This window comes from Mesorhizobium humile (genome assembly GCF_033977215.1).
Lineage (GTDB): Bacteria > Pseudomonadota > Alphaproteobacteria > Rhizobiales > Rhizobiaceae > Mesorhizobium > Mesorhizobium humile.
This window is the reverse complement of sequence record NZ_JAVIIV010000014.1, coordinates 1-57,671: the sequence shown is the minus strand read 5'-3', so window position 1 is coordinate 57,671 and position 57,671 is coordinate 1. Positions and strand designations below refer to the sequence as shown.

Below are 57,671 nucleotides of genomic sequence, written 5' to 3'. Positions count from 1 at the left end.
GGACAGGCAATTCCGGCATGAATGGGAGATAATGTCCTCCGACGCGGTGTGGCAAAACGTGGTCGCGCTTTCCGGCGGCCGCCCGTTGATGGTTTCGCTATCAGGCGGCAATCCGGCTATCCAGCCTTTCGGTGCTCTCATCAAGCGAGGCCATGATGAGGGCTACCGATTTGCGCTGGAAACCCAAGGTTCCGTGGTCAGGGAATGGTTCGCCGAACTTGACGTGCTGGTCCTCAGCCCAAAGCCGCCGTCAAGCGAGATGAGGACCGATTGGGCCACTATCGAGGCATGCTTCCAGGCGGCGCAGGACAAGCCGCAAGTCGTGCTGAAGCTCGTTGTTTTCGACGAAAATGACTATGCGTTTGCCAAAGAGGCCGCCGCAAGATTTCCGCGACTTCCAGTCTATCTGCAACCCGGCAATCACACGCCGCCACACCCCGGAAATGAAGACGCGCCTGTCGACGTTGATGGAATAATGAAACGCATGGAGTGGCTGGTTGATAGCGTAACACGCGACAGGTGGTTCGAAGCCCGCGTGTTACCACAGCTGCACGTTATGCTCTGGGGTAACAAACGAGGCGTCTAGGCAGCACTCGCCGGGGCGACAGCCTTCGGCATCCCATAGGGGTCTTCCTCAATTTGTGTGGTTCATTCGCCGTTAGAGATGGTGCCGCTATGGGCGGGCATGCGAACGAAAACGAAATGGTCGCCCGGCCCAGGGGTCAAAATTCTCGGTGTCGCGCTCACTGATGATGACAGTTGGGTTGTTTCCGCTGCTGGACCAGCGTTCGGCCTCTGCCCCGATTGCGGACGGCGGACCCGAAATCGGCATGGCTGGTTCAACCGCAGCCTTCAGGATCCCCCGGTGCAAGGCAAAACCGTGACGGTGAAGCTTCGGCTGAGTCGCTGGCGGTGTACGCATCAGAAATGTCGACGACAAACGTTCGCCGACCGGCTGCCGACGATCGCTTACCCTTACGCGCGCCGAACAAGGAGGGTCGCGGAGATTGTCGGTCTGCTCGGCCATAGCGCCGGCGGGCGTGCTGCAGAACGTCTGATGAACCGTCTGGGCATGCCAGTCAGCGACGCGATCCTGCGGCACCTCAAGCGTCATGCGGTACGCAACAGGCCGGTCTCTTCCCGGATTGTCGGTATTGACGACTGGAGCTGGCGGTCGATGCCGTCAGAAACGCAATCGAGTTCCCCTTGGAGCAACGGCCAGACTGAAGGGCAGATCAACCGCCTCAAGACCCTCAAGCGCGCCATGTACGGCCGAGCCGGTGCCGAACTCCTCAGGGCAAGGATGCTGCCGATCCATGTCCTCGATCACCACACAAATTGAGGAAGACCCCGATTAGCTGCCAAGCGACAACGTGAGCACGCGGCTACGGGAAGAGGGGTCGACCTCTCGGATACCGCTTGATCGGGCAGTCAAGCGAGCTACCGCTCAGGAAGCCAGTGGATTCAATGTTAGAGGACATTCGGCCTTCACGAGTGATTTTTCGGCCCTGGACGACTGCTGAAGCTGTCTTCGGGCGGAGCCTCGCCAGCTCTCTCAAGGAGAGGATCGACTGCGGGGAACAGCTCACGGTCGCGCAGCATTGTCGAGAGCCGCGTCGGAGAAAGCAATGGCTCGTATTCTCGCAATCCAGCTCTTGCCCACTCACACATGCGCGTCAGTTCGGTTTCACTGTCCTGCCCTGCATTGACAGCATAGGTATCGATCCAGTTCCTTAGGTCGGCAGCACGCTTTCTTTCCTCAATGAACTGTTCCAGCATGGCCAGGCGTTCGCTCTCACGTCGACGTCGCTCGATAGCTTTTTCCTGCAACTGAGCGGGCTGGGGAGTTCGGCTGGGATTGGAAGCGTGCACTTGTGACCTGTCATTGAGATGCCTACGCGGGGCAAATGGAGAATGGCCAAGTCTATCCCTCATTCAGCTTGAAACCGCCCGATTCCTGCGCTGAGACTTCGCTTAAGGGGTCGGAACAAGAACTGTTTGCGTGTTCCGGTGATGCGGACGGCTATTCCGATTTGAAACCGAGCGGAGCGCTTTGAGCGGTGGCGAGACGAAGAGATTGCGCAGAGAAGATCGAAGCGAAGCGCCATGCGAGCCTAAGCGGGGGCGCGCCGACGCGGATTCGGTTGCGCGGCTTTGGTCGGAGAGCGATTGGGCGTAGTTTTTTCGCCAGTCACGGAGAAGTCATCGCTTCCGCTCTGTCGTAGCCATTGAGCTTGTAGACAAGGGTCGAGATCAACCAGCTGAGGACAAATATTCCGGCAACAATGTAGCCGAAGATGGTCAGGTCGCCATTGACGTTGCCAACGACATTCCACACCCTCCCTTGTAAGCTCAGCCTGTCGGCAATCAGTCCAAGCGTCTCGATACCGCCGATGAAGATGGCGATCACCACGGATGCGGCCGTAATCGTCATGTTGTACCAGAGTTTGCGTATCGGATTGACAAATGCCCAGCCGTAAGCGCGGGTCATCAGCACGCTGTCGATCGTGTCCAAGAGCGACATGCCGGCGGTGAACAGAGCCGGAAAGACCAATATCGTCCAGAACGACGTACCGGCTGCTGCCTGCGCCGCCGAAATGCCAAGCAGGCCGATTTCGGTTGCGGTGTCGAAGCCGAGCCCGAACAGAAAGCCGACCGGGTACATATGCCAGGAGCGTGTGACGACACGAAACATTGGCCGGAAAATGCGGGCGAAGAAGCCGCGTCCGGCCAGCAGCGCCTCCAGATCCTCCTCGACCATGGGTTCACCGCGTTGAGCCTTCGAAAAGGCCTGCCAGATGCCTTTTAGGATGAAGAGGTTCGCGATGCCAATGGCGAGCAGGAACAGGGCCGAGATGCAGGTTCCAATCATGCCGCCTAGATCGTGAAACCTTTCCAGCCGGCCCTGAAGTGCTGCGGCCGTGCCGGCGATCGCCAAGGATGCCAGTACGACGATCGTGGAATGGCCTAGCGAAAAGAACAGACCAGCCGAGAAGGGGGCCGTCTTCTCGCAAGCTCATGCAGGACCACATTGTCGATCGCAGCGATGTGGTCGGCGTCGAAAGCATGCCTCAGCCCAAACGTATAACCGAGCAAGGCCGTGCCGAGCAGGGCAGGGTGATGGGAAAAGGCAAACCAGGCCCATGCCCACGCGGCAATGTTGGCCGCGATCAGAAAAACGCAAGTGAGCACCGCCTTGGAGCGCAGATGGTCGGGCCGGTCGTCGAACAGGCTGGCGATCATGATTTAGTCCCCACTCGCGTAGCGCGCAGCCTCGGCCAAGGATGACCACTCACCTGCGTCATCTTTTTTTGGCTTTTTGCCTAGCTTTTGTGTGCAGCGGACCTTTGCGGCGCAATCGAAGAGGAATGGCCAAGGGATCGCCGATGGCTGCGTAGCCAGCCGTACCACTGGTCGACGCCTTCGCCGTTGCGCACCGACAGAGCTATCGCCTCGATTGCTGGGTTGACTGCACGTGCATTGGCCAGTGCGACATCCATATCAAAATCGACATAGGGCAAAAGATCGGTCTTGCTGACGATCATGAGGTTGGCGGCCTGGAACATGTTCGGATATTTGAGTGGCTTGTCCTGTCCCTCGGTTACCGACAGAACGATGACCTTTGCATGCTCGCCCAGATCGAACAGCGCGGGGCAGACGAGATTGCCGACATTTTCGATGAGCACCATCGCACCGCTGGGTGGTCTCAGCTCCTCGAGAGCCTGCGCGACCATGTCAGCCTCGAGGTGGCATCCCGTTCCAGTGTTGACCTGAACCGCCGCTGCCCCCGCGGCGCGAATGCGTTCGCCGTCGTTAGCGGTGGCCTGATCGCCTTCGATAACGAAGATCGGGATTTCGTCCTTGAGGTCCTGAATTGTCCGTTCCAGCAACGTCGTCTTGCCGGCACCAGGCGAGCTGACGATGTTCAATGCCAGGATTTCCCGCCCCTCGAACCAGCCTCGGTTGCGCATGGCGAGCTTGTCGTTCTTGGCAAGCAAGTGGGCCTCAAGCTCGACGACCGTCGTCCGGCGCCCATCCGCATGATGGTGCTGATGGTCATCATGATCGTGATCATGATGATGCTGGCAATCACCCTCATGGTGATGGGAATGGTCATGGCTGTGCGGATGATCATGTCCGTGGGGGTGGCCATGATCGTGGTCGTGGTGATGATATCCGTGCTCATGGTCGTGCGCATGCCCCTCGCCATGGCCGTGGGAATGCAAATGGCCATGATCATGCTGATGATCATCGTGATGGTGTTCAGGGTGCTCGCGATCTCCCAACGGCCGGACAAGGCCCGTCTGTAAATTCAGCATCCTGGCGTCGGAGTTTGATCCGCATCCGCAGGTCGCGCACATCAGGCAGCCTCCTCCAGTTCCATTTCCCTGATCTTCAGTTCCTCGCCGGCCAGGCGCTCGAGCAATCGCGAGCCGCAGCCACATGCCTGGTACAGCGTCGAGGTTTCGAATTCGGCGCCGCAGCCGCGACAGCGGCAGCGGCCGGTGATCTCTCTGATCTCGAGCAAGGCGCCTTCAAGCGCCGTCCCCTTCGAGACGACATCGAAGCAGAAGGACAGTGCATCCGGCATAACCCCGGCAAGACGCCCGACATCGAGCGTAACGCGTCTGACACGGCGGCCCTTCGCCGCCTCCTCGACAATCGAAACGATGTTTCGGGTGATGCCGAGTTCGTGCATGGTTCCTCAACAAATCCGCGGCAATTGTTCGCCAACCAGCATGTCGACGATGCGCTTGCCGCCGAAAGTCGTCTTCATCGTCACGCGACCGGCTTCCCCGGCATAAGCATGCCCGATGAGCATGGCGCACGCGCCGTGCGGGTGCTCGCGCATCGCTGCCAGCGCCGCGTCGATCTCGGCTGGTGGAACCGCGATGACGATCTTACCTTCATTGGCGAGATAAAGTGGGTCGAGACCAAGGATCTCGCAAAAGCCGCGGACCTCTTCACGTAGCGGCGTCGCGGCTTCCTCGATTTCGATCGCCACGCCCGATGCCTCGGCCATTTCGTTGAGCACAGTGGCGATCCCGCCGCGTGTCGCATCTCGGATGGTGCGCGTTCCGGGAGCCGCTTCCAAAATCGTATCGATCAGCCCGTGCAGCGGCGCGCAATCGCTCTCGATCTCCGTTTCCAGAGCAAGATCGCCGCGCGCCGCCAGGATCGCTGCGCCGTGGTCGCCGAGAAGCCCGTTGACCAATATGCCGTCGCCCGGCCTGATGGCGCCGATTGCAAGATCGATGCTTGCCGGAATCACACCCACGCCCGTCGTGGTGATGAACAGTTTGTCGCAGGCGCCGCGCTGCACGACTTTCGTGTCCCCGGTAACGATCGCGACGCCCGCCCGCCGCGCTGCGGCCGCCATCGACTGGGCGATGCGACGCAGCTCGTCGATCTTCATGCCTTCCTCGATGACGACGGCGCAGGACAGGTAAAGCGGCTTGGCGCCGCCGACGGCAAGGTCGTTGACAGTGCCGAAGACCGCCAGCTTGCCGATGTCGCCGCCGGGAAAGAACAGCGGATCAACGACGAACGAGTCAGTCGTGAAGGCAAGCCTGTCGCCCTGGGCAGCCAGCGCGGCAAGGTCGATGCGCGCCTGGTCTTCAAGCGCTTGCGGTTCGGCAGAGGCAAAGGCGGTGACGAAGACGTCGTCAATCAAGTCCTTCATCGCCTTGCCGCCACCGCCATGAGCAAGCGTCACTGCGGGCACGTGGATACGGCCGAGCTTGCGGGGAGGGGGAGACATGACATTCATGGCGCAGCCGGCACCGTTTCGGGCCGTTCCTGCCGCTTCACACCGCCATATTGGTAATAGGCCGCGCAGGCACCCTCCGGCGAAACCATCAGCGCACCAAGGGGCGTTTCGGGCGTGCAGAGCGTGCAGAATACCTTGCACTGCCAGGGTTTGAGCACACCTTTCAGAACCTCGCCGCACTGGCATGATTTCGGGTCGGCGATCTTGATGTTGGGAATGGCGAACTTGCGCTCGGCGTCAAAGCGCGCATATTCATCGCGCACCCTGACCCCGGAATGGTCGATGGAGCCCAGCCCGCGCCATTCGAAGAACTCCCGCAGCTCATAAACCTTTGCCACGGCCGCCAGCGCAGGATCGTTTCCTGCTTCGGGCACGATGCGCGTGTACTGGTTCTCGATCTCGGCGCGGCCCTCCTTGATCTGCTTTAAGATCATCCAGATCGACTGCAGCACGTCGAGCGGTTCGAAGCCGGCGACAACCATGGGACGCCGGTAGAAATTGGCGATGAACTCGTAAGGGGCTGTGCCAATCACCATCGAAACATGCCCGGGCCCGAGGAAGCCATCGAGATGGAGATCAGGGCTGTCCAAGATCGCTTTGATCGTCGGCACGATGGTTATGTGGTTGCAGAAAACCGAGAAGTTCTCGATGCCATCGGCTTCCGCCTGCAGCACGGTAAGCGCAGTGGAGGGCATGGTGGTCTCGAAGCCGAGGCCGAAGAACACCACCTCGCGGTCGGGGTTCTTGCGCGCCAGCGCCAGCGCGTCCATCGGCGAGTACACCATGCGCACGTCGGCGCCGTCGGCCTTGGCCTGCATCAGGCTCTTGCGCGAACCAGGCACGCGCATGGCATCCCCGAAGGTCGTGAAGATGACACCTGGCTGTTCGGCGATGGCAACGCAGTCATCGACCCGTCCCATCGGCAGCACGCAAACCGGGCAGCCCGGCCCGTGGACGAGTTCAATTCCCGGCGGCAGCATGCCCTCCGATCCGTATCGAAAGATCGAGTGCGTATGCCCGCCGCAGACTTCCATGATGTTGAGCGGTCTCTGCTTCGTCACCTCAATCTGGTCGCACAACTTCTCGATCTCACGCACAAGCGTTGCGGCCTTGTCGCGATCGCGGAATTCGTCGGCAAATTTCATTGGACTTTTTCCTTCCTGGCCGAAGAGCCACGATCGTCGGCGAGCAGCGTGTGCACGAGGTCCCACATGATGTGGTACGCCGCGACGTGGCACTCCTGGATGCGGTGGATCGAGGTCGACGGCACGATCAGACAATGGTCGACGGCGCCGGAAGACTTCATCTTGCCGCCGTCGCCGCCCGCGAGTCCGATCGTGGCAACGCCCATCTCCTTGGCCTTCACGAAGGCGGCAATGAGGTTTTGGGAATTGCCGCTGGTCGAGATGCCGATCAGGGCATCGCCCTTGCGCGCATGCGCGACGAGCTGGCGCACGAAGACATGGTCGAAGCCGAGATCGTTACCGACGGCCGAGATCATGGCAAGGTCGGCGACAAGATTGGTCGCGGCCAGCGCCGGCCGGCCCGCCGTGACCGGATGAACGAACTCCACCGCGACATGGCTTGCATCACAACTTGAGCCGCCATTGCCCATCGAAAAGAGCTGGCCACCGCTGGAGTAGACGTCGGCCAGCGTGCGCGCGGCGGCCACAAGAATCTCTGCCTGACCGCCGAAGAATGCCTCATTCGTTTCGCGCGAATCGCGTGCCTTTTCGGCCACCGAATGCAGCAGGGCCGTCTGCAGCTTGGCGGGATCCTGTGTCTTGCCATGAAGAAACGGATAGAGCCCGCTTAATGTGCCTTCATTCGACATAGCTGATCTCCCTAGTGAAGGGCGGATTGACGCATTGCCTCAATTTCTGCCTGCGCCTCGCCAAGTTCTGTGAGGATCTTCAACGTCTCAGCCGCCTCGTTCTCATCGATACGGCTCATCGCAAAGCCGACATGGACAAGCACCCAGTCGCCGACGCAGCTCTCCACGGGGTGCTCGGCGTCGACGATGCAGGCGATGTTGATCTGGCGCCGGACGCCGCTCACGTCGACGATTGCAAGCTTACGCCCGGCATCGTCGATCCTTATGATCCGTCCCGGAATACCGAGGCACATGGGCTTCCTCCTTCTGGCCGGATTTTCCCGGCGACCATAGAATGCGCGGCAGCGATTGCCGCCTGGCCGAGCGCGACGCCACCATCGCCGGCGGGCACCTCGGCGTGGGTGAGGACTTTGAAATCCATCTCCTCAAGCCGGCGCAGGGTCTCCTCAAGCAGGATGCGGTTATGGAAGCACCCCCCTGAAAGGACGACGATGTCAAAGCGCGGACCCTGCTCGTCGTCGCGGCGCGAAAGTTTCAGCGTCATCGCCGCGAGTGTTTTGGCCAATCCCTTGTGAAAGCGTGCCGCCATCACGCCCGCGGGTGTCTGCAAGATCAGATCCCCAAGCAGCGCGTTCCACATCGCGAGCGGCTCGATATAGGGCAGGCCGCTGTCCTTCAGATTGGGGATAGTGAGAGGATAGGCGAGTTCGTCGCACTCTACGGCCATGGCTTTTGGACAAACGATCGCCTCCAGCCGCATCGCGGCCTCGCCTTCATAGGCCTGGCGCTCAAAACAGATGCCAAGCGCGGCCGCGACGGCGTCGAAGAGCCGGCCGCATGAAGATGCCGGGGCGGAATTGACGCCACCCTTGATCATGGCATCGAGCGTGGCGCGCGGCTTGCCGGCAAGCAATTGGAAGACTTCAAGCTCGCTGAAATTCATCGCAAGCTGGGCCCAGCTCATCTCGGCCATGAGGTGGGCGTAAAGATTGCGCCAGGGTTCGCGCGAGGCCTGCGCGCCGCCAGGCATCGCCACGGGTTTGAACGTGCCGAGCCTGTCGAAATCGCGATAGTCGGCAAGCATGAACTCACCGCCCCAGATTTCGCCGGCAGCTCCCAAACCGAGGCCGTCGAGCGCGATGCCGAGCACCGCGGGTGCATCCAACGGCCGGTCGTTTTCGGCCAGGCAAGCGGCGATGTGCGCATGGTGATGCTGCACCTCGAAAAGCGGAAGGGCTTGTGAATGCGCGCGCTGTCGGGCTAGCTTGCTCGAGACATATTCGGGGTGCCTGTCGCAGGCCAGCGCATCTGGCCGATGATCGAACAGATCGGGGAAGAGTGAGAGGTTCTTGCTGTAGTCGTCGAAGGTGGCCGCGTCCTCCAGATCGCCCTGGTGCTGCGAGAGCACCGCGCGGCCGTCCTTGACTATGCAGAATGTTGCCTTCATCTGCGGGCCGAAGGCAAGGATCTGCGGTGCGGACTCGAAACCGCGCGGCAGGCGAATCGAGGCCGGCGCATAACCACGCGCGCGGCGAAGCATCCGCACCTTACCAGCGGCCAGACGCACAACGCTATCGTCAACGCGGTTGGCGATCTCGCGGTCGTGGATCAGCGCGAAAGACAAGATTGCGCCCAGTTTTGACGCCGCTTCGGCATCATCGGTCACCTGCGGTTCTTCGGAAAGATTGCCGCTGGTCATCACCACTGGACGCGTCATGCGGCGGAACAACAGCACGTGCAGAGGCGTCGACGGCAGCATGAAGCCGTAGGTCGCCATGCCCGGCGCGATACTTTCGGGCAGACGCAGCGGCGCCGAAGCAGCAAGCAGCACGATCGGGGCGGCGGCGGAGCGCAGCGCCTGTTCTTCCCCAGGCGAGACGGCGCAGTATTTGCGGATCACGTCCATGTCGCGCGCCATCAGAGCGAAGGGCTTGCGCTCGCGCCGCTTCAATTGCCTTAGCCGGTCCACGGCATCGGCGCGCGTAGCGTCGCAGGCCAGCTGGTACCCACCGAGCGCCTTGATGGCGACGATCTCGCCTTTCTGCATAAGGCTCATCGCGGCATCGACGTCGTCGAGCATGGAGTGCTGCTCGTAACTCACCGCGCGTCCGTCGAAGCGGATCAGCCTCGCCTTCGGTCCGCAGGCGTGACATGCGATCGGTTCGGCGTGAAAGCGCCGGTCAGCCGGGTCGGCATATTCAGCGGCGCAATCGGCGCAAAATGGAAACGGCGCCATCGTGGTTGAGGCACGGTCGTAGGGCACGCCTTTGACAATCGTCAGGCGAGGGCCGCAATGGGTGCAGTTGGTAAAGGGATATCGGTAGCGCCGCGCGAAGGGGTCGAGCACCTCGGCCGCGCAAGCGGCGCAAATGCCCGCGTCCGGCGAGATTTCCGTGCAAGCTTCGCCGGTCGTGCTTGCGATGATCCTGAAGCCTTCGTCCAGCCAGCCGACGAAAGGCGCCACCTCGATCGCCTCGATGGCCGCCAGCGGTGGCGGCTCGCACCGCAACCGCTCGACAAGACGAGCAATATCGTCGCGCGGCCCGCGCACCCGGATCAAAACCCCTTCACCGTCGTTCAGCACTTCACCGTCGAGTAGAGCCTCTTGCGCGAAACGCCACACCGCCGGACGAAAGCCGACCCCCTGCACGCGTCCGCGTACGCGGATCTGCACGCTTTCGTGCCGGTCCGCGGCCTGCCGGGCGGGGAGGGCCGTCATGGCGCCGCCTCCCAAAGCAACACCCGGTTGTTCCCGGTGTCGGCTACTGCGACCAGGTTCTCATGCACCGCGATCGCGAATGGCCAGCAGAGGCTATCGCGGGTGGCCGCCTTCCAGCGATTGTCGCCCTTGAGGCCGAATCCGTTCTGCCCTGCCAGCATGGTTGCCGGAGCGTCCATATCGAGGCCAGCGAGCGGGAAACCCACAATGCGCGAATTTGCGGTATCGGCGCAAATCAATGTGCCTTCGCGAACGGCGATGCCATAGGGCATCTGCAAAGCCCGCTCGCTCGGGTCGTACGCGGCGCGATTATGATCGATAGCCTCAAAGTTCTTCTGGCCGAGAATGAAGCTCGCCGGCGCGCCGTCTGCATTGGGCATGCCGTTCCAGGCCATGATGCGGCTGTTTCCAGCATCGGTCACAAAAATCCTGCCGCCGCTTACCGCGACCGTATGCGGCCAGCGCATGCCGGAAGCACTTGCGCCGGATCCGGCGTTGTCGTCGCGTGCGAACATGTCCGGCTGACCGAACACCAAATCCGCCGGCTGGCCGTTTGCCTCGGGCAAGGCGTTCCAGACCAGAACGCGCCGGTTGCCGGTATCGGCCACGAAAAGGCGTCCGTCCGCAATCGTCACGCCATAGCACCAGTTGAGCGTATCGGGGCCCGCCAGGGCGCCGCCGCGATTGGCGAGTCCGCAGCCGAAGTCTTTCTGCCCGAGCACCAGCTCCGCCGGCTGGTTGGAGTGCTCGGGCAGCGACGTCCAGATCAGGATGCGATGGTTCCACGCGTCCGCCACGGCCAGGACGTGACCGTCACTGGCAATGCCGGTCGGCATGTTCAAAGTCGCGGGTCCGGGCTTGTCTCCAGCGTTGCGGCCTTCCGCGAAGAAGTCCGGCTGGCCGATGACAAAGTCTGCCGGCGTGTTGTCGGCTTGCGGGAGCTGGCGCCAACCGAGCAGCCGATGATGACCGGTGTCGGCCACAAGGAAAGCGCCGCCCGGCGCAAAGCAGACGCCGCGCGGCCCGAACAATGTCGAGGGACCCGGCGCGACCGGCACCGGCAGGCCGTTCGCAGCGACATGGTGGCCGAGCACGATGCTTGCGCCGGCGGGATCGAGCAGCGGCGCGGCCGGTAAGGGGACCGGGCAAGCCGGCCGGAAAGCGGATGCGAGCGAGACGCGCGTCATCTGGCGAGCCTCACCTCGACGCGGTTGCCGATCACCTTGACCATATGCGGCTGGAGCTGCACCTCGGGAGCAGTGAGGCATTCGCCGGTGGCAAGATCATAGCGGAAGCCATGCCACGGGCAGGTCACGATGCCGTCCTCGACCGCGCCGCCGTCAATTTCCAGGCCGAGATGAGCGCAGGCATTCTGGAAGCAGGAGACGACCGCCCCCTGCCGAGACAAAATCACGTTTTCGCCGCCGACCACCTGGCGGAGCATGCCGCCCTGCGGAATCTCGTCGAGCCGACAGACCAGATGCCAGCCGTCCACCGCACCGAGCGCGAAGGGACTGACAAAACGCACGCTGTCGTTGGCGCCGGCGCCTGATCCCTTGACCTGGAGGATGTCGGTGATTTCCGGGCAGGCGGCCTCCACCGCCTTTTTGACGCCGGCATGGAACGTCAAGGCCGAGGCAGGATACCCGTCACAGGCCCCGGTGAAGCGCACCTCGATGGATGGCGGACGCACCGACACGAGCTCGACGTCGCCTCCGTGGGAAGCAAGCGTCGAGCGCACACCGTCGAGCGCTGCCTCGACACGTTCGCTCAAGCTCGGCTTGAGGATGTTGTGGTGTCGCAGCACGGCATAAACGATCTCGTCAGCGGCCGCCGTCTTCATCGCCTGGAGCGCTGCCGGATCAGCTTTCAGAGCACGGATCAGTCGCCGGAATGCCTCGCCCTGAAGGTCTTCTATGGCGCGCCGGTAGGCTTCCGCGGCAGCGCGCTGCGTCTCGTCCCAGGAAGCAAACAGCGCCTCCAGCCGCTCGATGTCCCCGGTGTATCCGGCGAGCGTATCGCGTTGGGTCGGAACGAGATCGACGGCGTTCATCTGCCCATATTTCCTACCGGTACCGAAGGTCCTTGAAGAGATACGGCTGCACCGCGCCGCCTACGAGGCCGGCCACCGCCGCGGCGGCTATGACCGGGACCCCGAGCTTGGCCAGGATCACGAGCAGAGCGGCCGTCGTCAGGGCACCTATCGCGGCTTGTCTGTAGACCTTGGCAGGCTCCGCAAAGAGCTTGCCCTTGAGGAACAGGATGATCGAGCTTTTCGCCATTTCCCACATGCTTGCACCTCAGCCGATCAGCGCCAAAAGGATCAGGCCCACGACAATGCCAGCAACGCCGCCGACCGGGCCGTAGAAGCTTCCCATCATCGCGGCCAGCTGGTTGCCGATCGCCTTGCCGCCGGTTGCCATGCCGCCGATGGCGCCGCCTATGCCCGATGTCACGATGCCAATCAGCAGCGCCAGCGCTGCTACGCCTGCAGTCAGTTCCACTAATGTCACCTCGCGCTCCTTGTTGTGGCTCAATTGAGATGGGGTTGGACGGACCCGGACAATCCGTCGGATTTCGCGGCCGGCGCCGAAAGCAGCTCCCGGTCGATCTGTTCGCAAGCCTCCGCCACGATGCGCGCCTTGTCGGCCTCGCCGGAACGCATGAATATCTCGCGGCATTCGCGGTAATATTCGCGCGCGGCCGTCAGGTTTGCGCGATTGCCGTTGCCCGGATCAGCCGGATCGTCGGGAAGGTTCCACAGACAGTTCGCCTTGTTGGCGATGGTGTTGGCGTATTCCAGCGGCATGGCCGCGCGGGTGCGCACCTTGAGAGCCTCGTCATAGGCTTCGAGCGCGCGCAGATTGTTTTCCGCGACATGGCTGGACGAGGCATATTGCAGTGCGTTGCCGAGGTTATTCTGAAGCATCGCGTATTCGGTGGGATGGTCGATCAGATTGACGATCTTCAGCCCTTCCTCGAACGCCTGCACGGCGAGCGCCTCACGCATTTTCGCGCGACTGTCGGTGAAGGGCATGGACAGGAAGGCAGTCGCCAGATTGTTTTGCAGGATGGCGAATTCCTTCGGGAATCTCACACGGTCAAAGGTGCGCAACGCCCGCTGGTAGGCCGAGATGGCATCGGTGATGCGCGCCCTGTTCAGGCCGGCGAGATTGTGGATGGCCAGGCCAAGATTCATCTCCGCTTCGGCGAGCTCTTCCGGTCGGTCAAGATCGGCAAAGTGGCGGGTCGCTTTTTCCAGCTCGGTTCGGGCTCTCTCGAGAGCATCGCCACCGCCGTTCGGCAGAGCCAGAAGCGCGGTCGCCCGGCGAGCGGCAATTCGGGTGCTCAGCAGATATTCGTCGCTCGGACAAATAGCGCCGGCTCGTTCGTAGAGATCAATCGCGGCTTCGATCTGGTCGGGCGATTCTGGAAGCTGCTGGAGCCCCATGGCGATCTCCATGAGCATCTCGGCGCGATCCTGGGGCGAGGCGGAAGGGTCGTCGGCAGCCGCCAATGCGGCGCGCACTTCCTCGTCCACACGAGATTGCCTCACCTTTATCCTCCCATGCTGCTTGGTTGCAGCTTCTGTTGCGGCTGTTGCGGCCGATGCTACCAGCTTTTTGAGGGTTGTCTACTTAAATTACGATGTGCAAACTTAGTTTGCAAATGCGCCCCGCCCGATGAAGCCGGCCTGAGAGCTGTCCCACACCACTTGAAGCTCGCGCTCGTCATCATCCGCGATCCCGTTCGCCCGGAAGAAGTCGGGAGCGTGCGCCACCCGGTCGCCCGCCAGGTTCTTACGCTTGAGCAGATACCCTCCAGCCTGCGCCAGCAGCGCCGGCAGGATGAGCAGGTCGGCCTCACGTCGCATCAGCACAATGCCGCTGATCCCAGAGAAATGCCGCTCATAGGCCTCGCCCGACAGATGCAAGCCGCCGCGGGTCACGCGCACGGTTAAAGTTGCATCGTTCATTGCTGTCCGGCCGCAAGGCGGTCCGCCACGATTTCCCCAATGCGCTGGGCCACCACCAAGGTCGCCTTGGCTACAGGCACACTGAGACCGAGCCCCAAATCCAGCTGCCCGGCCTCGATCAGGAATACGGTGACGTCGTCCGGGAAGGCTGCGCCGAAGATGTGCCGGCCGGCATGGAGGGCTGCATCCCAGCGGAAATCGTGCAGATTGAGTCCTGGATAATAGGGTCGCGCCAGTTCGTGTCCCGGCGCCTCGTAGATCGCGCCCGCTTCGACGCCGCTGCGGGCTGCATCAATCAGGATCAAGGACCTGCAGCCGCGGGCGGCGAACATGACCGCCATGCCATCTGTCCCAGCATCCAGCAGCTTGACGTCCGGTCCTTCCAGCCCTGCTGCCCGCAGCACACGGATCACCTCTGGCCCGGCACCGTCGTCTTGCCTGTTGAGATTGCCGCAGCCGACGACCGCGATCATGCTGCCCTGCCCGTCATATCCGCCAAAGCCGGCACGACCACTCCGGCTCGACCGGCAGGTCGAGTTCGGGAAGCTCACAGAACCTGCGATGCACCAGATAATACATGCAGCTCTCACACGCCTGCTCTATTTCCTGGTGCTCGACCGTCTGCAAGGTGAAGCCCGCAATCACGAGCTTTGCCGAAAGATCGTTTCCGGCCGTCCGCACCCGGCCAATGACGACGAGCACATCGTCATGGCTGTCGGCTCGTGGAAATGCTTCCGTCTCCGGCGATCTCGTCAGAAGCGTCTCAATGATTTCACGCAGCTGGCGATCGTCAATGGTCGTCATAGCAGCCTCCAAGGCGCGCCTGCGCAAGGGCGCGTCAGATGCGCCAGAGCCGGCACCACCAGTCCGCGTCCCCGGAACTGCCAACTCCGGCAAGTCGCACCATTCTCGGTGGACGAGATAGTACATGCACTCCATGCAGCGTTGCCTGTCAGGCCCATAAGGATGATCGACAAAGCCGCTGATGACCATCTTGGCCTCGACATCGTTCGCGTCGAGCTTGCGCAACTCGTCAAGAATCGCTGCGAACTCCTTTTCGGTCTCTGGAAAGGGTTCGGTCTGCGTCTCGAGGCCCGACTTCATGAGCTGCGCCATCTTGCGCAGCAGGGCATGCTGTTGCTCATTGTTCATCGGCGCCGTCCCGACATTTGGAGAGCGGGCCGATCGCCAGCTGGTGCAGACGATCGGGCAGCGTCGTAGAACCGGCAGATATCTATGCCGTGCGGAAACGGGCAAGCTCCTCGCCAGTATTGGCGTCGTGAGCGTGCACGGTGCACACAAGGCAAGAATCATACGAGCGACAGACATGTCCGACCTCCACAGGGTCGTTCATATCCGCAATTGGCGTTCCAATCAGCGCCTGTTCGATCGGGCCGAGTTCGCCGCCATCGGAGCGCGGCCCCACGTTCCATGTCGTGGGCGCAATGATCTGATAATTCTTGATCTTGCCGCCCTGCACCTCGATCCAATGGCAAAGCGCCCCGCGAATGGCTTCTGTCGCACCCCACCCTTTGCCGTCCTTTTCGGTCGGTTTGACGTACCAGGGATCATTCAACCGGAACTCCCTCAGTGCGTGTTCGGCTTGCCGATATAGCTTGACCCCTTCATGCATGCGCGCGAAGTGGCGCAACATCACGCTCGCGCCCCCAAGTTTCCTATACATGTCCAGCACCAGCGGATCATAGTGCTGCCAGCTTTCGCCATGCGTGCCGCCGGCGATCAACTGACGAGCCAACGGACCTGCCTCGAGCCGTCCGTTCTTGTCGTGGCGAACGGCAACCGACCACGAATACTTGTTGTCATAATCGACCGGGTTCTTGCCGACTGGCTTGGTCACGCGCTCGAACGGATGCATGCCGCCCGGCTCGTCATACCAGGCATGCCTGAGATCTTCGCGCGTATAGACCTGGTCCATCAGCTTGTGCGTGTCGCTCGCGCCGTCATAGACGCCGCTCTTCATAAGGACCGCGGAGTTGCGGCCCTCGATCGTGGGACGGTTGTACCTGTCCTCATGGGGCAGATAGCCCCAAGAGACGTACTCACCGTGTCCTTGGCCGTATTTGTCGACGCCGACATCGAGGCTCATGCGCCAGAACATGCCAAGATCCGAATTGGCATGTTCTGGCCGCTCATCCAGCCAGGCCATGAAGTCATCGTAGGACTGGATCTGCTCATAGCGCTCGAAGGAGCAGCCGAGCCAGACCGGCTCCATCCAGTTGCGGCGGAAATGCTCCAGGACCGACCAGGCCCGGGTCACATCGGTCAGCGTCGGCGCGCACATGACGCCGCCTGGCACCATATAGCTCGAATGCGGCCACTGCCCGCCGAGCAGGGCGTAGATTTCGACCGGGCGACCGGCGATGGTCACACCGAGCTCGTAGGTGGTCCCCGTGAACGGCGACCACCGCTTGACGGCTTCCTCATAGTATTTCGAGTGGGAGTAGTTCTTGTGCGTGTAGTCGATCATAAAAAGCCCGTAGTGATGCCTGGGCAGGCTCTGCAGGCTTTCCACGATCTGTCCCAGGTTGCGAGCAAGGATTGCATTGCGCGGCACCTCGGCCTTCCAGGCAGTGTCGAGCGCCCAGGCCGCGCAGGTGAGGTGGGAGGCACCGCAGATGCCGCAGGCGCGCGGGGTAACAACGAGCCCCGCCTGCGGATCCTTGTCGCGCAGGATCACCTCAAAGCCGCGGAAGAGCTCGGCTTGCGTCCAGGCGTTGACCACGACGCCATTTTGGATGTCGACTCGCACGTCGAGATCGCCCTCGACGCGGCCGACGGGCGATATATCAAGCGTTTGAACTGCAGCGGACATGATGTCTTTGACCTTGGTCGATCGGGTTCGGGAAGGCGCGCGTTAGACGACGAAGATGTCTTCTTCGGCCCAGCGCGGCGAAGCGGCTTTGGCGGCGGCGGTCAACTTGATGTAGCCGGTCTTGTCGACGCCGGAGGGCATGTCCTTGGGCACGCCCATAACCGTCTGCGTCTTGAAGACGGTGCCCGGTGCGAAATCGAAGAACGGGAATTCCGGCTCGGTGCAGCCCATGCAAGGCATGCCGGCGCGGGTCTTGGAGGATTGCCGGTTCCACAGCACGCGATTGCACGGCGAATGGGTCATCGGGCCACGGCAGCCCAGGTTATAAAAGAGGCAGCCCTTGCGCTGGCCGAACTCGGTGGCCGACACCTTGTAGGCGAAATGCATGTTGCGGGTGCAGCCGGTCTGGGTGAAGGAGGTGAAGAAAGTTTTCGGCCGCTGGAACTCGTCCAGGCTTAGATCGCCCGCGCGCCCGGTCGCGACCGCAACGACAATTTGCGTGATCCAGTCTGGATGAGCGGGGCAGCCTGGGATATTGATCACCGGCAGACCGGCCTTCGACTTGTAATCCTTGCCAAGGAAACCGCCTTGGCTGCGCTTCAGGAATTGAAGGCCCTGGCTTTCGGAAGGGTTCGGCGCCGTTGCCGGTATGCCGCCCCAGGTCGCACAGTCGCCCACAGCGACGACGAAATTGGCCACTTTGCAAAGGTCGCTTACCCAGTCGCGCATCGCGCGCCCGGCGAAACGGTTCCATTCACCAGTGCCGTTGGGAGCGTTCACGATCGTACCTTCGAAGACGAAGATGTCGAGGGGCATCTGACCGGAGGTCAGCGCGTTGAGAAGCTTCTTGAGATTATCTCCGAGCTCCAGTCCCAGCGACGGATGCCAGAGCACGTTGATGCCGAAATCGGTGACGAGATCACAGGCACTTGGCTCCTCTGCATTGAGGAACGACATCGTATTGCCCGAGCAGGCTCCGCCCTGGAGCCATAGAAGATTGGCCATGAATTTCCTCCTCCGCTACGCCGCTGACCGCTAGGTGCAGCGCGTCTACGAAAGAGGAATCGCAAGCAACATGCCAGGTCAGAATGCGCTGAGAAAATCCTTGTAACTCAGTGCGTTAAGGAATCACACCGCGTGTTGCGGTGCAACATTCTGGTTCACCGATGTGTTCGTTTGTGGCCGTTTGTCGGCCGCTCAGCCGTCACGGTTGCCGCATTCTGGGCAGGTGACCTCCAGAAGATAGCCGTACCAGATACCTCTGCAGCGGCTGCACCAATGGCCTGTGGTCTGATGTTCGGGGCGCCGATCACTTTGGCCATTGCGCCCAGTCCCAGATACCGCGTCGGTTCGGCATGCCCGGACGGCAACACGCGCGACTGCGGAAATCGCAGGACGGTCGTGCCCTGATCTTGCGCTTCATCGGTGCTCATGGATGCCTCTCAACCGTTTTCATTGAGACTGTAGCGCTTGATCTTGTTGGCAAGCCCCACGCGCGACAAACCGAGCTCGGTCGCAGTGCGGCTTTGGTTCCAGTGGTTTCGTATAAGCGCGCGCCCAACGATCTGCTTTTCGAGACTCTCGACCTGGTCCTTAAGCGTAGTACCTTCGGGAACGAAGCCCCTTAAGCCGTCGCCCTGCTTGCGGGCAGAGGCGGTCGCGAGCAGCGATGGCGCCATGTTGCGGGTGGTGATGTATTCACCATCCTTGGTTAGCGCGACCATGCGGCGGATTTCGTTTTCCAGTTCGCGCACGTTGCCGGGAAAGCTGCACAGGGCCAGCTTCTCGAGTGTGTTGGCGGTGATACCAAGAACCTTGCGGCCCATTCCATCGGCATGCTTGGCGGCAAAAAACTCCGCCAGCGGCCCGATATCTTCTGGACGATCGCGCAGCGGCGGCACCTCGAACTCGAAGCCCTTCAGCCGGAAGTAAAGGTCCTGGCGGAACTTGCCCTGCGCGACGAGGTCCTGCAGCCGCTTATTTGATGCGGCGATAATGCGAACGTTGCAGTGGATGACCTTGTCTGCACCCAGCGGCTTGACCTCGCCTTCTTGGAGAAAGCGCAGCAGGCTGACCTGAAAGGATGGCGACACATCGGAGATCTCATCTAGGAAGACCGTTCCTGCATCGGCCGCCCGAAACAGGCCGAGGCGGTCCGAAATCGCCCCGGTGAACGCGCCGCGCTTGTGGCCGAACAGTTCCGACTGGAGCAATTCGTCGGGCATGCCCCCGCAGTTCTGGACAAGGAGCGGGCTTGCCCGCCTAGGTGAGTTATAGTGGATGGCTCGCGCGAGCAGCTCCTTGCCAGTACCAGTCTCGCCCTGGATGAGGATGGGCAGTTCGGTCGCCGCCGCCTGCCGCGCAAGATCGCACATCTCCGCCATTTTTTCGCTTGCATAGACGAGTTTTTCGAACTGGTGGCTTTCCGGCCTCAACACGGGGTCACGGCGATCCCCGAACATCAGGGCCCCCGAAATCTTGAATTCCCGAGACAGAATACGGTGGCGGCGATGAAGTTCACGCGCTTCCAAGGCCCGCTCAACGGCCAGACCGAGCTGCGCCGGGTCGAGAGGTGTCAGAAGGAACTGATAAATCGCTGCCTTGGAAAGCGCTTGGTAAGACAGCGACGAGGGCGCCGGTGTCACGTAGACTCGCATGATGTCCGGGTGAGACACGCGCAGCCTAGTGAGGAAATCAAGACCCACAGTCTCATCCTGGCGATCCTCCGCGACCGCCAGATCGACATGGATGCTGCTCATTGTTGTCAGTGCCTCGGCCGGACTGCCAACCGGCAGCACCCGATAGGCGTACCGTTCCGACAGCACCTCAAGGCTTTCCGCCCAATCGCTGCCTGGACGAGCTACAATGACGACTGTACCGGAATGGTCCATGAAACCATGTTTCCAAAATGTCTACTTGATTAGCAGCTTGCCCCTTCCGGCGCAACGCCGAGCTGGCCCAGACAACAGTTCGACGGTTTCGGCCCAGACTGCGAAGCTCCGATAGCAGTGCTAGATAGCCGCGCTGCTTGATCTCGTCGAACAGGTCTCGCCCGCGGAGGATGCCGTCTTTCCAACGCACGGCAAGATACACCTCAAAACAGCGAGGGGACGTCGGCTTCGGGGTTGCTCTGCGTCGATCCGGCGGCTCATCGTAAGTGAGCCACTTTGCGATGCTGCGCCGACCATAGCCGGTCCGACGGGCAATCTCCGAAAACGATAGCCCCTGTTTCCGCAACGCATGGACCATATCGAAGACCGCTTGCCTCGATTGCCGATGCGCGTGCCGTCGATGCCTCGCTGCTGTCCAACGCTCTTCGTCGGTCGCCGTTTCGTAGCAATCCTCATCATCGACTGCATCAGGAAGCAGCGCGCGACCGAAGGGATGAGTTCGCATGGCCGATGTAGGCTTCGTCACATTGGCTACAACGCTCCTTGTCGTCCCGACCGCCCCATGTCGGAGTTCCGCTTGCTGACGAATGTCATTGCTAACGCGGTGGCGTCGCTCGCCGTCGCCCGCTCGCAGGGCGAGCCGGATGAAGTTCGACTGGCAAGGTCCTCCAGCGCTTTGCGGATTAAGTCGTCCCGCGGGTGAACGGCGGTCGACGCCGGCCAGCTCGCGTGAACGCCGCGCAGGAATTGGGGGCAGGGCGAAAAGCCGTCAAAGAGGCCAGCTGCTATCTGCAACCGATAGCCATGAACCCTCGCAATTTCCAGTGCTGCGGAAATGGCTAGCAATCGATCAAACGCGGTTGACGCGAGTTTTACGATCAAAATGCTCAAACTGCCGCTGAGTGCCTGGCCGTTCCACGTTCGAAATACTTGTCGAACTTGACCGCAATGCTCCTCACGAAGGGACGGTTTTCCGCCGGCACGACGAAACTGTCGCCTTGGAGTTCAAGCAGTCGAGCAGGATCCTTAAGGGCGATGGAGCTTGCCTGACGAAGGAGCTTTTGGCCGGCTTTCCCGAAGCTCTCCACCAGGTCGATCGCCGAGAAGGCGAAATCGCACATCAGTCGCTCGATGATCCAGCCCCTGACGCGATCGTCGTCGGAAAATGCTACGCCGCGGACGACTGCCAGTTCCCCGCCTTCCACCCTGTGCCGATATTCGCCAGTCGAAGGCATGTTCTGAACGTAGCCCTGGCGAAACCGGCCGATGGACGAAGGGCCAAGTCCAATCAACGTCTCGCAGCGATCCTCGGTGTAGCCCTGAAAATTGCGATGCAACGCCCCCGCGCGGGCCGCTACCGCCAACGCATCGCCTGGCTTTGCGAAATGGTCGAGCCCGATTGATTCGTACCCCTTGTCCTCGATCGCTCGCGCAGCAAGTCGCGATTGAGCGATTCGCTCCGTGGGACCGGGGAGCCATGCCTCGTCGATCATCGTCTGATGTTTCTTGAACCAAGGCACGTGAGCGTAGCCGAAAAGCGCCATCCTGTCCGGCTCCAGGGTGAGCGCCTGCGCCACGGTGGAACGTACGCTCTCGCTGGTTTGATGCGGCAGGCCGTAGAGCAGATCAAGGTTCACGGAATCCACTCCCCGGGAACGAACGCCGTCGACGACCGCCTTCGTCTGCAAAAAACTCTGCTCGCGGTTGATCGCCTTTTGCACTTTCGGATCGAAGTCCTGCACGCCGAGGCTTGCCCGCGTCATACCGATTTCGGCAAGCGCGTCGAGGCGGGCTTCGTCCATCTCGTTCGGATCGATCTCGACGCTGATGTTGGCATCGTCGAGAAAATCAAAATTGTCTCGTAGCGCCGTCCCCAACGCCACCATATGCTGCGGCTTCAGCATGGTCGGCGAACCGCCCCCGAAATGAACCGCGCGAATTCGGCCCTTACCGCTGACAAGGCCGCCAACCGTCGCGATCTCAGCATACAACGAGCGCAAATAAGCGGCCACAGGCTCATAGTGGCGCGTCTGTTTGGTATGGCACGCGCAGAACCAGCAGAGCCTGTCGCAATAGGGAATGTGCAGGTAGAGCGATATTTCGCCGCCGCCTTCGAGCGCCTCCAGCCAGCCGCGGTAAACGACAGCATCGATACCCGGATGGAAATGTGGCGCGCTCGGGTAACTGGTATAGCGCGGGACGTTCTCGCAAAGTCTGGCAGCTAGTTCCGGTCGCATGTAGTGGTCCACCTTGTTGCGTCGTCGGGACTGTGGACTCGCAGATGAGCCAGAGCCCTGATTTCGGTCAGGCTCCAGCACGACAAACTGCCGCAAGGATTTTTCTACCGTCGATTGTTATCGTGCCGGCGCTTGGGCCGGGAGGGCGATCAGATCGGGAGAGCGATCAATGACAGTACGGCACGACGTTCACAGTTCCGGCATCCCCGCCTATTGCCTGTCTTGCCAGGCACGGCGCCGCGGCCTCTGCAGCGCGCTCGATCCAGATCGTTTGGCTAAGCTCGCCAAGACTTCGTCGCGGCACAGCGTCGAACCGGGGGTCGAACTGATTGGCGATGCCGAGGCCCTCAACAGCTATTCGAACGTGCTATCGGGCGTGGTGAAGCTGACGAAGAGCCTTTCGGACGGCCGCCAGCAAATCGTCGGTCTCCAGTTCGCGCCGGATTTTCTGGGACAGCCGTTTAAGGCGAAAAGCGCGATCCATGCCGAAGCGGCAACGACAGTCTCGCTGTGCTCGTTTCCGAAAGCGGCAATCGAACAGATGATGAAGCAATCACCGGAGCTCGAGCATCGCCTGCTCAGGCAGACGCTGAACGAACTTGACGAAGCACGCGAATGGATGGTGACACTGGGCTGCAAGACCGCGCCTGAGAAGGTGGCGAGCTTTCTTCTCATGATCGCCCGCAACATCGGCTCCAGTGTTGGTCCGGCAGCCAGGTCGGCGTGCTTCGATCTGCCGCTGACGCGTGCCGACATCTCTGATTTCCTTGGAATTACGAACGAGACGGTGAGCCGTCAGTTGACCAGACTGAGAATGGACGGCGTAATCCGGATCGAGAACAACCGCCGTGTCACGGTAGACGACATGAGCCGGCTGGAACAGCGTTGCGGTGGGCGGCGGCCGGGGCGCAACCGCCCCATTTACGAGACCTGAGCGGTCGCTCCTGCCTCGCTTGCCTGGCCCGGGACAGGGCACGATCGCGTTCGAGCGCGATGCGTCGCCGCAAGCCTTCGAAAAAGTGGCATAGCATCTATCGGACCACCGGACTGATCGTCAGAGTGTTTCGGCCACCTGGTTGCCAGGCATTGATCCTCGACGTGCTCAACGCGCAATTGGCTGGTGGAGGCAGATTTGACCCGGGCCAAGGTCAATTGCGCCTCAAGGGGCCGCCATGTCGAAGCACAACGCCGTCCGACCGGCGCGAGGCCGGTCTTGCCAGATGAGACAGTCGACGAGGTATTGACCTTCGTCCCGGATTGCTTGAAGCAATCAGGCTGCCTTGCGGATCTCCCAGGCCTTTTCAAACGCATCCTTAATCGGCTTCGACACATCCTCGCTAGCTCTCAACATCCATGCCTGGAGTGCCTTTGCGTGCTCGGCCGAATTTTCGATCTGTTTGCGCAGGAATGCGGCCTGCAGTTCGAGGAACTCAGACGGCGACTTCACGGCAACCAGCGCTTCGAGGTGCGTGAAGCCGGTTTCGGCATTGGCCTGCAGTGCGGCAAGCGTCCTCGCGAGGAGCTCGTTGCCGGTGATCCTGGCCATTTCAAAGGTCGACTTGGCAGCCGTTTGAGTCGTTTCAGCGTCCGAGCTCAATTTGGAAGATATTTCCTTCGACTGCTCAACGCTCTGATCCGCGACAGCACGGACTTGCTCGGCAACCTTGGACGGCTCGACGGGAGAGATTTCGACGTTTTCGATCATTTCGGACTTACCGGTGATCTTGGACATTTTTTCATCCTTGTTCGGGGAACGGCCGCAAAAGCCGCCCCCTTCATGTACGAAATCGTCGCAACGGATTTGTGAAGCTGGCGTGGAATCGGGCGCGCCAACTACACCCTTGTGCTGCCCGAATGTTAGCGCGACGAAGATTGCCAGGCCTAAATTGCGGGGGGCGACACCCGGATGGGCTGGAACGGCGTTGATGTCGTGATTAAGACAGGCATGAAAGCAGTCATATCGTCGGGTTGAGATGATTACCGGCCGGCGAAGGCGTCGCAACTGGAACCCAGCGAAGAGGGCATGGATCGTTGTGGGAGGGGCAGAGCCGAACGCCAACATCTCGCCAGTCGAGGCATTGGGCCATCAGCCGCAGTATCGCAGATGATGTTCCCTTCTACGAGTCCCGGCCTGTGATGTCTTCTGCAGCGGTCCTCTGTTCGGGCACATCTCGTTCCGCTGCAAGATCTGCCTCAGCGTCAAATCCAACTTCCCCCAGATCGATGTCTTCTGGTTGTCGGTCTTGAGCTTTCGGGACATCTTCTTCTCGACGACGAACGGCTTTGTCTGCTGACGCATAGATCCTCCAGGCGACGAATCGCAAAATGAACGATATCGCCAGCGTTGCTGAGTGCAACTGGGATCGAACGACGAGCTGGTGCACTCGCTGCAAACGCTCATTTGCTGCAACGATCGCCCCGAGGACAGCAGACAAAGAAGCCTCCGCGGCCGCGAAAGGCTCGCGACGGCGGCTCGATTCCAGGACCGGCCCGCCATTTCTGGGAGGTGATCCGTGCAGATATCTGGTGTGGATCATGCAATCCACCTTGAGCGCGCTCCATAGCCATCAGCCACTTTCAGCCGGCCGAGGGCCGGATCTTGATAAGGTCCCTCTGGAGATTGGTCTCTTGTTAAGAGCGTAACGGTCTGCGCCGTCTTACTGCGTTGCTGGTCACTCTACCGTGCAGCGGCCCTGAAAAATGTGACACATGGACCACAATGATCAGGCGCTCGCCTTTTGCGGTTGGCTGAAGGTATTGTCAGGGCGCGGCAGACCGAAATGGTCCCTCAGCGTTGCCCCCTCATAGTCGTGCCGGAAAAGTCCGCGCCGGCGCAAGATCGGCACCACCTCCTCGGCGAACACGTCGAACCCGCCCTGCAGATAGGGCGGCATGACATTGAAGCCGTCCGCCGCACCATTGTCGAACCATTCCTGGATGTTGTCGGCAATCTGTTCGGGCGTCCCGGCCTGGACCCAATGCCCGCGCGCGCCGGCGAGGCGGTGCAGCAACTGGCGGATGGTTGGATTTTCGCGCTCGATGATGTCAAGCACGACATGGAACCGGCTGCTCGCACCGCGCTCGCCCTCGACACTGATGAGCTCGCGCGGAAATGGGCCGTCCAGATTGTAGCCGGAAAGGTCGGCATCTACGATGCGGCGTAGCTGGTGGAGGGAATATTCCGGCTGCGTCAGCTCATTAAACTCGTCATGCAGTGCCCGGGCTTCCGCCTCGGTCGAACCGATGAACGGGCTGATGCCCGGCAAGACCTTGACGTGGTCAGGGTTGCGGCCAACCGACTTCACTCGCGCCTTGATGTCGGCATAAAATTCCTGCGCGTTGCCGAGAGTCTGATGGGCTGTGAATATCGCCTCGGCATAGCGGCTTGCGAACGACCGTCCGTCTTCCGATGAACCCGCCTGGACGTAGACCGGACGCCCCTGCGGAGAGCGCGGAAGCGTGAGCGGACCCTTCACCCGATGATATTTGCCGATGTGGTTGACCGGGTGGATCTTGTCGGTGTCGGCAAAGATGCCGGACTCCCGGTCCGAGACGAGCGCGTCGTCCTCCCAACTGTCCCAGAGCTTGGTTACCACATCAACGAACTCGCCGGCGCGCTCATAACGGTCGGCGTGGGTTGGATGTCGGTCAAAGCCGAAATTCAACGCTGCGGACTCGTCACCCGTCGTGACGATGTTCCAACCGGCGCGCCCACCGCTCAGATGATCCACGGAAGCAAACAGCCTGGCCAGATTGTAGGGTTCGTTGTAGGTGGTCGAGGCGGTCGCGATGAACCCTATTCTTTCCGTTACGGCGGCGAGCGCCGAAATCCAGGTCAGCGGCTCCAGCCTGAAGCGGCTCGCGTAGCGGATGTTGTCGGCGAGCGCAGGCCCGTCGGCAAAGAACAGCGCGTCGAACTTGCTCGCCTCGGCCTTCTTCGCCAGTTCCTGATAATAGGCGATGTCCAGCACTCTATCTGGGGCGGAATCCTTGTAGCGCCAGCCGGCCTCATGATGGCCGCCTGGATAGATGAAAAGGTTGAGATTCAACTGTCGTGATTTGGCGGGCATATGTGGTCCTCCTGGGTGGTGAGGCTGAGCGAGAAGTCTTGGGGGCCCTCAGACCGGCAGCACAGGCTTTGCCTCGACGCCGAGATGACGCAGAAGTTCGGAGCGGATCTCGCCGAACCGGCGGTAGCCATGATCGCGTGGCCTGGGCATATCGATGACGATGTCGGCGGCGATGCCGCCCTTGTCGAGCACCAAGACCCGGTCCGCCAGCGTCACGGCTTCGTCCACGTCATGAGTGACCAGCAGCACGGCCGGCTGGTGACGGGCGCAGAGCTGGCGCAGCAGATCGTGCATGCGCAGGCGGGTCAGCGCGTCGAGTGCGCCGAACGGCTCGTCCGCAAGCAGCAGCTCGGGATCACGAACCAGCGAGCGCGCCAAGGCCACGCGCTGCTGCTCCCCACCAGACAGTTCAACCGGCCATGCCGTCTCGCGGCCGCTCAGGCCAACCTCTTCTAGAGCTATCCGTCCGCGTTCGGCGGCTTCCGGCAGGTCGAGGCCAAGAACCACGTTCTCCAGCACGCGTTTCCACGGCAACAGTCGGGCATCCTGAAACACCACCGATTTCTTATCGGGTGTCTCGAGCCGGCCGGACCCGGAGACCTTGTCATCGAGATCGGCGAGCGCGCGCAACAATGTACTCTTGCCTGACCCGCTACGGCCGAGAAGGGCAACGAACTCTCCCTTTTCGATGTCGAGGCTGAGGCAGTCCAGAATGGTCCGCGGCCCGAAACTCCTCACGAGGCTCTCGACCCGCACAAGCGGCGCGCCGCTCAATCCGCCAAGGTGCGACGCCATGACAGCGACCTTTCTTGGAAGAGCCGGACGATGCCGTCGCAGCCGAGACCGAGCAACGCGTAGACGACGAGGCCGACGATGACGATGTCGGTCTGGCCGTAGTTGCGCGCCAGATCGATCATATAGCCGATGCCGCTGGTGGCATTGACCTGCTCGACCACCACCAGAGATAGCCAGGCATAGGTCACCGCCAAACGCAGGCCGAGGAAGAAGCCGGGAAGGGCGCCCGGCAGGATGACCTCACGGATGAATTCGCCGTAGCCCATTCGTAAGGTCTGGGCCAGTTCGACATAACGGCTGTCGATACTGCGCAAGCTGCTGTGGGTCTGGATATAGATCGGGATCAGGACAGCCAGCGCGATGGTCGTTACTTTCATGCCTTCGCCGATGCCGAACCACAGCATCAGCAGCGGGATCAGCGCGAGCGTCGGTATCGCCCGCTTGATCTGAACGGGGCCGTCGATGATGGCCTCGCCAAGCCGCGACAAACCTGAAATGAGGGCGAGGGTGGTCCCGATCAGGACGCCGAACACCAGCCCCTGTGCCGCCCGCCAGGCAGACGTCATCAAATGAACCTGAAGCTTCCCTTCGGCGATGAGATCGATGGCCGTGCCAATAACCGACCAGGGCGCCGGCAGCGTTCTTGGGTCGATCAGGCCGGCGATACTGCCGATGGACCAGATCACGAGAAGAAGTGCGGGCCCGATCATCGCGCCGAACGGGATCGCTCGCCCAAGCGCAAGACGACGCCTCGTCGCGGTCTTGCGGGCCTGTACAGCGGGCGTAATCAGCTCCCTTTCATCCGATGCGTAGGGAATGGGAAGTGCAACCGCGGCGGTATTTGAGATTGCGTTCATCTGGGTCGTCTCCAGTCTCGAGGAGCGGGCGTCAGGATGCGTTCAACGCATTTGCGGCGATCGTCTCGAAGCGCCTGTCGAAAAGGTCCTCGGCCTTGATCCTAGGCCTGTTCAGTTCCCTGGCCAGGAGATCGATCGTCGCCTGCTGGCGCGCGATCACATCGTTCCAGTCCGAGGGAATGTCGAACTGACCGTCGGCGTCGACGAGATACTGGCCATCTTCTGCGTTGAGGCCTTGGGTGGCGACGTAGTAGCCCGCGATCCACTCCTTGGGATGTTCCTGCACCCATCGGGTCGCAAGAGCCCAGTAGCGCACATATTCGGCGAGAGCGGCAGCTTTGGCCGGGTCGTCAAGCACGGCCTGTGGAGCATAGAGATGGGCCGGATCGTCGCGCAGGCCGTGTGGGATGGTGGTGGCGCCGTCGGCGCCATACTGGTGGAGATAGTGCTTGACGAGGACACCCCAGATCGGGGCGACGTCGACTTGCTTGCTGGCAAGTGCCACCGGATAGGCATCACCCTTGCTGGGCAATTCGATGAGCGTGACATCCTCTCTTTTAAGGCCTGCAGCCTGCAGCACCCTCAGCACCAGCGCGCCTTGTGCCTGACCAGGGCTGAAGGCGATCCGTTTGCCGCGTAAATCCGCGAGCGTCTTGACCTTGACGCCCGGCGCAATGCCGAGTTGATAAATCGGGTGCGCAACCGGTTCCTTGCGGAACTTCGCGGCAATGATCTTGACCTTGAGGCCCGTCCAGGTCGCGTGGATAGGCGGGATGTCGGCGACGGATCCGAGGTCCAGCGCGTTGGCGCGAAAAGCTTCGATTGTCTGTGGCCCGCCGCTGATATTGGCCCATTCGACCTTGAACGGTAGTTGATTGATCAGCCCGGAAAGTTCCAGCGCCCTCTGCGTCTCGGGATCCCCGATGCGAAGCACAGCGCCTTCCGGAATTTTGGACGGCAGCTTACCCGCGCCCGGACTGCCCGCCTTGGCACCGAAAGGGGCGGAAGAAGCAACCAAGGTCACCGCAAAAGCGGCCACGAGGCCGCCAAATTTCCTTCTCGAAAATCTCTCCACAGCTAACATCCTCGTCTTGCTCCTTGGAAATGGCTGACGGGGTTCAGTATGTCTATCAATTATATAGACGATAAAGTATCGGATGCTGTTCTTAGCTGCCAGAGAGAAACGCTGTTCGTCTCCAATGCTCATTTGGGGGCACGCATCCCACAAAAAGGCGGATGGTCCGCCGCAAGACCGCCGCTGTTAAAGTGAAGATAGGAGAAAGGCGGTTCCGCCGGGGAACGAGGGGCGAGGTTGCCCATCGCTACACGATTTCGCGGCTACATCCGTGAAGGACGTTCTAGGCTTCTTCATACTTTGGCCGTTCGCCAACCGGCCCACATGCTTCCCATTCGGAACAGAAGCCCCGGTTTTTGTACGCATGGCCAGATAATATTCCTTGACCCGCCCGCGACAAATATGCTCGGCCCGGTCGTCGACGCAATCACTCCAGGCAGCAACATGAAATGACAACCTTCGATCTTCGCCGTCGGTTTGCCGCCGAAGCCTTGGGCACGGGCCTCCTGGTCGCAACGGTCGTCGGCTCCGGCATCATGGCCGAGACGCTGACGCATGATGTGGGGCTGGCGCTGCTCGGCAACACGCTGGCGACCGGCGCTATGCTGGTAGTCTTGATCACCATCCTCGGGCCAATCTCCGGCGCGCATTTCAATCCCGCCGTTTCGCTGGTGTTCTGCCTCAACCGGTCGCTGCCTCCCCGCGATCTTCCTGCCTATCTGGTCGCCCAGTTCGCCGGCGGCATCGCCGGCACGATCGCGGCGCATCTCATGTTCGCCCTGCCGGTGCTGGAGGTCGCGACGAAGCTGCGTTCCGGGCCAGCGCAGTGGTTTTCCGAAGTTGTCGCGACATTTGGGCTTGTCGCCGTCATTCTCGCCGGCATTCGCTTCGAACGGCGGACCGTGCCGTGGCTGGTCGGGCTCTATATCACGGCGGCCTATTGGTTCACGGCATCCACGTCCTTCGCCAATCCTGCTGTCGCCGTGGCGCGCTCGCTCACCAACACCTTCTCGGGCATCAGGCCGGTCGATTTGCCAGGCTTCATCGTCGCCGAACTGCTCGGCGCCGTGATTGCGCTTGCGCTGATGGGCTGGCTGCTCAAGCCCGAACCTGTTCAGCAATACCAGCCACTGAAAGCAGAGCCATGACGGTCACGATCTATCACAATCCCGATTGCGGCACCTCGCGCAACACGCTCGCCATGATGCGCGCCAGCGGCGAAGACCCGGCAGTGATCGAGTATCTGAAGACGCCGCCGAGCCGCGAGCGGCTGCTGGAACTGATCGCAGCTATGGGCATCACCCCGCGCGAGCTCTTGCGGGACAAGGGAACGCCTTATGCCGAGCTTGGCCTTGCCTATCCGAAATGGAGCGACGACGAGTTGATCGATTTCATGCTGACCCACCCCATCCTAATCAACCGGCCGATCGTCGAGACGCCCAAGGGCACGAGGCTCTGCCGGCCTTCGGAGGCGGTGCTACTGCTGCTCGACCATCCGGTGCGCGAATTCGTCAAAGAAGACGGTGAGAAGGTCGACTATACACAGCCCAATTAGCAGTCGCGATTGCTCTCGCCCAGATCGTCATCGTTTTCCCAGTCGCATAGGCCAGCCATGGGGCTCGTACCTGAAAACGGCTGTGGCAGCGTTCGTCTCTTTTAGCGACGTCCATTTGCCTTGACGCGCGTGCTGCCTGCCTTTGCAGTAGCGCTCCCTGTCTAGTTCCCTGCCGCGCGGGTCGACGTTCCGGCGATCTGCCCATTGCCGCGGTTTTTCTCAATCTTTTCCGCGATATCGGCCAGGCGCGCCGCCCGGTCAAACCCCGCCCGCACCACTCCCGCCGGGAAGGGGCGGGACCGTGTTAGGGCCTGACCGGCCGGCTCAATCGCCCGGCCCTGCTTCTCCGCGTCTTGAGAAAAACCCGACGCAAAAGGAGCAAGGTCATGTCGGACACCAACGAAACCCCGCGGCAGGACGTCTACAGCCGCATCACCAACCAGATCATCGAAGCCCTCGAGCAGGGCGTAAAACCCTGGACGCAGCCTTGGAGTGCCGCCCATGCCGCCGGCCACGTCTCCCGGCCGCTTCGCCACAACGGCCAGCCCTATGCCGGCATTAACGTCCTGACGCTCTGGGCGTCCGCGATGACCGGGCACTATGCCGCGCCAATCTGGATGACCTTCAAGCAGGCCATCGAGCTGGGCGGTCGTGTCCGCAAGGGCGAAAAGGGCTCTCCCGTCGTGTATGCCGACACCCTGCGGCGCACCGAGACCGACGAGGCCACCGGCGATGAGGCCGAGCGCTTCATCCCGTTCCTGAAGGCCTACACGGTCTTCAATGTCGAGCAGGTCGACGATCTGCCCCCTCACTTCTATGCCCGCGCCGAAAATGTCCGCAACCCGGATGAGCGAATTGCCCATGCCGAAGCCTTCTTCGCCGCGACGCGCGCGGATATCCGTCACGGCGGCGACTGCGCCTACTACAACCCGGCTCTCGACTTTATCCATATGCCCGCCTTCGAGGCCTTCCGGGATGCGCAGGCGTACTATGCAACAGTTGCCCACGAGTCGACACATTGGACCCGGCACGCCACGCGCCTTGACCGTGATTTCGGCGGCAAGCGGTTCGGAGACGACGGCTATTCCCTTGAGGAGCTTGTGGCAGAGTTGGGCGCCGCGTTCCTTTGCGCCGACCTGGGGCTGCGCCTCGAGGATCGCGACGACCACGCCGCCTATATCGGTCACTGGCTCAAGGTGCTGAAGGGGGACAAGCGAGCGATCTTCGCCGCCGCGGCACACGCGCAGCGCGCCGCAGACTACTGTCGCGTTTCAGCGCCTCCGAAGCAGCCGCCGCGTGAGCGGCGGCCTTCTGAACCGACGCGATTATGATATGCGACAGCTGGCCGTCGCTGCCACGCCGAGTGCCTCGTTACGCCTCGGCGTGGGTATCGGCGCGCAAGAGGACATCGTCAAAAATAACGCCGGCCTCGTCGCTTATGGCTGACAGGGCGACTTGATAGCGTGCATACTCGCCGGGCGCGAATTCCACTCCGAACCGGTCGACGACATCCTTTTGGGAAAGCCTGAAGCCGTAGGTGCGTAGTGACCGGCGCCCATTGGTGTCGCGCGCCGAGACCGCAACCACTTTCCAAAAGACAAGTGGATACTGCACGACGCCGGTCCCAAAATCCTCAGACGGATCGTTCGCGTCCAAGATCGGTCCCGCTATGATGCAGGCGCGCGTGTCACCGGATTGCAAGTCGCGTTGAATGTGATTTTCGAAGCCGCCCCACAAGCCTTGAACTCCTGGCCATTGCTTTCCCGGTTGGGAGCGGTTGAAGGCGGCGTGCTGCGGCGTGCAATTTGAGAAGTGAAACGTGTCGGAATTGGCAAACTCGATTTCCGTCGGCGTATCGCCCCAGGCATTGTCTTCCCTGCGCACGATATGGCCCCGGTCAATCTGTTTGGCTGGCGCGTAGATATCGGGATCACCCAACTGGTATCGCTGCGGGATTCGCGGGTCAAACACCCAGCGATCTTGACCGAAGAAGGCGCGGCCGCTGGAGGTCCTTTTCGATGCATCGTAATCGACGTTAACCGCTGACCACATCTGCATTCGCCGGGAAGCGTTCATTGCCAGGCTGAAGTGGTGGTAGTTGAGCACGACGGTCTGGCCATTTTCCTTATACATCTCCTGGTCCCGCTCCTGCGAAATGCGAGGCAGCGGCACGGTGATATCGTTTTCGAGGAAATCAGTGTTGTAGCCTTCTCGATCGTCGTAATTGGGGTCGAAGCGAAGTGCTTTCTCGAGTGCCTCGTCTCCCGCGATCTCGGCCGTCGCCTGAGGAATCTGTGATGCCGGCACGCCGCTACCAACGAAAATCGTCACTGGTCCGGAAAAATTCATGGTAACGCCGCCCATCACGTTTCCTTTCGTGTTTGCGAAAATTTTGGAGGGATCAGGTAGTAGCAGCGCTTCTGGCGCGCGAGGCGTCGCTAGCTTCGCGACCTCATCGGTAGGATCGGTCGTGTTGGCCAGCAATTCGTCCAAAAGATGCTTGGAGGCGGGCGTGGTCGGCACAAGCCCCCCGAAGGCCTTGACCAATGCGCTTATTCGCACACCCTCGTTAGCGATCCAGTCTATTCCGTCGTCTGGTTGCCCAGGTGACCACGGAGAACCGTCCTTGTTGAGGATCGTGTTGCCACGCATTTTTGGGATGGAGGCGTGGTGCAAACCGACGACCTCCCACATTTCCGAATAGCAGGCGGAGCCCGATGATCCTTCCTCGGTGTCGGTCTCGTACCGGAGGAAGCCGTCGTCCCGCAGCTCAAGCAGCCGGCAATTCTGCATCGCATAGCGTTTTGGCCCGCCGTCAGGATATTCGATCATCCGGATCGGCATTCCAGGCAGGATCTTTGACCGCGATCCATTGATCGCCAGGAAGTTGACAGAGGAGAGAAGCTCGCCGGTGATCGCCTTCGGCTTCACCGCGACGAGCGCGAAGTCGAGATCCTCCGCCGAGAAGAAAAGGGCGTCCGGATCAAACTCGAAAATGATGCCGCGAGCGACACCCGATGCCGTCTCATCATGAAGAAAGTTGGCGCCGGTTCCTCGTACCGAGCCGGGATCCGGAAATACGTGCCAGTTGGTCAGAAGAACGTTAGGTGAAACCATGAACCCGGTCGCAAACCCGACCGGATCGACCTTCGGATCGACGTTGGCCACGATGCGCGCGACCGGCCGGCCAGCGGCTCGGGCAGCATCGTCTGGCGGCAAGGTGTACCAGTCAAGGGTAGGGCCCATCTTGCGCTCGACGAACACCGGAAGACGGCCTTGTGCCTTCAGTTCGCTCGCCTGATCAAAGCTCGAACGGCGAGCGTCGTAGCGCGCCTGTTCCGATGGCGTCACTTGCGTCGTCGCAGGCGTTGGCGGCTGCGCTTTCCATCGTTTTGCAGCCGCAATCATTACCGCGCGGCGGCGCTCGTCGAACAAATTAGTCGCGGCCATGGTAGATTCCTCCGTCCAAGGAATAGGGGAAGTCAATAGAACTATATTTGACGATAGAAATTGAGAGATTGGACTTAAAACGATTAGCGTTCAAACGCTGTATGTTAAACGGCTAACAAACTTCACTCGCAGGCCTCTCGAATCGCGCTGATGCTCTAGAAATTTCTTTCAAAAATCCCAGACACCTCTTACATCATTATGCTACAAAGAGTAATGTGCGGTCAATGTGAAGAATAGAGTTCTCAACGAAGTTCCTAGGGCGGGATCGCTTGTTTGGTTGTCTTTGGCGGCAGGCGCTGCGGCGCCGGCCTGCGCCTAGGGGGCCTGAACGTCATTCGATCCCGTAGAGATCGCAAAGCAGCGCCACCGCTTCAGCAGGTGCAGAGCATTCTTGGGGGAGACGTCCATGACAGCGCGTACCGGACCGGACACGAAGTTGCGTGTCGCTCACTTTGTCGCCGCCGCTCGCCGGTTCGTTCCGGTCCTTCTCATCTTGCTTGGCGTTTCGGGCTGCGAAAAAAATCTCTTCCAGGCGCCACCTCATGGTGGCACTGCTGATGTGCCGCCGGCACCCATGACGGAAAGCGTGCTCACCCTGGTGGCGCAAATCCCGTATGGGACGCTAGTGCAAGCAGCGCAATCGAGGATACCGCAATCCGTTCCGGTGCAAGGAGATGGTCACATCGGATGTGTCGGTGTTCCTCAAATAAATGGAGGACACGTGGGGCATCATACCGAGTGCAAATGGATCGGTATCCGTGTTTGTGCTGAAGTACCTGACATTACCGCGCCAAGCCTTGAGTTTAAAGATCAATGCGCCGACTATCATGGGCACGCTGATATCAAAACGGATGGCCCTCTTGTCGTGGCCCAGGCGGGCAATGGCGTTCATGTCGAACAGCCGTTGTTTGTCGGGGGTCAGGCCGGCGTCGGCGGCGACCTCGCCAAACTGCTTTCGCTTTCCGGAAAGGACTTCGAGGCTCGGCTGGTCCCAGGCCTCGATCTGCAGCTCGATATGAACGATAAATGGTGCCCCGTGCTCGCGGGAACCCCAACCGGCAGATGGGTAAGCAGTGCTTCGGTAGAGGTCGTGGGCAAAAACTGCCTCGGCTTTGATTTCGGCAACCTGGGGCACCCCCAAGTCTGCGCAGGGCCGATAAATCTGGGACTGGCTGACGTGTTGAACGGCCAGATCAATGACCACCGTTCCAAGATACAGGATGCCATCGCCAAAGCTCTGCCCTGTGACGCGCTTCGGTCAAAGGTTGAGGCCCAATGGCACGCCATTTCGATCAAGATCGACCGAGCGGACAGCACGCCCGCCTATCTCAACATCGTCCCCACAGCGGCGAGCTCTTCGGGCCTGGTCGGTGAAGCGCAAGGCATGAAGATGACCGTGCGTGTCGCGGCAAAGACCAGTCTTGCCGCAGAACCAGTTGCCACGCAGTCCCAGCCTCTGCCGCCATTGGGTAAAACATCAGCCGATCGAAGTCAGGCCGATATCACCCTGCAAGCAACCGCACCCTATGGATTGCTGTTGGCCGAGCTGTCAAAGAACCTTAAGGGTCGCGATTTCCAGCAGCAGACGCCCGCAGGCGCCATCGATGTCAAGGTCGACGATGTTGATCTCTATCCTAGCGCTGGCTCTGTCGTGGTTGGCTTGAAGGTACAGGCAAAGCTGCCCGGCAAGTTCTTGAATACGACCGGCTGGGTTTACCTCTCAGGGCTGCCCCGGGTCGAGAAAACTGGAACAGCGATCTCGATCGATGAATTGCATTTCGCGACCGTCCTGGACAACGCCTTCTGGAAGGCAGCTCAATCCCTATTTGAAACCCAGATCCTAGCAGATTTAGAGGCTCATTCGAAAGTCGATCTCAACAAGCAGATCAACGACGCGTCCGATGAGATTTTGAAGGCCGTTCACAATACCAACGTTCCGGGATTGAAGATTTCCGCTGACACTCCGTCGATTGAACTTCTCGACATCACAGTCGGGCCGAAAAATCTGATTGCCAGTGCCCGCCTCAAAATGAATTTCGATATGGCGCTATCGGCTGATTTTGTAGGTCAGTAGCCCTTCTGCCGAACGAGCCGTGGCCACTCATAACGGTCGTGTCCCATCAGGTGGTGTAGCTCGGCGGTTACGAAGCCGCTCGCGAGCGCGCCGTTAGTAACGCGGTAGCGAGTGAGCGGCGTGTCGGTGGTCATCGGCGCTTTCCGGTAGGGTTTGGTTGTTGACGCCAACCCATTTCGGAAGGACCACCGATGACCGACGACATGATGAACCTGCGCACGCTCGTGGAGAAGACCCCGGATGCTGATCTGCTGCGCGAGATGATCGGCTTTGCCGCCGAGCGGCTGATGGAAATGGAGGTGGGCGCGGCCACCGGCGCCGGCTATGGCGAGAAGAACCCGCTGCGGCTCGCCCAGCGCAATGGCTACCGCGACCGGGACTGGGAGACGCGGGCCGGCACGGTCGAGCTGCGCATCCCGAAGCTCAGGAAGGGAAGCTACTTCCCGGGTTTCCTCGAACCGCGCCGCATGGCCGAGAAGGCGCTGACCGCCGTCATCCAGGAAGCTTATGTGCAAGGCATCTCGACCCGGTCGGTTGACGACCTGGTCAAGGCCATGGGCATGAGTGGCATCTCGAGCCAGGTCTCGCGGCTGTGCGAGGAGATCGACGGCAAGGTGAAGGCCTTCCTCGAGCGGCCGATCGAGGGTGATTGGCCATACCTGTGGATCGACGCCACTTACCTGAAGGTGCGCCGCGGTGGGCGGATCGTCTCGGTCGCCGTCATCATCGCCGTCGGCGTCAACGCGGACGGCCGGCGCGAGGTCCTGGGCATGGAGATTGGCACCTCGGAGGCCGAGCCGATCTGGACGCAGGCTGACACGTCGCGGCCTGCGCGGCGTCAAGCTCGTCGTCTCCGACGCGCACGAAGGCCTCAAGAGCGCCGTCACCAAGGTGCTCAGCGCGACATGGCAGAGGTGCCGCGTCCACTTCATGAGGAACGTGCTGGCCCATGCCGGCAAGAGCGGCCGCAGGGTCGTCTCAGCCTTCATCGCCACCGCGTTTGCCCAAGAGACCTCGGAAGCCGCCAGCACCCAATGGCGCGCCGTCGCCGACCAGATCCGCCCGAAGGTGCCGAAGCTGGCGACAATCATGGACGACGCCGAGCCCGACGTGCTGGCCTACATGACCTTCCCGAAGGAACATCGCGCCAAGCTCCATTCGACGAATCCGATCGAGCGTCTCAACGGCGAGATCAAGCGGCGCACCGAGGTCGTCGGAATCTTCCCGAACGACGATGCGATCGTGCGCCTCGTCGGCGCAATCCTGCTCGAACAAAACGATGAATGGGCAGTGCAGCGGGCCAGATATATGACTCTGGAAACGATCAGCCAGATGAGCGATGATCCCCTCATCAGCCTGCCAGCCGTGGCGCGCTGATCAGCCCGGCCCATGCCGGAGAGCACGGCGACCAATGCCGCCAGCTACACCACGCAGCGGGACACGATCCTCATAACGATCAAGAGGTGCAAATGACGCAATCGCAGCTTAGCAAGGTTTGGTTTGTGGTCAGTGCGCTTCTTCTCTATTACGCCCTGAATTCTTGGGTGGTAGCGCAAGGCGGGGAAGAGATATTCGGTGCAAAGCTGGTCATGAAGGGGAGGGTGCCTGCAGTAATGATCGCAATCCCGATATGTTCAATTTTGCTCGCACTAACCTCACTTGTTGGACGCGTCTATTCCCTACGCGCCGGCTCGAAATGGCATGACCGAATACCGGTTGTCGGCTTCGACGGGATCGATACGGGCTCGCGTGAAGGGCGCGTCTATCAAGGCGTGATGATTACAGTCTTCTCCCTGCTGCCCGCGATTGCGCTGGTCTATTTCTGGTGTACGTTCCTCTCCGCGACGGTAATGCTGAACGACGGCAAGAAGGACCCAGGCGCCAGCCTTTGGGATTGGTCGCAGCTTCGGACGCTAAACGATCCCGCCCGTATCTGCACTGAATTTCACAAGGAGCTGGCCGATCCGTGTATCGGCAATGCGACCGTGCTGCCGGGCCTTGAGCCAACAATCTTCGGCGCGCTAACCCTCGCGGCCATTGTCGTACTCGCAATGCACTGGCGTGCCGTAGTGAGCGCCAATTGCATGAGCCCCAATCGATCAATCACGGCCCACGGCAAGTAAGTTAGGCGGCAAGTCTTCGCGCTGCTACCGAGCGGCAGCTAGGGATGCAGCTCAGGCCATCAGCGGACCGCAACTGTCACTCAGTCGCAGGCGATGAAAGATGTTTGCGGCCCAGCAATACTTTGCAAACCGAAGGCCGGGAGTTCAATCCTCTCTCGCAGCACCAGCCCTTCCGAAGCAGCATCAAAACTTAGAGTTTTCCGTGGCTTCCGCCTGTGCGGACTGTTATGGGAATGTGCTCTGGTATGGCGGGAATTCGGTGGAGAATGAGGGGTCTATCCAAGCGCAACGGCTCTGACGTTTGGCAAGGCAAGTTCCGAATCCCCAGCGTCTCTGGGATCGGCGCGACGATTTGCTGTAGCTGCGGGCCTCTGGGATAGGCGGAAGCCAGGAGTTCACAAAGTCCCTTGGAGCGCGGGACAAGGGGGGCGCGACAAGAGGCTCGACACCTGGGAGGCCTGGCAGGGTCTTCTGAACACCGGCCCGCAGCGCCTCAGCCATCAGCAACTCGTGGCCCTCTCGGATACTGGGCGAGGAGTTCGAAGAGCCTATGTGCGGATTCTGCCTTGCCGTCACTCTGCAAGGCTGCCACAAGAAGCTGCCGATCCCCGTCAGTTGCAGCAAGTGAAAACAATCGCGTTTTTTCTTCTTCCGAAAGCACGGCTTTAATCCCCAACGCCAGTCACTCGCAGCCCTCGTTTACTTTGCTATGACGCGAGCGATCAAGACTGCCAAACTGCGAAGTAACTGCCACCGGTACTGCGGACGCCCATCCCGGCAGAGTCCCGCTCTGTTCCAGTTCCTCCCGCACTGCATCGTTAAAGACTTCGGGAACGAGCCAGGACAGACTGTCATAGAAGGGATGGTGCGGCTGCACTTGCTGGTCCGGCTCAAGGGCTATCGCCTTTACGATGTGCTGCTTCACCGTGAATCTGAGTATGTTGGCTAGGGCTGTCCTATCGATCAGCATCCGTAGCACGTCAGCGCACCGTTGCTGGGGACCTCCGCGTGAAAGGAAGGTATTGAGGGCCGCCGTAGCATTCGGCATCTGACGATATACAAGGTCCTGGTAGCGCCCTCCAGCCTCGTGGAGGAGCGTCATCGTGATCGCCACCAGACGGGCAAAGTTGTAGCGAGCCTCGGGGCTTTCCGGGGCCAACGGCAAGGTGTTGAACGCCTCCACCACCTTAGGCAACGCCATATGGTCGGCATACCAGTTCCCGTCCGTTTCTGCCTTCAACTCCTTCAAGGCATCAATCCATGGGCGTCTCCGGGCGCGAAATGCCTCAATGTCGGGCAGGAGCATGTTGCGGTAGTAGGGCAGCCCCCTTTTGGGAAACGTAAGGGCGTCGAAGCGGACCAGATGAGTTTCCACAACGGCCCCGGCTTTGAGCAGGAAGCACTTCAGGACCAGGGTCTTCTCGCGTTCCGATGCCGTGACCGCTTCCTGATCCAACGCGAAGGCATTGTTCTTGTGCCGTAGGATCACATCCCGGAAGGAAGACGGAAGATTCTCCAGGCGCGGCTCGACTCCGTGCAGTATCCAGACCAGCGGCATCCCCTTGCCCTCATAGAATATCCCCCGTTCGGATATCTCTGGCTGGAACGTGTTGGAGAGCTGGACTTCGCAGACGCATTCCGGGAAGCCCTTCCAATGGAAGCGGACATCGGGGTAGCGCCCACCCTGCCCATCGTCTCCGGCAATGTAGGTCCTATCGATTTCGACCGCCTGGAACCGAGCGTCCAGCCTCACTAGACGAGCTAGCTCCGCGCACAGGAATTCATGGGCGGCAGACACCTGGTTGCCCTTGTATTGCGCCGCGCGGGCTTCATCTGGAGTAAGTTTGGAGGCAGGGTGCCAAGGGCATCCGGCGCCTTCTCCCTGGCGATGCGCGAAGTAGGGAAAGCGGCGGGTGCCTTTCGGCCTTTCGGACACATAGACCAACCCGCCGCATCCAGGAAACATACAGACGGCTTTGAGACCGTTGGGGTCTCCGTTGTGGCCATCCGATATCCGGTTCCGAAGTGTCCGCCATTGGTCTTCCCGCATAGCGACTAGATCACTACTAGATACGACACCAGGAGCTGGAAGGATTAACGCTCCCCTTACTGTTCTTCTGAGATCAGGCAAATCGTCGGTCAGCATCGCGACTCAATCCTTGTTGCGGGAATGGTATCATCACCGACACAAGGTTGTGCGCTTCTACACGCTTTGAGGCGCGGACTCCTGACAGCGAAGCGAAAAAGGCACGCCATCATCTGGCCGCTACGGACTGTCGAGACCGATGGGGAAGATAGAGGCAAGGTCTTCCTCAACATCAATCTCAAATTCGGCGGCCAGCGCGGAGAGCTGCAATCCGAATGTAGCCCGTAGTTCCCCCAAAGCGACAAAATAGCCAGGCGCTAGGATACGTTCTTCACTGTGATGGTGCGGGCTGACAGGCGGCTGCCCGTAATGATCGCGAAGGCGAAATGCAATGTTTCGATAGTCTGGAGGCGCGTCCTCCAGAAAGTGACGGCTCGCGGTGCGCAGATGCCGAACACGACGGGCGACCCCGGAGTTCTCAGGAAGCTGGTTCAGGATTTCTGTAAGCTCATTCCGGATTTGGATCACCGACCGATCGACGTCGCCGGGCACCTCGAAGTGCATCGGCACGAAGAGCACGCGCCGATTTTCCAAAAAGTTGAAGAGTCGCAATATTACGGTTCTCTGTGCCGGCGGTGGATTCCAGCTTGTGCTTAGGCCAAGAAAGCCGATCCCAGTTAGCCTGCTTCGGATGGCGTCGAAGCTGCGCCGGACACTTGGCATCTCGACTTACCCCCTGCTGATTCCTGCCCGCATGATCGACGCGGCGGGACAAAAAGAAAAGACCACCCGATGAGCCTTGACACCCGCGCCTAGCCGGGCACCTTGACTAAAATGTGCAATCTCTACAACATCACGAGCAGCCAAGACGCCCTGGCGATTGTCGAGAAGCCGTCCACTCAGATCAAGTTTCCACAACAAACGCCTGCCCAAAGGTCGTTGTTCTAGGGGGCAGGGGAACATGTCATACATTCTTGAGGACTCAGCGAGAGCCGTCTCAGAGAACAGCATTTCCCGTCGCCAGTGTTTCGCATGTGGAGGCCCACCCAGCTCAGGGCGCGGCGAACATGTCGTTCCGCAGTGGTTGCAAAGGCAGTTCAAGCTAGCCAATCAGCGCCTTACCCTTATCAACCAAAGCTTGATACAATATCGACACTTAACGGTGCCCTGTTGCGTAGACTGCAATACGGGCTTCCTATCAAGGATAGAGAGTGCCGTTCAGCCGATCTTTCGACATGGAACACTTCAATCCATCACCGAAAAGATGGTGGTCGGGCGTTGGCTGGCAAAGATACTCATCGGCCTACTTGTCAAGGAAACTAGCCTGCTCTTTGACCGCGCGAGGCCGGAGAGCGGGCCGATTGTCTCCTCAGAATTTATAGAGGAACTGCATCATTGCCACTTCCTGATGCAAAGCGCTCGCAAGCCGACCGTATTCCGGTGTCTGCACGGTGACCTACCGTTCTCGCTTTACCACTTCAAGATTGCCGACGGAGGAGAAGACTGCTTCGATTTATCAACGAACATCTTTGGGCAGTCCGTGGCTGTAATGGCCGGGCAGTTGGGGGTTTGTTTCGTTAGCGATGGTGGGCTGCAAATGGAGGTCGGGCCGCTAGGACCCTTCAACCTCGCCGGGTCAACGGTATCCCGCACACAATTCAGAGAGCTGGCGGCTCGGGTGCATTACAAGGCGGCATTGCGAGATGCTACACATTTCTACGTGACCGCCGAGAGCCCAGAGGCTCTCCAAGTGGATCAAGTTAGAGTGGCCCCCTATTCTAGAGGTGTCCTACCGGGTACTGAGGAAGTCCGAATTTTCCGAGACTGGAACGACGAAGAATTTAGCTACGCCCTGACAAATGCCCTTCGCACTACGCGGTCAGCCTTGCTAGATGAGGCAACGGGACGGTGCGGTACTACGCTGTTTGATAAGGAGGGAAATCTCGCAGTAGTTTCATTCCAAGGCCGCCAGATGGGGTAACGGGCCTCTCGCGCCGGCTACCGAGGGGCTTTGGTCGAGGCGGTCGTCCCTCACAATGAACCACGGACGCTCCAGAAAGCTAGGTCCCCGAAGCTGCTGGCAGCACTGCCCATATTCTCTGCAAACCTTTCAACACTCATTCGGGCTTGATAGGCGGTTGGCGAGTGACGCTTGCGGATCAAGCCAGGAGAATGACTATGTTGACTGGTGTGCGTCCTACGACGCTCAAAGGTATAAAAAGTCTCGCTGCGCAACTGCGCAAGGAACACGGGATTAAGCATGCAATAGCGCTCGATCTTGCGGCTCAGGCAGCAAGTTGCGCGAATTTTCGGAACGCCCAACGCTTACTTGCCCAAAGACACGAGGAAGCCCCACGTCCGTACGTTCTGCTAAGCATTTATTGGTGCGATGACGAGCAGAAAGATGCCGGCGGGCGCGAGACCCTAAAGGTCGAACTTTCGCGATCAATTCTGAAAATCTGTGGGAGATATGCCCTTAAGAAGGTCCGAGGGTTCGGCAACCTTCGGATGGTCGCGGATGACCATTTCGTCTGCGATGCCCTGGCTCCCTCGCAGGTGTATGCCCGCGAGCGTCTATGCAAGGCAGAGCGTTCGATCCGCTTCATGGAATATACCGGGTTGCGTCATCCCCGAAGTTCCGAAGCTGACCCTAAAATTCTGCCCTAAGAAAAACTGCCAAATAGGGATCATGCCTCCGCTTGGATCGACCCTAACAGTGGCCAATTCATTTTAGTCGACGAACCCTACGGGAACGCCCCTGACGAGATTAAGCGGGCCGCTTGGGCCGCTCGCACGGGCTGGAAGCTCGTGAAGACTGCTTGGCCAGGAATGTACAGCCCTTACGATTGCGACCTCTACGTTGCTACGGACGCCAGATTTGGCTATGATTTGGACGCCGTTGTTGGAAAAATCGACGCCATGCCGGCTCCTTTGGTTGCTGAGAATTGGGCCGGGGAATCGTCTCCGTCGTGGGATACGTTCGTGAGCCCGTTGGCCAAGACGGTCCAAGATATGCGCCGAGCTAGGTGCCGCGGTATGGTCTATCCGAGTGCCAGCGCCACTTCCGTACCCTACTCCTACCAACTCGGCGCGACCGGGCGTCGGCCGGTCGGTGAACTTGGCGTCTCCAGACATCTTGAGGCAGGGAGCATCATCAAAGCAGTGTTGATGTCGCGCTATCGGTCCGGCGGAGTCTGGAATCGCCTAAGCCCTGTGCGCTCCACATTGGAGGACTGGTTGAACCTTGAAAAACGTCGAGGAGGGCTCGACGGTCCCGAGTTTTTCCAAGTCTACTATGGGGATACGGTCGCAAACAAAGACCACCTTGAAAAAGCGAAATCGCGAGAAGGTGTCATATGGATGCTTGGCGAGCTAAAGGCGGAACTCCAGAGGGCATATTCGAACTGCGCCCCACTTCGCCGGCAGCTCCATCGCATTGAGATGTCGATATCCCTGATTAAGAAAATGAAGCCAACGGGTAATTGAAGCTCTGGCGGCAGCGTGCAAATCGCACGCTGCCCGCTTTTCATTTCATCCTTATGAGCCAACCGCGAATTGGATTTCAGCAATTCAACGCGGTAAGGGTCTATGCATCGGCCTGCGGCCAGGTCAGTTTCCCCCGACCGACGCGCAAGGCTCTCACCAGCCGCGTGTTGCCTGGTAGGCGACCCGAAAAGAGCCTGGGTTTGGGATCGACCGCCGGTTTCCTAAAGGGGGCGACGCGTTGGTAGTCGGGCGTCGTCAGCCATGTCCGACCATCGCCCTCGTCGGTAACGATCCGATAGAGGCCGGCAGGCGGGGCAGCCGCGATGTCGAGTAGGCGCCTATACCGTTTGATCGACCACTTTTGGATAGCGCCGCTAAGAGCTTCAGTGCGGAAGCGCGCCCAGAGTGCGGCAGTCTCAGGGGTCGGCCAGTCGCCTGCATCGGTGTAGGCTGTGATCTCGTCAGATTTGAGCCACGCACGCATCTCGGCTGCCATGACGAAGGCCGGCTTGGCATCCTCGATCGCCGCCATCGCCGCTCGCCGCGACGGAAGACCCGCTCGGATCAGCATCGACATCATGAATTGCGGGACGCCGGTTTCGATCGCCGCGGCCGCTCCGCCCACCACTGTCTCTGGCGACCAACCAAGGGACATACGGCGGGTACGAACAGCTTCCAACGCCCAGACCAAACGATAGGTAAAGGCCTCTTCGACGGCCCGCATGTTCTGAGGTCCGATTTTGGCAACATCCTCTCCAGACACCCAGCTGCGCAGGATGGCTTTCCAGTTTGCCGGGAGCGCGTTCGCTTTGTCGGGAATGAAGGGCCGCATGAACAGCAGGCGTTCGCCGAGGCCAGCGAGGGCGTCGACAAGTTCCTCGATGTCACCACTGAGCGCTGCGGCATCGCCACGATCGAGCAGTTCAGCCAGCTGGTCGGCCATGGCGTCGATGGTGAGGCCAGCCTCAAGGCCGACGCCCATGGCGAAATGTCCACGCCGCGCCTGCGCCGTGGTATTCTTCCAAATGAGATCGGCGCGTGCTTCGAACACTTTGTTGTGCAGCGGGGCCACGTCTTCGTCTTCGCGGGCGATCTGGCGGGCCCATAGCGATCCCTTGAGCGCCTCGTCCAGGAGCTTGGGCAAGTCGGCGCGATCAGAATCGAGTGCTTCAATCAGCCCGAAGACGGTCGCATCGAGGCGTTCGACGATTTGCGAAAGTGGCTCCTCGTCGATAGTCTCCTCTTCGTCATCCTCGTCATCCTCGTCATCCTCGTCGTCTTCGCCGTCTTCACCGTCAGCGTCGTATTCGGCGCCGGCAGCTAGGCGATCGGCTACCGCAGCTTCTTCCTCGGGCGACCTCCAGGCTTCGCGAGCATTGGCGAGGTATTCCCAAGCATCATCACGATCCAGAACACCCTCGCGCGACAGCCGTTCAAGAATCTCAGCGACGATCTGGATGAGGCCGCTTTTCAGCGTTCGGGCCTTTGCGGAAGCGACGAGCTTCTTCCATTCCTTCTTTCGCCAGTCGACGTTGTCGAACATGACGTGGACGATAAGGCCTTCCACATCGACGAAAGCGCGCCCAGCGCGCCCGGCAACGTTCGCGAACTCCTCGCCTTTGATCTTCTCCGCCGCCCGATACAACGCAGGCACCAAGAGCACAGCTGCGTTGAGATTGAGACCCTGCGAGAGCGTGGGAGAAGCGACAATGACCTTCAGAATCCCCTCGGACAAGAGGACTTCTAGCTCGCGCAAGAACGGGCTCGGCAACCGGCCATGATGGATCGCGACGCCCTGCTTCAAACAAGCGACGGCGGGATGGTCTTGGCCCAGCCACTCCTTGCCGATCTCCAAGGCCCGAGCGATCGACGCCTCATTCTCCAGCAGCGAGTCCAGATAGCCGCGCCTGCAGAGGTCCACAACTTGCTTGCCGTAGCTCTCTACCCAATTCGCCTGGGTGGAGAAGATCAGAGTCCGCTTGCCCTGGCTTGCAAACTCCAATGCCGCGAACAAGGCAAGATGCGAGTTCTTGCGAGGGTAGGGGTTCTTCTCTCTCCCTCGCGCTGGTTTCTGCTCGACGAATTTGTCGAGAAACGGACCACCGTCGTCGAGATCGAGCCGGAGCAACGCATCCTTACCTCGCCAAGTGAGCGCGCCGAACCGCTGCCGCGTGGGGCGCCAGTCGGAACGCACCGGCTCGCCGGGTTCATCGGAGCGTATCCATGCGGTAAGATCGTTAAGTTCATCGCCGCTCGGCAGGATAGCGGAGAACAGACGATCCGGCGTTCGCCTGCGTCCACGCGCCGGAGCAGGCGTTGCACCAGTGTCTCGTAGCGGATTTCGCGCTCGCTAGGGCCGATCATGTGACCTTCGTCGAGGACGATCAGGCCGACATCATCAATCAGGGAGGGGTCGCTTCGCAGCGCGAAGTCGAGCTTCTCTGGCGTGGCGATGATGATCTCCCGGGAACGCAAGGCGTCTTCATCGTCAGCCGAAAGCCCACTAGCGCCATAAAGCGAGGAGACGCTGAACCCGAGCGGCGCAAAGGTCTTTCTGAAGGAGCGCTCCGTCTGTGCGGACAAGGCCCGCAATGGCGTAACGATCAGTACTCGGCGCGCGGACGATAAGGTCATCAAGGCCGCGATCTCAGCCACCCGCGTCTTGCCAGCGCTGGTCGGCAGGGCAACAACAAGGTCGTCGGTGAGGTCCGTGGAACGCCGGGCCGCTTCGCGCTGTGATGGCCATAGCTCCACCTCGGACGTCTTGCCAGCGTAGAGCGACGCGATAAACAGCCGACGCAAGTCCGGGTATTTCTCCTCTGCCCCCTCGGGTGGCTCAGTCGGCAGGTTCTGGTGCAATGAGTGCTGCCAAAGGTCGTCGATGAGATGACGGCACAGGTTCGTGATCCACCACAGCGGAACATTCTCCGCGTTGTCCGCCAGGCTTACCGCGGTGCCAAGCATTTCCCGCGCGATCTCGATCGGCTCGGACTCGCCCGTCTCAAGCGCGAAGTCAAAGTACGCCAGAGCGCGGCAGATCGTTGTGTTGAGGATTGTTGACACAACTTCGTCAATGTCAGGCTCTTCGTCCGCTAGCGCCTCGGCAAGCTGCTCGTCGCCGTGCGCTTCGTCATCCAACCACTTGCGTACGAAGCTGCGCAACTGGCTAAGATCGCGCAGAATCAGATGTCGGATCGCCATTTCGCCCGGCGACGCGTTGAGGTCGTCCGTCGTTTCGTTGAAGAGCGAATAAGCGACGGCTGAGAAACCGGCTAGGTGGTAAGCTGCGGCGGCGATGGTGCGGCGGAAACCGCGGTCGGGTGACTCGGCGTCGCCGTTGCGCACCAGATCCTCGAACACGTTGGCTGCGCGCTCGAAGGCTCTGTTGGTAAGATCCGACGCGCCAGCTTGAGCACGGAGAGCCATTGCGCCTCGAAGCAGTGCGAATCCGTGTTCGGCAAGATCGGTTTCGATTGTCGCCCCGAGTGGTGGCGCATTCGGCGGCAGCACGCCCTCCTCGCGCATGAGGGACCAAGCCGCACCGCGATAGAGCAGACGCCCGAGCACGCCATCGACGGTCGCGGCCGCCAGGAAAGTGGTCAGTTCGTCAATCGTCTCCAAGATCTTCAGCCTCTTGGTACATTTCCGCGATGAAGTCCTGGTGGTCTTCGACGTGAATGTTCACGACGTACTGGTCCCGGTTGCTCCCTGTTGCGTCGAGATCCTCGCTCCGTCGTATCCACCTTGGCCCAGTGCGGCGCTCCCCCTCCGGGAGATATCGATAAAGGTCGTTTCGTGCGGGGCTAACGTTCGACAATCGACAGCCATGATAACGGTTTAGTAACCGGCAAAAAGAAGAGATCGGCTGGTATACAACAAGCTCGTTCGCAGGATGACCAGAGCCGGGTCTGTTCACCAGCTATCAGATTCCACGAGGTGGACCTGGTCCCCGGGCAGCAGTGGCCCGCACGAAGATGCAGGCCGCAGGATGAATGCAAGAGACTTTCATGACGAAATCGTCGAGCCGACCCTAAAGGAATTTGACGCCGATTTCGGTAACAGGCGGTGCGCCTTTCTTGCCGTTGCTGTCGTTGATTCTCTGGTAGCGCATATCTATGCGGAAGCCACGCAGAACAACATCGACCCGTTCGACTTCCTCGGGGGGCGCTACGTTAGACGAAGCCAGAACTCGAATGGCAAAGTCGTCGAAAAAGATATCGACATCACAGACTTCGATGAAACAAACGGTCAAGGCGTCGTCTTCACGACAGCAATGTCATCCGATCAGCGAAATGACAGCTACTTCCGCCAGCGGATTGCAGATGGTTGCGACGCATTTCGGCTCATCCGAGACCTAGCGAAGGCGAACAAGCATGCCGAACTTGTCAAGCACAAGCCGCTGGTGTCATCGTCGGATCAGGCGATTTCAAAGCCGATGGGTTATGGACTGGGCAGGTACGGAAAGGGGCGTTTTGGCGGTGTCCCACAGATGATGATCCGGCTCAATGCCCCCACGACCGGAAAGGAAGAACCCGAGGAGGTCTATTTTGAACACGTGCTGCACGAAGCCTATTGCGTGGTAACTGATCTTCTAGGCGTGTTGGACCGGCGGCGAGGGCGTGAGCCGCGCGAGTACGCTTGGCACACCGCCAACGAACAGGAACTTTAACAGCCCCCCATGCCAGTTCCTCACACCGTAAGTGGGCCGACATGAATGCCTAGGCGGATCGCCTGCTACCGTTGGCGGTAGTATGCATTCCATGCCAGCCCGATGTCAGCAAGTGACCATTCCCGCCGTTTGCTGTAGGCAGGACTTTGGCGGGTAGGGCATCCGGACAGCCCGGTTTCCCGCTGGAACTTCATGAAACACGCCGTGGATTTCGCTTGCCGCGTGCCGTGGGTTGGATCCGGCCGGCACACCGGGGAGGGCCTTGAACCGGTCGAGCCCCTTGCGGAAGTTGTCGCGCGGCTGGGTCTGGTCGGTATGAGACGGGTGCCCAGTTCTGCCAAATCGGCAGCTGTCTGCAGTGACTCAGCATCCCAAAGCGTGTGGCCGAGACTAGTCGGGCCGGCTTCCACGTGAGGCGCGCCCGCTGGCCAGAAGGGGCGATCTCGCGCACCAATAACGAACGTTATCAAAGTCTGCGACGGCTGCTTCAGTCGCGAAGCGGCTGGGAAACAAATGCGGCCCTCCGCTCTGGCTCGCCCTGAATTTTTTGCGGCAGGACCCGTAAGTCTCTCGACAGCTAACCCTGTTAACAAACTGATTTGTTGAACGGGCAAGATTTGTTGAACGGGCAAGTCGTCGAAGCGGCGCTTGAGTCGATCGAACGCTTGCAATGAATACCTGGCTGGTATCGATGAACAGAAGAAACGCTACTTCAACGCTATTCTCAGACGGCCTCGCGACAGACTTAACAAGCCGGTCAGAAATTCTGGAAATGTTCGAATAATCTGCGAACTCGGAAACAGGAGCATACATGGAATCCCACAATAGCGGATGGTTCAATACCGAGGGTTGGATGCGCGAATACGCTGCCCTGCAAGAGCGGCAGCGGACGGAACAGCCACACGGCACGTCTGAGGATCACAGTGGTTTCGAGCAGCACCTAAGCCAATTGCAACTCGGTTCCTCTGGTACGAGCTCCGCTGAGGCCAGTTCGCCAGACAGCCCAGCCGCAGAGGTCCATAGAAGGAGTCTCCACACTGACAATCGCGCTATGACACGGAACCTGCGGGATGATCGGTTCGGCAACGCGCGCCACAGCCTAGACCAGCCTCGCGCTCACTTTGACAGCTCCCCTGCAGAGGTGTCGCAGTCTGGGTTACATGACAGGTTGTTCAGTAGCACGCGCTACACTGCCTCGTTTGAACCGCTGGCTGCGCCCACCAGGGATGACAAAAGCCGCGGTTTGTGGTCGCGTTTCAAATCAGAGATCGGAAAAACCTTCGGAAGCAAAAAGTCGTCGGGCGGTTCGGGGTCGAAATTTGTCCCTACAGAGCTTCGCATGGATTTCGCCAAACGCAGTCGCTCTTCCGCCAGCGGGGACATGTATCCCCAAGACGAGCGCCTCATCGAACTGTTTAAGGAAACAGTGCAAGCGTACGAAGTTGTTCCCGACGGCACCATCGGCCGAGGGGCCGGAAAGGTTCCCGCTCCGACCATCAAGGATAATAAGGCGGCTCTTGCGAGCTTTGCTCGTTGGCTGCGAGAAGAGAACAAGAAGCCGATGGCTCCTCGGCTTCTTAACGAGCCAAGGTCGCTGGCCAACGACGTCGATGAGTACATCGCACTCGGAATGGACCATCGTGACCGCCTCAGGTCGGCAATGTCTCATCTCCGGAGGCTTTCGCCTGACGGCCAAGTAATCCAATCAGCTGGCACTGGGCCCCGCCTGATGGGGCGCCAGTCAGCGAATCCTCATCCCGACGACGCTCTCATCATCGATGGCCTACTCAAACAAGAGCTAAGCAAGCTGGGGCCCCGTCCAACTCGCAAAGAGAGCAACCCCGCCTCAGCCATGGCTTCCAAGCAACGGAGGTTTAGCGATTGGCTCCAAAGGGAGGCCAGGGAGAGCATCGTGAGCCGAATCAACGGCACCGATCAGCAGCAAAAGTCGTTGAAGGCAGATTTAAAGGACTTCAGCAAAGCCACAGGACAGCAAGGCGCTCGACTGGATCAGATTCGGCAGTACCTAGGGGCTGAGAGTCAATCGACCAAGCTTCATCCGTATCCAGATGACGCCAGCGTCATCGATGGCCTGGCCAAGGAGCAAGTGAGCAAGCTCGGAAACGACTCGACTCGCCAGCAGAGACAAGCAGTCGCGAAAATTGCTTGGGAGCTACGCAGGTTTAGTGATTGGCTCCAAAAGGAGGGTAGGGGGAGCATAGCGAGCCGGATCAACGGCAGCGATCAGCAGCAACGTTCGTTGAAAGCAGATCACAAGGAGTTCGACAAGACCAAGGCACAAACCGCCGTAAGTCTCGAACGGTTTCGGCAGTACGCAAGCGATGGGACCACGACCGGGATCCAATCGATCAGCAGGTATCATCCATATCCCGACGACGCCCGCATCATCGAAGGGTTTGCCAACGAGGAGCTGATGAGGCTCGGGTCGGACGCCACCGCCCGACAAAAAAACGTGATCGGAAATATTGCTAGCGCGCAACGCGGGTTTAGTGATTGGCTCCAAAAGGAGGGTAGGGGGAGCATAGTGAACCGTATCAACGGCAGCGATCAGCAGAAGCGATCGTTGAAAGCCGATTTCAAGACTTACACCAACGCTAAAGGACAAAGCACCGTGAGTCTCACAAGGCTCGGGCAATACTTACAAGTCGTCGAGGCGAACGCTGCGCTGGGGTTGTCCCTTGAGCAGGCAAGCGGGCGGGAACCTGCCGGTTCGCAAACCGACAGTTACGATCAGTCGCAGCTTTGGCGTGACGCGGACGAGGCAGGAGGCCACGGGCCTGCCGGGTGGGACCGTCCGTCGTCGGGGCTGTCGTCGCATTCGAACGAACGCGCCGCATCGCAAGTGGAAAGTTACGATCAGTCGCGGCTTTGGCTCGACGTGGACCAAGCCGCGGGCCAGGGACCAGCAGGATGGACCTCTTCCTGGTCATCGCAGGAGGTGGACCACGCTGGGCGGGGGGAAAGCGCCGCCTCCCAGGAAAGCTATGATCAGTCGCAGCTTTGGCAGGAGGTGGACCAAGCCGGATGGCAGAGACCTGCCGGTTGGACCTCTTCCTGGTCATCGCAGGAGGTGGACCACGCTGGGCGGGGGGAAAGCGCCGCCTCCCATGAAAGCTATGATCAGTCGCAGCTTTGGCAGGAGGTGGACCAAGCCGGATGGCAGAGACCTGCCGGTTGGGACCGCCCCTGGTCAGGGCCGTCGTCGCAGTCGGATCAGGATATGGGGCCAACTCAGCCGTCCGCGTCAGCTCGGTCATCAGATATCTACCGCGGTCTTGAGTCCTTGGTCGATTTGCCGTCCACACCGGCCGAGTTGCGTGATGATGCTCACTATGAGCCGTTTCTGGGTACAGCCTCCGATGCTCAGGTTGGGGCGCTCAATCCGCAAGCCTCGTCTCACCGCAGCGGACGGGCGCTCGGCGCCAGGGAATGGCTCGGCGATGTGCATATCCAGGGAGATTACGAACTGCTGGCGCAGGAGCTGCAGAGGGACAATCCAGATCTCGCCGTCCGAACGCGGCTCGTCGATCCCCTGGTAGCTCATTACCATCTGCGCCTGGGCTCCGACAGCGTCGTGCTCAGGGCTTTCCAGCGCATCGTCTATGATCACAATGGCAACGATACAGCCGACTTCCTGTTCCTGCCTGTCAACGATGCCAGCGCTACGGATCCTGACCGCCGCGGCACCCACTGGTCACTACTGCTGGTTGACCGACGCGAGCGGGCAAGGCCGGTTGCGTATCATTACGACTCCGCCCGGCGGCACAACGACCAGCCCGCAGCACTGCTCGCACAACGGCTGGGAGCCCGCGTGGAGACAGTCCGCATGACCCAGCAGCGCAATGGCTATGATTGCGGGGTCTTCGTGCTCGACGGCACGCGGGCGCTGGTCAGGCGATTGGCGCAAAGGCGGCGGCCAGCCATGCTGCACCTCGACAATCTTGTCGTCGATCGGCAGGCACTGCAAAACCGACTACGGGGCTGATGTAGGATCTGCTGGCAGATTGAGGCTAGTGGATTGAATCTAACACTTGGTGCCCACGTTTGACGGCGGCGATGATTTTGTCGGGGTCGGCGGTCCAGGTGAAGGGTTTGGGTTGTCGATTGTGCTCTGCGAGGAAGCGGTTGATGGGCGCCTGCAGGTCGATGACAGAATGAAAGACGCCTCGCTTGAGGCGTCGCTTCGACAGCTTGGCGAAGAAGCCCTCGACAGCGTTGAGCCAGGAGCAAGACGTGGGGGTGAAGTGGAAGGTGAAGCGCTGATGGTGGTTGAGCCAGGCACGCACCTTAAGGTGCAGTCGCCGACGCCATTCTCGACAGGATTGTTCATAACGCCCACCGCATCGTGCTCCTGGGCGACAGCATGCGAAAGCAAAAGGCGGCGCCCCTCTTGACCAGCGCCGAAAACGGCGAAATCAATCACCCATGACGACAACCAGGCACCCGAGGACCACCACCGCCAAACTGTCCGGGACTTAGTGAAACACTGTCCGCGACTTAGCGGAATCCCAGTCCGGCTTTTGCGAAATACGCACAAGGAGGCCTCCGGTCTGGAAAACCTCAAGCCATGAGATGTAAAACACCTATCAGGTGCTCTGCGACGCATGGCCAAGGGACCGCTTTCATAATATTAGATTGCGCTAATCATTGCGTGGCCACCGGAACGCACAGAGAACAAAACGCTGTGGGAACCGCCAGCCCTGCCGGGCCTCAATTTCACTTCATTGGAGGGTGCTCGCCGCTTTTTCCAAGGCTTTCGACGGCCAGATCATCATGATCGACTCCCTGTGTCAGCGTTCGCCAACATGCGGCCAGGGCAAAAAGGGATGACGACGATGTTTCATGTTCCTGCCGGCGGGCTCACGACCAAGGTCACGCGCTCGTCGATGCCAAAGGCCGACCAGTCGATCTCGTCCTGACTGCCTGGCAGGCACATGACCGGAAGCCTGCCATGTGCAGAGGCTCATCCGTCAGCTTGTCGAAAGCCAAGCAGCATAGAATTCAGCCGCCAGGCCCAGCTTGAGCGGCAACGCGCTGGAGATCGCGCCGTCGGTATAGCTGTCGACGACCGTCCAGCCTTACGTCTCGGCATGGAGGCGGCAGAACCCCAATTGATCCTCGATCGAGGCGTCTCGCTGATTGTCCGATGAGTAGCAGGCGTAGAACGCGACCTTCATGCGGGGACCTCCTTACTCCGGGAGGCGGTTTCGCATCCGGCTGTCTGTTTCGGCTTGAACGAAGTCCCGTGCGGCTCGATTCGTTCGGCCTCTCGCGCGAACGCTCCGGTTTCATGGCCTTGCGGATGAACGCTATGATATGGGTGCGGGCACCACGCTTGTTCTGGTCGTTGGCAAAGGCATTGTACGATCTGTGTCGCTTGGTCATTGGGGAAACGGTATCGGCGATCTTGACCGTGGCCAGCAGATGTCCGATTTCCAAGCCGGTCAGGCCGTCGGCGGCCTCGCCAAATGCGTCAGCGATTGCTTGCAGCTGTGATTGCGTGAATGTCTTCATAGGCGTTCCCCCTCGGCCACTCGAATTATTGACGTTGCCGCCGGTTGCGCCTATTTATCGCCTCGGAGGCTTTGTAAGCGGAAACGCGAGCATTGCCTTTTTTATGCCGGTTTCAGCCCGGTAGGACGCAAGTTCTGAATGTGCTTGAACCCCCATATTTTTTCACCCCCTCCGTCTAACGGCTGAATCGGAGTCGTTTCACGCGGCAGTGGCGATAGTTCACCACGAGCGTCCGCTGTCATGCCTTTGAGCCGGAGTCCCCAACTGATGTTCCAGGCAAGCTGGATGAATGGTTCCGAACCAATGAGAACCTCGAAGGATTATGGTTTCTTCACGGTCGATGTGCCGAAATTCTGGGGGCCGCCGGAGACCATCTAGTGGGCGCCGGCTGAGGCATAGATAAGGTTGCTATAGCTCACTTTTTCCGCTATCATGAGTTATAGAAGGGCGCTCTATAGCTCATGGTATGGAATTGGGAGCAGGCCGACTGGCCGCATTTTACCTACGACAAGATGGCATTGGACCCGCTGGAAAGCGAGTTCCTATTGCGATCGGGCGAGTTCCTGGGCGTGTTTCGCCATGTTGGCCCCGATGACCGCGACCAGATCCGCATCGATCTAATCAGTGAAGAGGCCTTGAAGACATCCGAGATCGAGGGTGAGTATCTCAACCGGGAAAGCCTGCAATCATCCTTGCGGCAGCAGCTGGGGCTCGGAGGCGAGAATAGGCGCGTCCCGCCCGCCGAGCGGGGCATCGCCGAAATGATGGCCGACGTGTATCTGCATTTTGCCAACCCGCTCTCGCATCGCACGCTCTATGCCTGGCACAAGATGGTGATGTCAGGCGAGCGGCGCATCGAGACGATCGGCAACTATCGCCAGCATGCCGATGCCATGCAGATCGTCTCTAACCGGCTGGACAAACCCAAAGTGCATTTCGAGGCGCCGCCCTCATCGCGCGTGAAAGCCGAGATGGACGCGTTCACCATCTGGTTCAACGATACCGCGCTCAAGGGCAAGACTCCGCTTCCCGCGCTGACGCGCGCCGGTATCGCGCACCTTTATTTCGAGAGCATCCATCCGTTCGAAGACGGCAACGGCCGCATAGGACGTGCCCTTTGCGAAAAAGCGCTGGCGCAAAATCTGGGCGAGCCGAGCCTCATCGCGCTGGCCTACACGCTCGAGCGTCGCCGCAAGGCCTATTACGATCATTTGGAGGCCAGCAACAAAAACAACGCGATCACCGATTGGCTGATCTACTTCGCCAGCACAATCCTAGAAGCGCAGCGCGTAACGCTCGCCCGCGTCGAATTCTCCGTTGCCAAGGCCAAGTTCTACGAGCACCATCGGGGGCAGTTCAACGAACGCCAGGAAAAAGCCGTCGCCCGGATGTTCCGGGAAGGTATCGCCAGTTTCAAGGGCGGCCTCAGCGCGGAGAATTATATCGCCATCACCCAGGCGTCGCGCGCCACGGCGACAAGGGACCTGCACGATCTGGTTGCCAAGGGTGCGCTGACAAGAACCGGTGAACTCCGACACACACGTTACATGCTGAATATTCGTGACGATCGTGCGTAGATCCCATCAGCGGATGACTAAGTCTGTACCACCGCGCGGCGGTCGAGCGACTGCGACAGCACGGCCACCATGACGGCCAGAAGCGCGAGCGCGGCGCCCACCAGCGGCAGGTTCGCGTAGGATACGCCCCAGGAGATGGCGAGCCCGCCGATCCAGGCGCCGCCGGCATTGCCGACATTGAAGGCGCCCTGGTTGAGCGTGGCGGCAAGGTTTGGCCCTTCGGCGGCCGCCTCGACGACGCGGATCTGCAGCGGCGGCACGACGATGAAGATCAGCATGCCCCACAGGAAGACGATCGCCACGGCCACGCTCGCGATGGCGCCGAACTCGGTGAAGACGGCGAACAGCAGGGCCATGGCGAGCAGCGTGGTGATCACAGTCGGCATCAGCTTCCAGTCCGCCAGCCTGCCGCCGATGATGTTGCCGATGGTCATGCCGGCGCCGAACAAGAGCAACACCCAGGTCACGGTCGCCGTCGACAGGCCGGACACGTCGGTGAGATAGGGCTTGATGTAAGTGAAGACCGCGAACAAGCTGGCGGAGGCGAGCGAGGCGATCAGCATCGCCAGCCAGACCTGCAGCTTGCCGAGCACGCGCAATTCGCCGAGCAGACCGCCACCGCTAGGCTCGGCGACATCCGACGGCACCAGCCAGGCGATGGCCGCGACCGAGACGAGGCCGATGCCGACGACGGCGAGGAAGGTGTCGCGCCAGCCGAAGGCTTCGCCCAGCGCCGTGCCGGCGGGAACGCCCAGGATGTTGGACAGCGTCAGGCCGGCGAACATCAGCGCAATCGCGCTCGCCCGTTTGTTGCGCGGCACCAGGCTCGCTGCAACGACGGAGCCGATGCCGAAGAAGGCGCCGTGGCCGAAGGCGGTGAAGACCCGCGCCGCCATCAACAGCCAATAATTCGGAGCGATGGCGCAGAAGAAGTTGCCGATAACGAAGAGGGTGGCGAGGCCGATGAGCACTGGTTTGCGCGGCAGGCGGGCGGTCGCCATGGCCACGATCGGCGCGCCGAAGACGACGCCCAGCGCATAGCCGGTGACCAGAAGGCCAGCCGAAGGGATCGAGACGCCAAGGTCGGCCGCGACCTCCGGCAGCAGGCCCATAATGACGAATTCGGTGGTGCCGATGCAGAAGGATGCTATGGCAAGCGCTAGGATTGGCAGCGGCATGGGACGTCCCTGCTAAAACGGTCCAAGACCGAGATTGTCTGGACGGCCGCGATGCACGAGCTCCACCATAGCAACACTGGAATCAGAAGAAGGAGGGCGGCCCTTTTTCGAACACAGGCCGGGCTGTTGAGGCGGGCGGCGTCTGAGCGACGGTCGTCAACAGGACTATTCTGGCTCGGGCGACCTGACGTTTCTCTCTCATGGGCAACTGTGGAGGAAACGAAAACATGATCAGCTGCCGATGCCGATTGCCTCCGCGCAAGTTGAGGAAATCTTGGCGAGAACTCCGGCGGCTTTTTTTCGACACTAGCCGTTCGCCACGGCCTCACATGCCTGCGCCCGCGAGCACGGTTCGGTGTGGAAATCATGTCTGTTCTTGCTGTTCGCCGGGGACCCCCCGGTGAACACAGGATGACGAGGTTGGCTGACCTGGCGACTCTAAACATTACAGCGCTGCGCTCCAGTCTGGAGCTCAATGCCCCTGATGCTGCAAGCAAGCGCTATGCCACCTTGGGATCTTGTCCCTGTCTCAGGCTCCCCGAGCTATAGGCGTTGAACGAGAAAGCATCGTGCCCTGCTCGCAGAGTCGCCTCGACAAGGCTATGGTTCTTGTTATCGAGCGCAGCGGTTTCCACCGACTTGCCGTGCTCTCTTGCCAATGGCCGGCACGCGGCTGAGCGATCTCATACGCATCGCATGTCTGCGCCACATGCGGTCTCTGATGCCATACTGCCTTGGGATTTCGGTCATCGGTTTCGACCAGACCAGATCGTGAGCTCGGCCCGCGTCATTCTCAGCACGTATCTTCCTTCTCGTATCAATCGCCAGCAACGTGAGCCAGCCTCTCGGCAATTTAGACGCGCTTGGCCTTACCTCCGCCT

Annotated in this window: 47 protein-coding genes and 7 pseudogenes (1 of these 54 running past the window's edge); 17 read left to right on the top strand and 37 right to left on the bottom strand. The window is 60.4% G+C overall.

Annotated features, from left to right (window positions below; translation table 11 throughout):
- Positions 1-586, top strand: partial view of a 7-carboxy-7-deazaguanine synthase QueE gene (gene queE, locus RFM52_RS20640; protein ID WP_320255956.1) — the 3' portion only. Its footprint begins 149 nt before the window's first position; 586 of the gene's 735 nt are visible here — the last part of the coding sequence; the start codon falls outside the window, past its left edge; the stop codon is at positions 584-586.
- Between the two features lie 99 nt (positions 587-685).
- Positions 686-1,186 (top strand): annotated as a pseudogene (locus RFM52_RS20635) (transposase family protein); the annotation flags it as partial.
- A gap of 302 nt (positions 1,187-1,488) precedes the next feature.
- Here RFM52_RS20635 and RFM52_RS20630 read toward each other — a convergent pair.
- From RFM52_RS20630 to hypB, 3 genes and pseudogenes are all read right to left on the bottom strand, one after another.
- Positions 1,489-1,779 (bottom strand): hypothetical protein, encoded by a 291-nt coding sequence (locus RFM52_RS20630; RefSeq protein WP_320297851.1) that lies wholly within the window; start codon positions 1,777-1,779, stop codon positions 1,489-1,491.
- Between the two features lie 412 nt (positions 1,780-2,191).
- Positions 2,192-3,243: pseudogene (locus tag RFM52_RS20625) on the bottom strand (HoxN/HupN/NixA family nickel/cobalt transporter).
- Positions 3,244-3,323: 80 nt separating this feature from the next.
- Positions 3,324-3,998, bottom strand: coding sequence for a hydrogenase nickel incorporation protein HypB (gene hypB, locus RFM52_RS20620; protein ID WP_407046053.1), 675 nt, complete (start codon positions 3,996-3,998; stop codon positions 3,324-3,326).
- Here hypB and RFM52_RS32820 point away from each other — a divergent pair, their 5' ends adjacent.
- On the top strand, positions 3,999-4,310 hold the full coding sequence (locus RFM52_RS32820) for a hypothetical protein (protein ID WP_430694937.1): 312 nt from the start codon (positions 3,999-4,001) through the stop codon (positions 4,308-4,310).
- Between the two features lie 50 nt (positions 4,311-4,360).
- Here the strand turns inward: RFM52_RS32820 and RFM52_RS20615 are convergent, their stop codons facing one another.
- The 20 genes and pseudogenes from RFM52_RS20615 to hemN form a co-directional block, all read right to left on the bottom strand.
- The gene (locus RFM52_RS20615) at positions 4,361-4,699 is read right to left on the bottom strand and encodes a hydrogenase maturation nickel metallochaperone HypA/HybF (protein WP_320255952.1); all 339 of its coding nucleotides are present in this window, start codon (positions 4,697-4,699) and stop codon (positions 4,361-4,363) included.
- Positions 4,700-4,705: 6 nt separating this feature from the next.
- Complete coding sequence (gene hypE / locus RFM52_RS20610; protein ID WP_320297849.1) at positions 4,706-5,770, bottom strand: hydrogenase expression/formation protein HypE; 1,065 nt, start codon at positions 5,768-5,770, stop codon at positions 4,706-4,708.
- Entirely contained in the window at positions 5,767-6,915 is a 1,149-nt protein-coding gene (gene hypD / locus RFM52_RS20605) for a hydrogenase formation protein HypD (protein ID WP_320297848.1), read from the bottom strand. Before hypD ends, hypE begins: the two co-directional genes overlap by 4 nt.
- Positions 6,912-7,604 (bottom strand): D-sedoheptulose-7-phosphate isomerase, encoded by a 693-nt coding sequence (locus tag RFM52_RS20600; protein WP_320297847.1) that lies wholly within the window; start codon positions 7,602-7,604, stop codon positions 6,912-6,914. Before RFM52_RS20600 ends, hypD begins: the two co-directional genes overlap by 4 nt.
- A gap of 11 nt (positions 7,605-7,615) precedes the next feature.
- Positions 7,616-7,897, bottom strand: coding sequence for a HypC/HybG/HupF family hydrogenase formation chaperone (locus tag RFM52_RS20595; protein WP_320217095.1), 282 nt, complete (start codon positions 7,895-7,897; stop codon positions 7,616-7,618).
- Positions 7,867-10,323 carry a carbamoyltransferase HypF gene (gene hypF, locus RFM52_RS20590; RefSeq protein WP_320297846.1) on the bottom strand — a complete coding sequence of 819 codons (2,457 nt, stop codon included), beginning with the start codon at positions 10,321-10,323 and terminating at the stop codon, positions 7,867-7,869. The genes RFM52_RS20595 and hypF overlap by 31 nt, the downstream gene beginning before the upstream one ends.
- The gene (locus RFM52_RS20585; protein ID WP_320297845.1) at positions 10,320-11,417 is read right to left on the bottom strand and encodes an NHL repeat-containing protein; all 1,098 of its coding nucleotides are present in this window, start codon (positions 11,415-11,417) and stop codon (positions 10,320-10,322) included. The genes hypF and RFM52_RS20585 overlap by 4 nt, the downstream gene beginning before the upstream one ends.
- A gap of 89 nt (positions 11,418-11,506) precedes the next feature.
- Positions 11,507-12,376 (bottom strand): NifU family protein, encoded by an 870-nt coding sequence (locus tag RFM52_RS20580; RefSeq protein ID WP_320297844.1) that lies wholly within the window; start codon positions 12,374-12,376, stop codon positions 11,507-11,509.
- Positions 12,377-12,389: 13 nt separating this feature from the next.
- Positions 12,390-12,605: a hypothetical protein gene (locus RFM52_RS20575; RefSeq protein ID WP_320255946.1), complete on the bottom strand. Its 216-nt coding sequence runs from the start codon at positions 12,603-12,605 to the stop codon at positions 12,390-12,392.
- A gap of 18 nt (positions 12,606-12,623) precedes the next feature.
- Positions 12,624-12,827, bottom strand: coding sequence for a hypothetical protein (locus RFM52_RS20570; RefSeq protein WP_320297843.1), 204 nt, complete (start codon positions 12,825-12,827; stop codon positions 12,624-12,626).
- Positions 12,828-12,856: 29 nt separating this feature from the next.
- The gene (locus RFM52_RS20565; protein WP_320297842.1) at positions 12,857-13,879 is read right to left on the bottom strand and encodes a hypothetical protein; all 1,023 of its coding nucleotides are present in this window, start codon (positions 13,877-13,879) and stop codon (positions 12,857-12,859) included.
- Positions 13,880-13,981: 102 nt separating this feature from the next.
- On the bottom strand, positions 13,982-14,299 hold the full coding sequence (locus tag RFM52_RS20560; RefSeq protein ID WP_320297841.1) for a hypothetical protein: 318 nt from the start codon (positions 14,297-14,299) through the stop codon (positions 13,982-13,984).
- Positions 14,296-14,772, bottom strand: coding sequence for a hydrogenase maturation protease (locus RFM52_RS20555; RefSeq protein WP_320297840.1), 477 nt, complete (start codon positions 14,770-14,772; stop codon positions 14,296-14,298). The genes RFM52_RS20560 and RFM52_RS20555 overlap by 4 nt, the downstream gene beginning before the upstream one ends.
- Positions 14,773-14,785: 13 nt before the next feature.
- Positions 14,786-15,451: a hypothetical protein gene (locus RFM52_RS20550; RefSeq protein WP_320297839.1), complete on the bottom strand. Its 666-nt coding sequence runs from the start codon at positions 15,449-15,451 to the stop codon at positions 14,786-14,788.
- Positions 15,452-15,533: 82 nt separating this feature from the next.
- On the bottom strand, positions 15,534-17,042 hold the full coding sequence (locus RFM52_RS20545; RefSeq protein WP_320297838.1) for a nickel-dependent hydrogenase large subunit: 1,509 nt from the start codon (positions 17,040-17,042) through the stop codon (positions 15,534-15,536).
- A 132-nt stretch (positions 17,043-17,174) separates the two neighbouring features.
- Complete coding sequence (locus tag RFM52_RS20540; RefSeq protein ID WP_320297837.1) at positions 17,175-18,137, bottom strand: NADH-quinone oxidoreductase subunit B family protein; 963 nt, start codon at positions 18,135-18,137, stop codon at positions 17,175-17,177.
- Between the two features lie 155 nt (positions 18,138-18,292).
- The gene (locus RFM52_RS20535; protein ID WP_320297836.1) at positions 18,293-18,565 is read right to left on the bottom strand and encodes a hypothetical protein; all 273 of its coding nucleotides are present in this window, start codon (positions 18,563-18,565) and stop codon (positions 18,293-18,295) included.
- A gap of 9 nt (positions 18,566-18,574) precedes the next feature.
- A complete protein-coding gene (locus RFM52_RS20530) occupies positions 18,575-20,023 on the bottom strand; it encodes a sigma-54 dependent transcriptional regulator (RefSeq protein WP_320255938.1) in 1,449 nt (482 codons plus the stop codon).
- A 79-nt stretch (positions 20,024-20,102) separates the two neighbouring features.
- Positions 20,103-20,435: pseudogene (locus tag RFM52_RS20525) on the bottom strand (ISL3 family transposase); the annotation flags it as partial.
- A gap of 475 nt (positions 20,436-20,910) precedes the next feature.
- Entirely contained in the window at positions 20,911-22,260 is a 1,350-nt protein-coding gene (gene hemN / locus RFM52_RS20520; protein ID WP_320297921.1) for an oxygen-independent coproporphyrinogen III oxidase, read from the bottom strand.
- Positions 22,261-22,429: 169 nt separating this feature from the next.
- Between hemN and RFM52_RS20515 the strand changes: the two genes are divergently transcribed.
- On the top strand, positions 22,430-23,194 hold the full coding sequence (locus RFM52_RS20515) for a Crp/Fnr family transcriptional regulator (protein WP_320297835.1): 765 nt from the start codon (positions 22,430-22,432) through the stop codon (positions 23,192-23,194).
- A gap of 336 nt (positions 23,195-23,530) precedes the next feature.
- On the opposite strand, the gene RFM52_RS20510 is transcribed toward RFM52_RS20515, so the two are convergent.
- The 6 genes from RFM52_RS20510 to RFM52_RS20485 form a co-directional block, all read right to left on the bottom strand.
- Positions 23,531-23,992 carry a phasin family protein gene (locus RFM52_RS20510; RefSeq protein ID WP_320297834.1) on the bottom strand — a complete coding sequence of 154 codons (462 nt, stop codon included), beginning with the start codon at positions 23,990-23,992 and terminating at the stop codon, positions 23,531-23,533.
- A gap of 354 nt (positions 23,993-24,346) precedes the next feature.
- Entirely contained in the window at positions 24,347-24,559 is a 213-nt protein-coding gene (locus RFM52_RS20505) for a hypothetical protein (RefSeq protein ID WP_320223083.1), read from the bottom strand.
- Positions 24,560-24,983: 424 nt separating this feature from the next.
- On the bottom strand, positions 24,984-26,330 hold the full coding sequence (locus RFM52_RS20500; protein WP_320297833.1) for an LLM class flavin-dependent oxidoreductase: 1,347 nt from the start codon (positions 26,328-26,330) through the stop codon (positions 24,984-24,986).
- Between the two features lie 48 nt (positions 26,331-26,378).
- The gene (locus RFM52_RS20495) at positions 26,379-27,125 is read right to left on the bottom strand and encodes an ABC transporter ATP-binding protein (protein WP_320297832.1); all 747 of its coding nucleotides are present in this window, start codon (positions 27,123-27,125) and stop codon (positions 26,379-26,381) included.
- Entirely contained in the window at positions 27,101-27,982 is an 882-nt protein-coding gene (locus RFM52_RS20490; RefSeq protein ID WP_320297831.1) for an ABC transporter permease, read from the bottom strand. Before RFM52_RS20490 ends, RFM52_RS20495 begins: the two co-directional genes overlap by 25 nt.
- A gap of 31 nt (positions 27,983-28,013) precedes the next feature.
- Complete coding sequence (locus RFM52_RS20485) at positions 28,014-29,066, bottom strand: ABC transporter substrate-binding protein (protein WP_320297830.1); 1,053 nt, start codon at positions 29,064-29,066, stop codon at positions 28,014-28,016.
- 440 nt (positions 29,067-29,506) lie between these two features.
- Here RFM52_RS20485 and RFM52_RS20480 point away from each other — a divergent pair, with 440 nt between their 5' ends.
- The 3 genes from RFM52_RS20480 to RFM52_RS20470 all read left to right on the top strand — a co-directional run bounded on the left by RFM52_RS20480 (position 29,507) and on the right by RFM52_RS20470 (position 31,943).
- Positions 29,507-30,205, top strand: coding sequence for an MIP/aquaporin family protein (locus tag RFM52_RS20480; protein ID WP_320297829.1), 699 nt, complete (start codon positions 29,507-29,509; stop codon positions 30,203-30,205).
- Complete coding sequence (gene arsC / locus RFM52_RS20475; RefSeq protein WP_320297828.1) at positions 30,202-30,612, top strand: arsenate reductase (glutaredoxin); 411 nt, start codon at positions 30,202-30,204, stop codon at positions 30,610-30,612. Before RFM52_RS20480 ends, arsC begins: the two co-directional genes overlap by 4 nt.
- A gap of 386 nt (positions 30,613-30,998) precedes the next feature.
- A complete protein-coding gene (locus RFM52_RS20470) occupies positions 30,999-31,943 on the top strand; it encodes an ArdC family protein (protein ID WP_320297827.1) in 945 nt (314 codons plus the stop codon).
- Positions 31,944-31,983: 40 nt separating this feature from the next.
- Here RFM52_RS20470 and RFM52_RS20465 read toward each other — a convergent pair whose 3' ends face one another.
- On the bottom strand, positions 31,984-34,062 hold the full coding sequence (locus RFM52_RS20465; protein ID WP_320297826.1) for a DNA/RNA non-specific endonuclease: 2,079 nt from the start codon (positions 34,060-34,062) through the stop codon (positions 31,984-31,986).
- A gap of 406 nt (positions 34,063-34,468) precedes the next feature.
- On the opposite strand from RFM52_RS20465, the gene RFM52_RS20460 reads away from it, so the two are divergent.
- Complete coding sequence (locus tag RFM52_RS20460) at positions 34,469-36,136, top strand: DUF4403 family protein (protein ID WP_320297825.1); 1,668 nt, start codon at positions 34,469-34,471, stop codon at positions 36,134-36,136.
- On the opposite strand, the gene RFM52_RS20455 is transcribed toward RFM52_RS20460, so the two are convergent.
- Positions 36,130-36,270 (bottom strand): hypothetical protein, encoded by a 141-nt coding sequence (locus RFM52_RS20455; protein WP_320297824.1) that lies wholly within the window; start codon positions 36,268-36,270, stop codon positions 36,130-36,132. The two genes, RFM52_RS20460 and RFM52_RS20455, sit on opposite strands and share 7 nt — an antisense overlap.
- 57 nt (positions 36,271-36,327) lie before the next feature.
- Between RFM52_RS20455 and RFM52_RS20450 the strand changes: the two are divergent.
- Together RFM52_RS20450 and RFM52_RS20445 are read left to right on the top strand one after the other, a co-directional pair.
- Positions 36,328-37,513, top strand: a pseudogene (locus tag RFM52_RS20450) (IS256 family transposase).
- A gap of 92 nt (positions 37,514-37,605) precedes the next feature.
- Complete coding sequence (locus RFM52_RS20445; protein ID WP_320297823.1) at positions 37,606-38,259, top strand: hypothetical protein; 654 nt, start codon at positions 37,606-37,608, stop codon at positions 38,257-38,259.
- A gap of 682 nt (positions 38,260-38,941) precedes the next feature.
- On the opposite strand, the gene RFM52_RS20440 is transcribed toward RFM52_RS20445, so the two are convergent.
- Both RFM52_RS20440 and RFM52_RS20435 read right to left on the bottom strand, forming a co-directional pair.
- A complete protein-coding gene (locus tag RFM52_RS20440; RefSeq protein WP_320297822.1) occupies positions 38,942-40,204 on the bottom strand; it encodes a competence protein CoiA family protein in 1,263 nt (420 codons plus the stop codon).
- Between the two features lie 321 nt (positions 40,205-40,525).
- Positions 40,526-41,068, bottom strand: coding sequence for a DUF6650 family protein (locus RFM52_RS20435; RefSeq protein WP_320297821.1), 543 nt, complete (start codon positions 41,066-41,068; stop codon positions 40,526-40,528).
- Positions 41,069-42,523: 1,455 nt separating this feature from the next.
- Between RFM52_RS20435 and RFM52_RS20430 the strand changes: the two genes are divergently transcribed.
- The gene (locus RFM52_RS20430) at positions 42,524-43,012 is read left to right on the top strand and encodes a hypothetical protein (protein ID WP_320297820.1); all 489 of its coding nucleotides are present in this window, start codon (positions 42,524-42,526) and stop codon (positions 43,010-43,012) included.
- Positions 43,013-43,174: 162 nt separating this feature from the next.
- Positions 43,175-43,831 (top strand): DUF5623 domain-containing protein, encoded by a 657-nt coding sequence (locus RFM52_RS32815; RefSeq protein WP_430700522.1) that lies wholly within the window; start codon positions 43,175-43,177, stop codon positions 43,829-43,831.
- 1,968 nt (positions 43,832-45,799) lie between these two features.
- On the opposite strand, the gene RFM52_RS20425 is transcribed toward RFM52_RS32815, so the two are convergent.
- Both RFM52_RS20425 and RFM52_RS20420 read right to left on the bottom strand, forming a co-directional pair.
- Entirely contained in the window at positions 45,800-47,452 is a 1,653-nt protein-coding gene (locus RFM52_RS20425) for a DEAD/DEAH box helicase (protein ID WP_320297818.1), read from the bottom strand.
- Positions 47,439-47,558, bottom strand: a pseudogene (locus RFM52_RS20420) (HamA C-terminal domain-containing protein); the annotation flags it as partial. The pseudogene RFM52_RS20420 and the gene RFM52_RS20425, both read right to left, overlap by 14 nt.
- A 261-nt stretch (positions 47,559-47,819) precedes the next feature.
- Between RFM52_RS20420 and RFM52_RS20415 the strand changes: the two are divergent.
- Together RFM52_RS20415 and RFM52_RS20410 are read left to right on the top strand one after the other, a co-directional pair.
- Positions 47,820-48,500 carry a hypothetical protein gene (locus RFM52_RS20415; protein ID WP_320297817.1) on the top strand — a complete coding sequence of 227 codons (681 nt, stop codon included), beginning with the start codon at positions 47,820-47,822 and terminating at the stop codon, positions 48,498-48,500.
- Positions 48,501-49,839: 1,339 nt separating this feature from the next.
- Positions 49,840-52,506 carry a Ulp1 family isopeptidase gene (locus tag RFM52_RS20410; protein WP_320297816.1) on the top strand — a complete coding sequence of 889 codons (2,667 nt, stop codon included), beginning with the start codon at positions 49,840-49,842 and terminating at the stop codon, positions 52,504-52,506.
- A 25-nt stretch (positions 52,507-52,531) separates the two neighbouring features.
- On the opposite strand, the pseudogene RFM52_RS20405 reads toward RFM52_RS20410, so the two are convergent.
- A pseudogene (locus tag RFM52_RS20405) lies at positions 52,532-52,816 on the bottom strand (IS630 family transposase); the annotation flags it as partial.
- Positions 52,817-52,818: 2 nt separating this feature from the next.
- Here RFM52_RS20405 and RFM52_RS20400 point away from each other — a divergent pair.
- The 3 genes and pseudogenes from RFM52_RS20400 to RFM52_RS20390 form a co-directional block, all read left to right on the top strand.
- Positions 52,819-52,950, top strand: a pseudogene (locus tag RFM52_RS20400) (ATP-binding protein); the annotation flags it as partial.
- A gap of 887 nt (positions 52,951-53,837) precedes the next feature.
- Positions 53,838-54,017, top strand: a complete 180-nt coding sequence (locus tag RFM52_RS20395) for a hypothetical protein (RefSeq protein WP_320297815.1) — start codon at positions 53,838-53,840, stop codon at positions 54,015-54,017.
- A gap of 479 nt (positions 54,018-54,496) precedes the next feature.
- A complete protein-coding gene (locus tag RFM52_RS20390) occupies positions 54,497-55,612 on the top strand; it encodes a Fic family protein (protein WP_320223106.1) in 1,116 nt (371 codons plus the stop codon).
- 17 nt (positions 55,613-55,629) lie between these two features.
- Here RFM52_RS20390 and RFM52_RS20385 read toward each other — a convergent pair whose 3' ends face one another.
- Positions 55,630-56,790 (bottom strand): MFS transporter, encoded by a 1,161-nt coding sequence (locus RFM52_RS20385; RefSeq protein WP_320297814.1) that lies wholly within the window; start codon positions 56,788-56,790, stop codon positions 55,630-55,632.
- Between the last annotated feature and the right edge of the window lie 881 nt (positions 56,791-57,671).

What these genes read in the sequence shown, in the direction of transcription:
- RFM52_RS20630 (WP_320297851.1), bottom strand. Translation starts at nt 1,779, where the DNA reads ATGCTGGAACAGTTCATTGAGGAAAGAAAGCGTGCTGCCGACCTAAGG.
- RFM52_RS20615 (WP_320255952.1), bottom strand. Translation starts at nt 4,699, where the DNA reads ATGCACGAACTCGGCATCACCCGAAACATCGTTTCGATTGTCGAGGAG.
- hypE (WP_320297849.1), bottom strand. Translation starts at nt 5,770, where the DNA reads ATGAATGTCATGTCTCCCCCTCCCCGCAAGCTCGGCCGTATCCACGTG.
- hypD (WP_320297848.1), bottom strand. Translation starts at nt 6,915, where the DNA reads ATGAAATTTGCCGACGAATTCCGCGATCGCGACAAGGCCGCAACGCTT.
- RFM52_RS20600 (WP_320297847.1), bottom strand. Translation starts at nt 7,604, where the DNA reads ATGTCGAATGAAGGCACATTAAGCGGGCTCTATCCGTTTCTTCATGGC.
- RFM52_RS20595 (WP_320217095.1), bottom strand. Translation starts at nt 7,897, where the DNA reads ATGTGCCTCGGTATTCCGGGACGGATCATAAGGATCGACGATGCCGGG.
- hypF (WP_320297846.1), bottom strand. Translation starts at nt 10,323, where the DNA reads ATGACGGCCCTCCCCGCCCGGCAGGCCGCGGACCGGCACGAAAGCGTG.
- RFM52_RS20580 (WP_320297844.1), bottom strand. Translation starts at nt 12,376, where the DNA reads ATGAACGCCGTCGATCTCGTTCCGACCCAACGCGATACGCTCGCCGGA.
- RFM52_RS20575 (WP_320255946.1), bottom strand. Translation starts at nt 12,605, where the DNA reads ATGGCGAAAAGCTCGATCATCCTGTTCCTCAAGGGCAAGCTCTTTGCG.
- RFM52_RS20560 (WP_320297841.1), bottom strand. Translation starts at nt 14,299, where the DNA reads ATGAACGATGCAACTTTAACCGTGCGCGTGACCCGCGGCGGCTTGCAT.
- RFM52_RS20555 (WP_320297840.1), bottom strand. Translation starts at nt 14,772, where the DNA reads ATGATCGCGGTCGTCGGCTGCGGCAATCTCAACAGGCAAGACGACGGT.
- RFM52_RS20550 (WP_320297839.1), bottom strand. Translation starts at nt 15,451, where the DNA reads ATGAACAATGAGCAACAGCATGCCCTGCTGCGCAAGATGGCGCAGCTC.
- RFM52_RS20540 (WP_320297837.1), bottom strand. Translation starts at nt 18,137, where the DNA reads ATGGCCAATCTTCTATGGCTCCAGGGCGGAGCCTGCTCGGGCAATACG.
- RFM52_RS20535 (WP_320297836.1), bottom strand. Translation starts at nt 18,565, where the DNA reads ATGAGCACCGATGAAGCGCAAGATCAGGGCACGACCGTCCTGCGATTT.
- RFM52_RS20530 (WP_320255938.1), bottom strand. Translation starts at nt 20,023, where the DNA reads ATGGACCATTCCGGTACAGTCGTCATTGTAGCTCGTCCAGGCAGCGAT.
- hemN (WP_320297921.1), bottom strand. Translation starts at nt 22,260, where the DNA reads ATGCGACCGGAACTAGCTGCCAGACTTTGCGAGAACGTCCCGCGCTAT.
- RFM52_RS20515 (WP_320297835.1), top strand. Translation starts at nt 22,430, where the DNA reads ATGACAGTACGGCACGACGTTCACAGTTCCGGCATCCCCGCCTATTGC.
- RFM52_RS20510 (WP_320297834.1), bottom strand. Translation starts at nt 23,992, where the DNA reads ATGTCCAAGATCACCGGTAAGTCCGAAATGATCGAAAACGTCGAAATC.
- RFM52_RS20505 (WP_320223083.1), bottom strand. Translation starts at nt 24,559, where the DNA reads ATGCGTCAGCAGACAAAGCCGTTCGTCGTCGAGAAGAAGATGTCCCGA.
- RFM52_RS20500 (WP_320297833.1), bottom strand. Translation starts at nt 26,330, where the DNA reads ATGCCCGCCAAATCACGACAGTTGAATCTCAACCTTTTCATCTATCCA.
- RFM52_RS20495 (WP_320297832.1), bottom strand. Translation starts at nt 27,125, where the DNA reads ATGGCGTCGCACCTTGGCGGATTGAGCGGCGCGCCGCTTGTGCGGGTC.
- RFM52_RS20490 (WP_320297831.1), bottom strand. Translation starts at nt 27,982, where the DNA reads ATGAACGCAATCTCAAATACCGCCGCGGTTGCACTTCCCATTCCCTAC.
- RFM52_RS20485 (WP_320297830.1), bottom strand. Translation starts at nt 29,066, where the DNA reads ATGTTAGCTGTGGAGAGATTTTCGAGAAGGAAATTTGGCGGCCTCGTG.
- RFM52_RS20480 (WP_320297829.1), top strand. Translation starts at nt 29,507, where the DNA reads ATGACAACCTTCGATCTTCGCCGTCGGTTTGCCGCCGAAGCCTTGGGC.
- arsC (WP_320297828.1), top strand. Translation starts at nt 30,202, where the DNA reads ATGACGGTCACGATCTATCACAATCCCGATTGCGGCACCTCGCGCAAC.
- RFM52_RS20470 (WP_320297827.1), top strand. Translation starts at nt 30,999, where the DNA reads ATGTCGGACACCAACGAAACCCCGCGGCAGGACGTCTACAGCCGCATC.
- RFM52_RS20465 (WP_320297826.1), bottom strand. Translation starts at nt 34,062, where the DNA reads ATGGCCGCGACTAATTTGTTCGACGAGCGCCGCCGCGCGGTAATGATT.
- RFM52_RS20460 (WP_320297825.1), top strand. Translation starts at nt 34,469, where the DNA reads ATGACAGCGCGTACCGGACCGGACACGAAGTTGCGTGTCGCTCACTTT.
- RFM52_RS20455 (WP_320297824.1), bottom strand. Translation starts at nt 36,270, where the DNA reads ATGACCACCGACACGCCGCTCACTCGCTACCGCGTTACTAACGGCGCG.
- RFM52_RS20445 (WP_320297823.1), top strand. Translation starts at nt 37,606, where the DNA reads ATGACGCAATCGCAGCTTAGCAAGGTTTGGTTTGTGGTCAGTGCGCTT.
- RFM52_RS20435 (WP_320297821.1), bottom strand. Translation starts at nt 41,068, where the DNA reads ATGCCAAGTGTCCGGCGCAGCTTCGACGCCATCCGAAGCAGGCTAACT.
- RFM52_RS20430 (WP_320297820.1), top strand. Translation starts at nt 42,524, where the DNA reads ATGTTGACTGGTGTGCGTCCTACGACGCTCAAAGGTATAAAAAGTCTC.
- RFM52_RS32815 (WP_430700522.1), top strand. Translation starts at nt 43,175, where the DNA reads ATGTACAGCCCTTACGATTGCGACCTCTACGTTGCTACGGACGCCAGA.
- RFM52_RS20415 (WP_320297817.1), top strand. Translation starts at nt 47,820, where the DNA reads ATGAATGCAAGAGACTTTCATGACGAAATCGTCGAGCCGACCCTAAAG.
- RFM52_RS20410 (WP_320297816.1), top strand. Translation starts at nt 49,840, where the DNA reads ATGGATTTCGCCAAACGCAGTCGCTCTTCCGCCAGCGGGGACATGTAT.
- RFM52_RS20395 (WP_320297815.1), top strand. Translation starts at nt 53,838, where the DNA reads ATGGGTGCGGGCACCACGCTTGTTCTGGTCGTTGGCAAAGGCATTGTA.
- RFM52_RS20390 (WP_320223106.1), top strand. Translation starts at nt 54,497, where the DNA reads ATGGTATGGAATTGGGAGCAGGCCGACTGGCCGCATTTTACCTACGAC.
- RFM52_RS20385 (WP_320297814.1), bottom strand. Translation starts at nt 56,790, where the DNA reads ATGCCGCTGCCAATCCTAGCGCTTGCCATAGCATCCTTCTGCATCGGC.